Genomic DNA, 57,671 nt, shown 5'->3' with positions numbered 1-57,671 from the left:
GAGTGGGTCCAGATGTTGCGGACCAGGTTCGCGGTGAACGTGGCGGCGAGCGTGTTGAGGAACGACGGGCCCGACAGCAGCGGGTGGATCACGTAGTCCTTGAGCACCTGCTTGCGGATCTTGTGGCCCACGGCCTTGGCCCGCGCGCGGAACTCCGGGTTCTTGCGGCGGCGCTTGTTCAGGTTCTTGCCGAGCTCCAGGTCGTACGCTGCGATGCCGTACTCGAAGAAGCAGGCGTTGATGAAGTTCCACAGCGGCTGGCCGAGGTGGAACGGGTGCCACTTCTGGTCCTCGTCGACGCGCATGATGCCGTAGCCGAGGTCGTTGTCCTTGCCGATCACGTTGGTGTACGTGTGGTGCAGCTCGTTGTGCGAGTGCTTCCACTGATCGGCCGGCGAGACGTGGTCCCAGTCCCAGGTGGTGGAGTGGATCTTCGGGTCCCGCATCCAGTCCCACTGGCCGTGGAGGATGTTGTGGCCGATCTCCATGTTGTCCATGATCTTCGCCACGGACAGCCCGGCGGTGCCGATCAGCCACGCGGGCGGGAAGATCGAGAACAGCAGCACGCCCCTGCTGACCAGCTCGAGCTTGCGCTGCGCCGAGATGACCTTGCGGATGTAGGCGGCGTCTTGCTCGCCCCGGCTGGCGATCACCTCGTCGCGGATCGCGTCCAGCTCGCGGCCGAGCTCCTCGATCTGCTCCGTGGTCAGGTGGGCGGTGGGGTCGATGGCGGTCAAGGTGCTCCTACCGTTCGATGTCGCAGGGGCCCGCGGCGGCGGACACGCAGGTCTGGATGAGGACGCCCGGCTCGGCCTCGGTGATCTCGCCGGTGCGCAGGTCGCGGACGGCGCCCGCCTTGAGCGGCGTGACGCAGCCGAAGCAGATCCCCATGCGGCACCCGGACGGCATGAGCACGCCGGCCTCCTCGCCGACGTCCAGCAACGGCGTGGCGCCGTCCGCGTCGACGGTCTTGCCGGTGGTGCTGAAGGTGACCTCGCCGCCGTCACCGGCGACGACGATGCTGGGACGGAAGCGTTCGGTATGCAGGCGCTCTGGGACGCCGTGCTCGCTCCAGTGCTTTTCGGCGGCGTCGAGCAGGCCCGCCGGCCCGCAGGCCCAGGTCTCGCGCTCGGCCCAGTCGGGCACGAGTTCGTCGAGACGGGCGATGTCGAGCATGCCGTCCGTGTCGGTGTGCAGCTCGGTGAGGCGCAGCCTCTTGTCCGCGACCAGGTCGTGCAGTTCGCTGCGGAAGATCACGTCTTGCGGCTTTGGCGCGCAGTGGACCATGACGACGTCGTCGAACTCGGTGTCGCGCAGCATGCCCATCACGGGCGTGATGCCGCTGCCGGCCGTCAGGTGGAGCACCTTGGCGGGCTTGGCCTCCGGCAGCACGAAATCACCGGTCGCCTGGTCGAGCTGGATCAGCGTGCCCGGTTTCGCCCTGCGGACCAGGTGGTTGCTGACCTTGCCGTCCGGGATCGCCTTCACGGTGATCGTGACGCGGCCGTCCTGGCGGTTCGTCGGCGAGGTGATGGAGTAGGCACGCCACAGGCGCACCCCGTCGACGTCGACCCCGATCCGCACGTACTGACCGGCCGTGTGGCCGCGCCAGCCCCGTCCCGGTCTGATCACGATGGTCGCGGCGTCACCCGTCTCGGGGTGTACGGCCTCGATGCGCCCACGCAGGTCAGCGCCCGCACGCAGCGGGCTTACCAGGTCGAGGTAGTCCGACGGCAGCAGTGGCGTCGTGACCATCTCCAGTAGTTTCCACGCCCTGCTGCGGAGGGCTGTACTCGTCATGACTCCAGCTTGCTGCGCCTCAGGGCGTAAAGTCCTGACCGCAGGACGTAAATCTGGTCGACTGAATTGTTCGCAGGGAACAAAAACGTGAGCCATGCAATCCGGAGGGCCAGCGAACTGGCCCTGGACGACACGACGGTCACCGCACTTCGGGCCGCGCTGAAGACCACCGCCGACGAGGTCGTCCAGGCGATCATCGACGAGGTCCCTCCCTACGCCAACGCCCTTTCGGGCAGCATGGGCGGCACCATACGCCGAGCCGTGCGCACCGCCCTGGGGCACTACCTGGACCTCGCGAGCGGGAACGCCACAGGCGGCGACGGCGGTGACGCGGCCTACGAGCTGGGTCGCGGCGAGGTCCGGGACGGCCGCTCGATGGACGCCTTGCTCAGCGCCTACCGAGTCGGCGCCCGCGTGGCCTGGCGATGCCTGGCAGCGGGTGCCGTACCCGCGGGTCTGCCCGCCGCCGAGGTCGCCAAGTTCGCCGAGCTGACCTTCGCCTACATCGACGAGCTCTCCGCCGCGAGCGCCGCGGGCCACGCCGACGAACTGGCCGCCAGGGGCCGGGCCCACGAGCGCCACCTGGAACACCTGGCCCGCGACCTCCTCGTCGGCGCGAGCCCGGACGTACTGCTGGCCTCTGCTCAACGGGCCGGGTGGCAGCCTCCGGTCTCGCTGACCGCGGTCCTGCTGCCCGCCGACCAGGCCCGGCCCGCCTACCGCACGCTCGACCCGAGCACCCTCGTCCTTGACGACCAGCCGGACGCCACCGGGGTGCTGCTCGTCCCCGATGCCGACCGATCACGTCTCTTGCGGCAGCTGACCGACCGCACCGCCGTGGTCGGCCCGGCCCGGCCATGGACTCGTGCGTCCGCCTCGTACGCACGAGCCGTACGCGCGCGCTCGCTCTCCTCCGATATTCGCGACACCGAGGACCACCTGCCCGAGCTGGTGCTGAGCGCGGACGTGGACGCGTTCGCGGACCTGCGTGCCCGAGCCCTCGCACCGTTGCGGACCTTGCCTGTCGCGACGGCGCGGCGGCTGGAGGAGACGTTGCGGGCGTGGCTGCTGCACCAGGGCAGGCGGGACGAGGTGGCGGCGGCGTTGTTCGTCCATCCCCAGACCGTCCGGTACCGGATGTCGCAGCTGCGGGAGCTGTTTCCGGATCTCGCATCGCCGCAGCGGGTCCTTGAGCTGACGCTGGCGGTCGGTCTCCGGGTCAGCTAATGCGAGCGGGCGCGGGCGGTGCGGCGGCAGGAAGGGCACGCGGCCGCGCCGGTAGGCGTCGGCGTCGGCCGCAGGTCACGAGGCTGAGGACTCGTACATGCGTTTGGTCGTAGGTGGCAGGGCTACTCGCACCTGCGAGCCTGCGACGCACCGAGGGGCAGCGTCGACGGGACCGCGCAGAGACAGATGGCAAGGGGTTGGTCGTAATGACCGTGGCGACACAGCAGGGTGGTGGCGGAGGAGGTTCCAGCGGCCTCTACGACGTCCTGGAACTCATCCTCGACCGAGGACTGGTGATCGACGCCTTCGTGCGGGTCTCTCTTGTCGGTATCGAGATACTCAAGATCGACATACGGATAGTGGTCGCCAGCGTCGACACCTACCTGCGCTTCGCCGAGGCGTGCAACCGTCTCGATCTGGAGGCCGGGCCGCGCAAGCCGGCCGGGCTTACGGAGCTCACGGGGCAAGTCACTGAGTCCGGCGCCCGCGGCAAGACCAAGGGAGCCCTGTCCGGCGCCGCGGAGACGGTCTCCGACGCCTTCCACCAGGGACGTGACGAGGACAGGGAGCGTCAGGGCGCACGGCCCGCCGCGCGCAGGAGGGCGACAGAGCGGTAAGCGCGTCGACGTCCACGGAACCTCGGTCGAGCACCCCGACCGCTCGCGCTCGGCGGCGTCAGGACGATCGGGCAGGCCGAGGCAACGGGCATGACCGGCAGGCCGATCGGGAGAAGCGGAACACGACGGGTCGCAGCCCTCCGGGCTCACGCCGATCTCCGACGGAACTCAGCTTTCCGCGACCGCCGATTCGAGCAGGGACAGCGTCCGGTTCTCCGCGTCCACGAGTGCACGGACGCCGATAGGCAGCGGCAGGTTCGGCGAGGTGTGGCCGAAGTCGACCTGGGCGAGGACCGGGATGTCACGCTGCGCCAGGACATCGAGCACCACGTCGCGTAGACCTGCGCGGTCTCCGCCGCCATCGTGGGGCGTGACCTCGGTCGGGATGCCGACCACCATGCCCGCGATCCGGTCCAGCACACCGGACAGCCGCAAGGTATGCAGGTCGTTCCAGATCCGCGATACCGGCCGCTGCACCTCCTCCCAGAACAACACGGCGCCCTCGAACCGTTCGGCGGGCAGCGCGAACGGTGTCGCCTGCAGTAGCACCAGGCGGTTCAGCAAACCGCCGAACAGTGGTCCCTGCGCGCGGCCCGGCCGCCAGGTTTCCCAAGTCCCCATCGCCGGCAGCACGCCCGGCGCCTCGGCCTTGGTCAGGACGCGGGTGTAGAGGTCGACGAGCTCGGAGCGACGGGCCTCGTCGCCCAGCGTGTACCAATCGCTGCCGAAACCGTGGGTGGCGATGTCGGCGTGGAAGCCGACGAGGCCGGTCTTGGCGTGCAACGCCATGTGCAGCAGCGAGATGTCGCTGTAGCCGAGGATCGGTTTCGGGTCGGCCCGGATCGCGTCCAGATCGATCAAGTCGAGGTAGCCGATGGTCGCCTGGCCACCGGTGTGCGCGACGATGGCCCGCACCTCCGGGTCCCGGAGCAAATTATTGAGTTCGTCGGCCTGCTCCGCCGGAGTGCCCGACGCCCACCAGCGATTCTGCGCCGGGTTGACCATCGGGCTGACCCGCACGCGGAAACCCATCCGTTCGAGTATCGCCACACCGCGGGCGAGCAGTGGTTCCTCACCCGGCTCAAGCTGGCCCGAGGGCGCGGTGACGACCACGAGGTCGCCGGAACGCAGCGCACGGGGCCGAAGGATCGCGGGCATGGGGCCTCCTCCTTGTTGATCGATAATGGCGAGGAACAAGGCCCGTGCCGCCGCTATTCCGTCTCACTGACGTGATCAAGTCAAACCCCCGAAACCCCCGGCCTGGTGGTCTGGTGGTCGGAGCGGAGGATTTGGGACCCCCGGAGGCTATTGCAGGGCGTGGACCGCGGCTGAGAACAGGGGAGGCATCCGGGATGCCGCGGGGACGATGAGGCGGGCGGTGCCGGGACGGCGGCTCGCGGCCAGCAGGGCCCCGGTCAGCAGCCGGTGTCGTCGGGTCAGCCGCGCCCAGGCACGCTCGTACTCGGCCGGCCGACCGTCGGTCAGGCAGCGGACGGCGGCCCCGGCCGTCGCCAGCGCGAGAGCGATGCCCTCGCCGGTGAGGGCGTCCAGGTAGCCGGCGGCGTCGCCGACGAGCAGGACACGGCCGGCGGTTCTGCGCCGCACCCGCTGCCTCAGTGGTCCGGCGCCGCGCACCTCCGTCGCGGCCGGGCCGCGCAGCGACGCGGCGAGGGTCGGGAAGGCGGCCAGGTGTCCGTCGTACCCGCAACGGTTGCGGCTGAGGATCGCGACGCCCACGAGGTCGTCGTCGACCGGTGTCACGTAGGCCTCGCCATGCTTGGACCAGTGGACCTCCACGAAGTCCGTCCACGGCTCGGCGCGGTAGTGCCGTCGCAGTCCGTAGCGGCCGTGGGGGCGGCCCGGCAGTTCCAGCCCCAGGCCGCGACGCACGGGGGAGTGCAGGCCGTCGGCGGCGATCAGCCAACGGGCCGTGATTCCCGCGGCGGTGACCGTGTCCGTGCTCTGGCGCACCCCGCCGACCTTGCCCGGCAGCATGCGCACGCCGAGGCCGAGAGCGCGCCGGTGCAGTGCGGAGTGCAGCGTTGTACGGCGGATTCCCAGCCCCTTGCCGCCGCGGAAGGACGCATCGGCGCGGGCGGTGCCGTCCACGTAGCGGATGCCGCGCAGTTCGCGTCCGGTGACCTCGACGCCCAGTGTGCGCAGCGCGGCGACACCGCTGGGCATGACGCCTTCTCCGCAGGCCTTGTCCACGGGCGAGGTGCGCGGTTCGACGACGACGGCCTCCAGGCCGGCGAGCGCGGCGTGGATGGCGGCGGCCAGGCCGGCCGGTCCACCACCGGCCACCAGGACATCGATCATGCCGGAGCGGTCGTGGTCGGGGCGGGCGCGGCGGCCAGTGCCCGGTTCTCGCAGCGGATGCGCACGGTGAGCAGGGCGGCGTTGAGTACCGTGAACACGGCCGCGGTGACCCAGGCGGTGTGGATGAGCGGCAGGGCCGCGCCCTCGGCGATGACGGCCACGTAGTTCGGGTGCCGCAGCCGGCGCCACCGGTAGGGGCCGTCCGTCACCAGCGGCAGGCCGGGTACGACGATCACCCGGGTGTTCCAACGGGGGCCCAGGGTGTGGATGCACCACCACCGCAGTGCCTGGGCGCCCGCCAGCACGGCCGACATCGACCAGGCCAGGGCGGGTACGACGGGGCGGTCGGCCAGCCAGACCTCGACCGGGCAGGCGATCAGCAGGCCGGTGTGGAGGGCGACCATCGCCGGATAGTGGCCCTCCCCGGTCACGGTCGCGCCGCGGGCGGTGCTCCACCGTTCGTTGCGGCGGGCGACGACGAGTTCGGCGACGCGCTCGCCGGCGACGGCGGCCACCAGCAGTCCGTACCAGATCATGTGTCCCGTGTCCCTTGCCCGTGTCGTCGGTCCGAACTACCAGCGCAGCAGAACGAGTTCGCATGCGAAGCCGGGCCCCATCGCCAGCAGCACACCTGGGGTGCCTTGCGGCGGGCGGCGCTCGGCCAGGGTGTCGCGCAGCACGTGAAGCACCGACGACGAGGACAGATTGCCGACGTCGGCCAGATGACGCCAGGTCATGTCGAGGGCGTCGTCGGGCAGGTCGAGGGTCTCGGTCACGGCCTGAAGCACCTTGGGACCGCCGGGGTGGCACACCCAGGCGGTCACGTCCTTCGGCTTCAGGCCGTGGTCGCCGAGAAACCCCTCGACGTCATCGGCCAGGTAACGGCGCACCACATCGGGGACCTGCGGGTCGAGGACGACCTGGAAGCCCGAGTTCTTGATGTCCCAGCCCATGACGCGTCCGGTGTCCGGGTACAGGTGGCTGCGGGTGTCCACGATCGTCGGGCCGCCGGTGTCGGCCGGGCGGTCCGTGCCGCACGCGACGACCGCGGCAGCTCCGTCGCCGAACAGTCCGGTGGCGACCAGGTTGGCCATGGAGGCGTCGTCGCGCTGGAAGGTGAGCGAGCACAGTTCGACCGACAGCAACACCGCGACGTGGCCGGGGTGGCCCAGCAGATAGTCGTGCATACGGGCCAGGCCGGCGGCGCCGCCGGCACAGCCCAGACCGAACAGGGGCAGCCGTTTGACGTCCGGCCGCATTCCGAGGCGGCCGGCCAGACGTGCGTCGATCGAGGGGGTGGCGATGCCCGTGACGGAGGTGAAGATCAGCAGGTCCACGTCGGCCGCGGACAGATGTGCCGCGTGCAGTGCCTCTCGGACGGCCTTGGCGCCCAGGTCGGTGGCGGCGGCGATGAAGACGTCGTTGGAGGAGCCGAATCCGTCCAGTTCTCCGTACCGTTCGAGCGGCAACGTCATATGGCGCGAGCCGACCTTCGCACTGCGGTGCAGCCGGTCCAGGACTCGACGGTCGGCGCCCTCGGGCAGGCAGGTGCGGGCCACCATGTCGGTGATCTCGGACTGGGTGCGACGGTGCGGTGCGAGGGCACCGTGAACGGCGGCGATCCGCGTCATATGGGTCCCGTCCCGTTACCGACTGGGGGTGAATTGCTCTCCACATGTTCCCCGGCCCGCGACTTCGACACCATGGATCGCCCGTCCGGCCGTTCGTCCGGGGGCGTGGTGCATCGGCGGGGCGCGGCCCGGACGCCTACGATCGGCCGGGTGGGCACTGCCGAGCAGTCGACGACCGGCCGCCCGGCAGCGAGTTGGGCCGGCCGGGTGACCGGCCTGGCCGGGGCGTGCCATCCCGGGCCTGTCGTCGCGGTCACCGCCTTGATCACCGCGCTGGCCGCGACCGCCGGCCAGGGTGCCGCGCGTTGTGTTCTGACCGCTGCCGCCGTTCTGACCGGCCAGATGTCCGTCGGCTGGTGCAACGACGCGTTCGACGCGCGCCGGGACATCGCCGTCGGCCGCCGTGGCAAACCCGTCGTCGACGGCACGGTCGGGGTGACGGAGGTCTGGGTGGCCGCCGTGGCCGCGCTGGCGCTGTGCGTGCCGCTCTCGCTCGCCTGTGGCTTGTGGGCAGGCGCCGTTCACCTGGCCGGGGTGGCTGCGGCGTGGGCGTACGACCTGCGGCTCAAGGCGACGGCGTGGTCGTGGGCGCCGTACGCGGTGGGTTTCGCCGCGCTTCCGGCCTTCGTGGCGCTGGGGCTTCCGGGGCAACCGTGGCCGTCCTGGTGGGTCGTCAGCGCCGGGGCGTTGCTGGGGGTCGGCGCCCATCTGGGCGATGTGCTGCCGGACATCCGCGGGGATCTGGCGACAGGCGTACGGGGATGGCCGCACCGACTGGGCCCGGCGCGCGCCCGGCTGCTGCTGCCGGTGCCGCTGGTGGCCGCGTCCGCTGTTCTGGTGCTGGGGCCCGCCGGACCACCCGGCAGATGGGGGATGACGGCGCTCGCGGTGGCCGGCCTGATCGCGGTGACGGGGACGGTGCTGGGACGCCGCTGGGAGCGGGTGGCGTTCGGGGCGGCGGTCGCCGTGGCGGTGGTGGACGTGGCTTTGCTGCTGCTGCGCGGCACCGGAATCGTCTGACCGTCATGTGACGGTGCGCGAAGGCGAGCTGGTGGTTGGGCAGAGGCCGGACGGTTGGCGTTGGAGCGCCTCCGGGAACGGCTCCGGAGGCGTGACGCCGGAGCGGGCCGGGCCGGGTGGGGCCGCGCAGGTGCGGTCGGTTCACATGGTCGGGCAGGCGGCGTGGCGTCGCCGATGACGGCGAGCAGGGTCCGTTCCACCCACGATGATCAGCCGTATAGTAGCCATGGCGATAATATCCATGTACTCTATTGGCTTGAGGGAGGGTGGGCTGGGCCCCGCGCCCGGCTTTTGGGTGGGGTGGCTCGCCAGCAGGTGGCGGGTCGTGGTCGATCGCACGGTGGCTCCGCCGCGCCGCACCCACGCGCCGTACTCGGTGGTCGCGTCGCTGCACGGCATGCGGCGTGCCGATGAGCGGCAAGGTCAGCGCCGCTGCCGGAGCCGCTCGGCGGCCCCGACGCCCCGCGGACGCATGCGTTCACGGCGAGCTGACGACCCGGCCCGAGACACTCCTCGCTCCATCCGTACCGAACGACGAGAACAACTAGGGGACAACATCATGACCACGACGACATCCACCACCGCACCCGTCGCCAACGCCCGCGACCTCGCCCTGGCCCACTACGCCGCCCGCGGCGTCCTGGAGCACGTCCTGGCCCGGCACGGCCTCACGTTCCAGCAGCAGGTCGCCCTGCGCGCCGCCATAACCGCCGACACCCCGCAGACCCCGGACGATCTCGTCACCCAGGTCCAGAGCTCCCTCAAGGCCGATCCGGCCCACATCCGCGTCACTCTCGACGAACTACTGGCCAAGCGGCTGCTCGTCGTGAACGGCGCGCACCTTCACCCCACGGACGCGGGGCGTGAACTGATGGCCGCTGTCGGAGCGGAGACCGCCCCCATCAGCACTCGTATCTGGGGCGACATCCCCGTAGAGGACCTGGCCGCAGCCGGCCGCGTCCTCGCCCTGGTAACCGAGCGCGCCAACGCGGAGCTCGCGGCGCGTAGCGCCTGACTGCCCGACCAGGCCGACCGGGGCGACCGGGGCGACCGGGGCGACCGCACAAGGCTTCGCCGATCCGTTGTGAACGGTGCTGGGCAGCGGGACACGGGCGGCGCCCGAGGACTTCAGCCGGGCCATGAGTCACGGGCCGCGCAGGTGGTCCGCCGCGGTGCTGACCACGACGACGCGGGTGTCGCTGTCCGAGGCCGCGACCTCTGAGGGTGGGTGTAGCCACAACGCCTCGCGCCATCGGGCGGGTTCTATCCTGTGACCTGCGGCCACCGTCTCATCGTCAGTCCACACAACTCACGATGACCGACGGTGGCCGCACCTGTTTCCGCACCGGCCTGGGGCCAGACGCGCACGGGTCGCGCACGACCGCTTCATCGACGCTGCCGCTGCGTACTTCAGCGCCGACACCTGACAGTGCCTCCGCCCCGCCGCCTGAGGTGACTTGCTCGGGCTCATCCCGAGGGCGGCACGTCGTACGCGGCGCCGCACATTGCCGAGCTGCCAGCCGGCGCAGGACTGACCGAGGAGGCTGTCGCGGTCCTGCGGCCCCACGCTCCCGCAAACACCCACGACCTGGCTGGTCGATCGGCCATGCCTACGTCGCGGAGCGTCGTGACGAGATGCGGATCGCGGCAGGCCGGGGCATCGCGAAGCCATTGGTGCCCCCCAGTCCCAGCGGCCCTGGCACCGAAGGGGACGTCGACTCGACTTGGGGGACGTGACGGTCCGTCTGGTGCCGGGATCGCCGGTCAGCGGGTCACGCTCCGATGAAGCTCACTGTTTCTGTCATGTCCGCCCGCTCGGTGCGCAGTTGTGGCACGCCTTCCTTCTCGAACCCCACCGCGACACCGCAGAACAGCACGAGCCCACCGTCGGCTCCGACTGTCCGGCTGACGGTCTTGCGATACATCGTCCACATCACCTGGGGGCAGCTGTGCAACCCTTCCGCCCTCAGCAGCAGCATGACCGTCTGCAGGTACATCCCGGCGTCCCCCCACTGGCCGGGCCCCATGTTCCGGTCGAGGTAGCAGAACAGGACGAAGCTCGGGACAGTGGGCCGGCACGGACTTCGGCTGACCACCAGCCGGGCAGCCCGCCTTGTCGGCACGAGGCTGATTGACCCGATCAGCCGTCAGTTCTTCTTCAGCTCCTCGGCGAGCATCACAAGGATGCCGCTGGGACCGCGGACGTACGTGAGCTTGTAGACGTCCTCATAGGTCGCCACACCGCGAAGCGGATGGCATCCGTGCTTTGCGGCCGCCTCAAGGGCTTTGTCGATGTCGTCGACTGAGAAGGCGACGCGATGCATGCCGATCTCGTTGGGACGAGTGGGCGTCGACTCGATCGCTTCGGGGTGGATGTACTCGAAGAGCTCAAGGCGACCCTGACCGTCCGGCGTCTGAAGCATCGCAATGTTGGCGTGATTGCCATCAAGGCCGACGGCGGTGTCGGCCCACTCACCACTGACCGTGTCACGGCCGACGACCGTGAGACCGAGGTCGGTGAAAAAGGAGATCGTTGCTTCGAGGTCGCGAACGGCGATGCCGACGTTCTCAAGTCTGATGGCCATGCATCGCATGCTAGCGAGCCGGCCCGATCGGGTCCTTCCGGCAAGGCCGCAGCCGCGTACCAGGGCACGTCGAGGTCGACCGTGACCTGTCCACCGGCACCAGCGGCGTGTTGGCCCGCCGGGGACCAGACCCGGCAGGACTGGACCGCCGGGTCGGAAGCGACCGGGTCGGAGGCGGTCGGGTCGCACCGCGGTATCGCGACATCCGCGAGGCGGTCACCGCCGAGCGCGCGACCGCCCTCCTTGACGCGGACACGCGGGTGGGACCCGATACGGTTCTTCATCCTTCTTCACCACCAGTCGGACAGCCCAGCCCGTGAAAGCGCGAGGCTGGTGATGAGTTTTCGCGCCCGCACCCGTCATACCTACGACAGGACACGACGAGGCGGACGGATGACGTGATGAGTGCGGACACGCGGCTGGAGGAGCTGGGCGTGGGCGGTCTGGGCGTGGGTGGTCGGGGCGAGAGCCGGCTGGACGACGTCGACGAGTCGGCGTTCTCTGCGCTGGCGGAGCGGCACCGGCGGGAGCTGCACGTGCACTGCTACCGGATGCTCGGGTCGTTCGAGGACGCCGAGGACACCGTGCAGGAGACGTTCCTGCGCGCCTGGCGGCGGCGGGAGACCTTCGAGAGGCGGTCGACGTTCCGGGCCTGGCTGTACCGGATCGCCACCAACGCCTGCCTGGACCTGCTCGCCAAGTGCCGTCCGGATCCCGCGACCGGCGGCGAGGTGCTGTGGCTGCAGCCCTACCCGGACCGGCTGCTCGACGAGCTGCCCGCGGGCGACGCGGACGAGCCGGAGACCGTCGCCGTCGCACGGGAGACGATCGAGCTGGCATACCTGGTCGCGGTCCAGCACCTCGCGCCTCGCCCGCGTGCCGTGCTGATCCTGCGGGACGTGCTCGGCTGGCCGGCGAAGGACGTCGCGGAGTGCCTCGGGGACTCCGTCAACTCCGTGAACAGCGCGCTGCAGCGGGCCCGCGCCGGCATGCGGGAGCACCTGCCCGCCGAGCGGCAGGACTGGACCGTCGGCGAACAGGACGCGGGGACGCGTGAGCTGGTGCGCCGCTATACCGACGCCAGCGTGGCCACGGACGTCGACGCGCTCGCCGCACTGCTGCGGGACGACGTCCGCTGCTCGATGCCGCCCACACCGGGCCTGTACGTCGGCCGCGACGCGGTGGTGAACGACTGGGTCGAGAGCGGCTTCGAGGGCATGAGGGGCCTGCGCGCCGTCCTCACCTCCGTGAACCGCCAGCCCGCCCTCGCCTTCTACCTCTGGCGGAAGCGGGAGGACGCGTACCTGCCGCTGACGATCGACGTCCTGCGCGTCACCGGCGGGGCGATCACCGAGATCGTCACGTTCCACGACGACCAGTTCCCGCGGCTCGGGCTGCCGGAGCGCCTGCCGGCGGACGGCAGGGAGTAGTCCCGGTGTGGACGCTCGCGCTGCGGGGTGCCGCGCGTTAGGCGTCGTCACCCGCGGGCGGGTGCAGCTGGAGCTGCACGAGCGCCTCCCGGCCGACGGCCACGCCGAGTACCTGGGCGGCCGACGGGAACGGCAGAGTCCGAGAGGGGCGGCGGCACTACGCCCAGATGGCGGGTGCCTGTCATCGGCTCGCGGAGTCCAGGGCCGACTGGAGTGACTCGCGGTAGCCGTCGCTGGTGTACGTGGCACCGGAGACGGTGTCGATGTCGGCGCTCTGGGCCGTGAGCGCCTCCCTGGTCAGCTGCGGGATGGCGTACGCGTTGATCTGCTGGTCCCTCGGGTTCTCCTGCGGGTAGGTGACGGCGGTGACGTCGGTGAGCTTGCCGTCCTCGAGCGTGACGCGGACCTGGACGGGGCCCCAGCGGGTCTGGACGGAGTCGCCGGTGAGGGTCTGGGTTCCCGTGGCAGCGGATCCGCTCGACCCGTCCGATCCGCTCGACCCGGTCGTCCCGCTCGATGCGCTGGAGCTGCTGGACGGCGCGGGGGAGGAGGCCGAGCTGGCGACGGCCGGCGTCGTGTGCGGTTTCAGCGACAGCAGCAACACCATCCCGGAGACGGTCGCGGCGCTCGCCAGCACGATGCGGCGCAGCGGACGGTTCTTCCTCAACGTGTGCAAGACGGCCTCACAGCTCGAAGGACTCGTGGTGGATGCGGTGGTCGGGGACCCCCGCGGCGCGCAGCGCCTCGTACAGGTCCCGCGCGAACTCGTGCGGGCCGCACAGGTACACGTCGTGGGCGTCCAGGTCGGGCACCGCCGCGCGCAGGGAAGGGGCCGTGAGGTCCGGCCGTCGGCCATGGGGGCCGTTGAGCGCGTACAGCACCTTCGCCCCGCGCCGGCGTGCGACGGTCTCTAGCTCGCCGCCCAGGGCGAGATCCTCGGCCGTGCGGGCGCGGTAGAGGAGGGTGACGTCGCCGGGCAGCGTCTCGAACAGGGCCCGCAACGGGGTGATGCCGACACCGCCCGCGATCAGCAGGGACTTGTGCACGCTCCGCCGGTCCGCGGTCAGCGCCCCGTACGGCCCCTCCACCCATACGCGGGTGCCCGGCCGCAGCAGGCCGACGGCCGCACTGTGGTCGCCCAGCGCCTTGACGGTGATGCGCAGCAGGTCCGGGCGCGGTGGCGCCGACAGGGAGTACGGCGTGGAGGTCCAGCGCATGCCCTCGGTGAGGAAGCGCCAGCGCAGGAACTGCCCCGGACGCGCGCCCATCTCGTCCAGCCGCCGGCCCCGGACGACGACGGAGTACACACCCGGCGCCTCCCGGTGCACGGAGTCGACCCGCAGCCGGTGACGCAGGTTCAGCCGTACCGGGGCGAGGATCCGGAACCACACCACCAGAGCCGCTACGCCCAGGTACAGCGCGTACCAGGCGGCCTGAGCCGGACGGCTGCCGACGAGGTCGGATCCCAGGGCCAGCTGATGGCCGAAGGCGAGGAAGACCGCCGCGTAGGTGAGGAGATGCACGTAGTACCAGAACTCGTGGCTGACCCGACGCCGTACCGCACGCGCCGAGACGAACCCGACCGCGAAGAGGATCCCGGTGCCCGCGGCGGCCTTGAGCATCTCCGGGTAGTCCAGGATCACCGTGAGCGTCTCGTCCACGATCGAGGAACCGTCCTGGGTGGCGTACCCGAGCAGGATCAGCACGATGTGAGCCGTCAGCAGACAGACCGTGTAGCGGCCCGCCATGGAGTGCCAGCGCGTCACCCGGTCCGTGCCTATGCGGCGCTCGAGGAGCGGGACGCGGGCCATCAGGCCGACGAGGACGGCGCAGGCGTACCCGCACAGCAGTCCCGCGATCCGCCCGGCCCCCGTCAGCCAGCCCGCGGCGCCCACGACCGACCCCGTGCCGTGCCACCACAGGGCGACCACGGCGGCGGCACCGCCCCACAGGACGGCGAGCACGGGGCCGACAGGGGAGCGCCGTGGAGCGGGAGGCGAGGGGGCCACCCTTCGTCGCGCATAGGCCGTCGTCATCCGCATGTCCCTTCGGCTGTCCGTACGACCCCGTACTTCGGCCGTCCGGGACGACACTGTGCCCGCGCAACCTCTGAGTCCGCTCTCAGCGACTGATGGCCGGCGCGGCCCCGCCGCAGGTGGGAAGGGTCGCCGAGGCGATCGGTGCCGACCGGCGGCACGGCGTACTCAGAGGGAACTCAGAGGTTGAGAAGACAGCTCAGGCCGCCGCGAGCCCGCATCCTGGTACGTGAGATGAACACTTCCCGCCCCCGCGGCTCCGGCCGCCCCGTGCTGACCCGGACCGACGGCGGCCCGCTCCGGGTCCTCGTCGTCGACGACGACCCCGACCTCGCCGAGGTCCTGTCCGGCGCCCTGCGCTATGACGGCTGGGAGGTACGGACGGCGGGCGACGGGGTCTCGGCGGTCACCGCGGCACGCGAGCTGCTGCCCGACGCCATCGTCCTCGACGTCATGCTCCCGGACACCGACGGCTTCGCCGTGCTGCGCTCGCTGCGGGCCGTGCGCCCCGACGTGTGTGTGCTCTTCCTGACCGCACGGGACGCGGTCGAGGACCGCATCGCGGGCATCACGGCGGGCGGCGACGACTATGTGACGAAACCGTTCAGCCTGGAGGAGGTCGTCGCCCGGCTGCGCGGACTGCTGCGCAGGGCCGGCATGGCCCGGCAGCTGGCGGACGGGCCGCGGCTGACCGTCGGCGACCTGGTCATGGACGAGGAGGCCCGCGAGGTCACCCGCGGTGGCGAGCTCGTCGAGCTGTCCCCGACGGAGTTCGAACTGCTGCGCTTCCTCATGCGCAACCCGCGACGCGTCCTGAGCAAGGCGCAGATCCTCGACCGGGTGTGGTCCTACGACTTCGGCGGCCAGGCCCATGTCGTCGAGCTGTACATCTCCTACCTGCGCAGGAAGGTGGACGCGGGCCGCCCGCCCATGATCCACACCGTGCGGGGCGCGGGGTACGTGTTGAAGCCGGTGGTCCGGTGAGCAGAGCGGCGCGACAGCGCCTCGCACGCGGACGGCTGGGGCGGGCGGCCAGGCGGTTGCCGGCCCGGTTGCCCCGGCCGCACACCTTGCGGGCGCGGCTCACCGCCGGCCTCGTCGTGCTGCTCGCGGTCAGCTGCGCGGCCGTCGGGGTGGCGGCGGTGGTGGCGCTGAACGGCTTTCTCACCGGCCGCCTCGACCAGCAGTTGCACGACGCGGGCGAACGGTTCCCGGCGAGCCTGGAGCACGGCGGAACCCGGCCCTCGGACCACGACGGCGACGAGGCCGGCGACGGCGACACCCGCCGGCAGACCGTCGGGACCTTCGGCGCCCGGCTGGTCGGTGACACGGTCACGAACGCCGCGGTGGTGGGCTCCGGCTCCGGCACGGGCACCGGCGTGCTGGACGTCACGCTCGGGGCCGCCGACAGGAGCACACTCGCCGCCGTGCCGACCGACGGCCGCGGGCACACGATCGATCTCTCGGCGCTGGACGACTACCGTGTGATGGCGGTGCAGGGCAGAGACGGCGATGTTCTGATCACCGGTCTGCCGACAGAGCCCGTCGAGGCCACCGTCCACCGGCTGGAACTGGTCGCCGCGGTCGTCTTCGGCGCCGCGCTGGCCGTGGCCGGCTTCGCGGGAGCCCTCTGGGTGCGCTGGTCGCTGCGACCCCTCAGCAGAGTGGCCGCGACCGCCACGAAGGTCAGTCGACTGCCGCTTTCCAGCGGCGAGGTGGGGCTCTGGCCACGCGCCCCCGAAGCCGACCCGCGCAGCGAGGTCGGGCGCGTCGCCGACGCTTTCAACACGATGCTCGGCCACGTCGAGGACGCACTGACGAAACGGCACGCGAGTGAGGAGCGGCTGCGCAGTTTCGCGGCCGACGCCAGCCACGAGCTGCGCACGCCCGTGGCGTCGATCCGCGGTCACGCGGAGCTGGCACTGCTGCACCCCGGTCCGGTGCCACCCAAGGTGGCGCGGGCCCTGGAGCGCATCGAGGCCGAAGCGGCCCGCATGGGCGAGATGGTCGACGACCTTCTGCTGCTCGCCCGTCTGGACGCGGGGCGCCCCTTGGAGCGCCGTCCCGTCGACCTGACCCGTCTGGTCCTGGACGCCGTGACGGACGCGCAGGCCGCGGGCCCCGGACACCGTTGGACGCTGGAGCTGTCCGAGGAGCCGGTGACGGTGCAGGGGGACGCCCATCGGCTTCATCAGGTGCTGGCCAATCTGCTGGCCAACGCGCGCCTTCACACACCCGTCGGCAGCACGATCACCATCTCCTTGGAGACCGAGGACGGCACGGCGGCGCTGAAGGTGCACGACGACGGCCCCGGCGTCGCCGCGGACGTCCAGCCCAGGGTCTTCGAGCGCTTCACCCACGGGGACCGCCGCCGCACCGAAGGCGTGGAGAGCGGCACGGGCACCGGCCTCGGCCTGTCGATCGTGGCGGCGGTGGCGGAGGCCCACGCCGGCAGCGTCGCGCTGGAAAGCACCCCCGGCTCGACCACCTTCACGGTACGGGTCCCCGCCGACGACGGGTGATCGGCTGCCGAGGCGCTTCCCCGCCCATGACCGGCCGCCGCAACCCGTTCGCCGCAGTCGACGCCCTTCGCGTCGGCCAGACCCTCCCGGGCACGGGCAACCTTCCGCTCCGGACGGCCGTCTCCGTGAAGGTCCGCCCCCTGTCGTGCGGACGCCGGAGTCGCCAAGGCACCGGCCCTCGCCTCCCGTTCCCGACCACGGACGTCCCCGGCGGCCCGGCGAACAGGCAACAGGCAGCAGTCATGATCGACGCATGCGGGTACGGGGAAGGTGAATGACAGTGCGAGGGCGCAGCCGGCGCAGGAGATGGGAGCAGCGAGTGAGCGAGCGGCATGGGCAGGACTGGGCGCGCATGACCCCCGACGACTTCGACCGCGAGGCCCCGCTGCGCACGGAGCCGCCGGGCGGGCGGGTCCCGGTCCCGGCCGTGTCCGACGAGTACGGTACGCCCCCGCTGTTCGGCGACGAGAAGTCCGCCCCGGGTGCGGCACGGCCCAGGCGACGGACCGCGGTGTCGGCCGAGCAGGAGCAGCTGTTCTGACCGAGAGACACCGCCACGGGTCCGTGTAGGGCGGAGATCTCGGGGTATCCGTGCGTCGGATGGAGAGCGCGGTGAGCAGCCTGGGGAGGTCGGCCACCGCGCTCTCCACTGCTTCGTGGCGTCGGGAACGGCTTCCGTCCTGTCGGGTTCCCGCACACTCTTCCTCATGACGTTGATTGCGAACCGCGACGGCCGACAGCTCGACATCGCCGTGACCGGGCCCGAGGACGGGATCCCGCTGGTCTTCCATCACGGCACCCCCGGTGGCCTGCCGCCGATCCGTTCCATGCAACGCGCCGCTCACGAACGGGGGCTGAGGTTCGTGACGTTCTCACGTGCCGGGTACGGCTCGTCCACGCGCGCGCCGGGTCGCGATGTCGTGGACGTGGCGTCGGACGTGCGCGCCGTCCTCGACCATCTCGACGTACCGCGCTGCCTGGTCGGCGGCTGGTCCGGCGGCGGGCCGCACGCCCTGGCCACGGCGGCGCGGCTGCCCGACCGGGTGGCCGGGGTCCTGGTCATCGCCGGTGTCGCGCCGTACGGCCTGCCGGACGTGGACTTCCTGGCCGGGATGGGGGAGGGCAACATCGAGGAGTTCGGACTGGCCGTACGGGGTGAGGCGGCGCTGCGTCCCTTCCTGGAGCAGGCGGCGGCCGGGCTGCGCGACACCGACGCGGCGGGGCTGCTGGCCGGGATGGAGAGTCTGCTCTCCCCGGTCGACCGTGCGGTGCTGACGGCGGAGCTGGGGGAGGACCTGGCGGCCAATTTCGCGGAGGGGCTGCGGCTCGGCGTGGACGGCTGGGTCGATGACGACCTCGCTTTCACCAAGCCCTGGGGTTTCTCGATGGAGGAGATCAGGGTGCCGGCTTTCGTCTGGCAGGGCAGCGAGGACCTGATGGTGCCGTTCGCCCACGGGCGGTGGCTCGCCGCGAACGTCCCGCAGGCCGTGGCCCATCTCGAAGAGGGCGAGGGCCATCTTTCGGTGGCCGTCGGCACCGTCGGCGGCATGCTGGACGAACTGGTCCAGGTGCTCTGAGGCGCCGGTCAGCCCGGGGAGGGCCCGGGGAGGCCCGGGGAGGCCCGGGAAGGTCCCGGGGAAGTAGCGGTCGGCGCGGAGGTCCGCCGGAGACGCGCTCAGCCCGGAAAGCAGCAGCCGGTACGGCCGCGGCGCGCCGGGAGCCGGTTCCTGACCCTGGCATGCGGTCTGTGCCGGTAAGGCGTGATCGCCTGCGGTGTGAACGGCCTTCGCTCCCCAGCTCAGCTCAGCTCGGCTCGGCTCGGCTCAGCCCGGCCGATCCCGCTACCGCGAAGACTCAGGCCTGGGTGACGCGGTGCTGTCTCGTACGACGAGACGTGGGGTCATGCTGGTCTGCACGGCGTGCTCCCGCCTGCCCTCCACCCGTTCGATGAGCAGGCGGGCGGCGGTCGCTCCCATGTTGTGGCCGGCCTGGTCGACGCTGGTGAGCTGGACGGTGGCGAGGTCGGCGACCGCGGTGTTGTTGTAGCCGACGATGGAGACGTCCTCAGGTACCCGCAGGCCGAGTTCGTGAGCCGCCCGCCAGACGCCGAGTGCGGCGACGTCCGCTCCGGCCATGACGGCCGTGGGTCGGTCCTCGCTGTTCAGCAGGCTCATCCCGGCCTTGTAGCCGCCCTCGTCGGAGTAGGTCGCGCGGCAGACCCGAGTTTCGGCGGTGAGGCCGTGACGGCCCATGGCTTCCACGTATCCGTTGGTCAGGACGATCTCCGGGGTGAGGGCCCATCTGCTGGAGCGGGTGCCGGGAGACGACACCAGTGTGATGTTGCGGTGCCCCAGCGAGTGCAGGTGGTCCACGACGAGACCGGCTCCCGTCCCGTCCGCGTCGACGACGGAGTCGTGCAGGTCGGAGGGGTCGTGATGGCCGATGACGACGGTGGGAGTCGCTTCGGCCATGGAGAGGATCTCGGCGCGTGGTGTTCCGGGCGCGATGAGGATCAGGCCGTCCATCTGGCGGTCGACCATCGACTGGATGGTCTTGCTCTGCGCGTCCGCCCCGAAGCCCGCCGCGCCGATCAGTACCGTGTACTCGCTGTTCTGCAGCTGGTCGCGGACGCCGTCGAGGATGTCGGAGAAGAACGTGTTGCGGATGTTGTCCAGCAGGACGCCGATCGTGTAGGTACGGCCGCGCATGCCGCGTGCCGCGGCGTGCGGCCGGTAGTCGAGCTCGGCCATGGCGGCACGGACCTTCTCCTGCATGGCGGCGCTGACCCCGTAGGCATTGCGCATCACCTTGGAGACCGCAGCGGTTGACACTCCGGCATGCTGCGCGACATCGGTGATCGTCACGCGCTTCTTGCGCTGCGAGCCCTGCTGCATACGGTGCGCTCCCTGGTTCTCACTGCTGGATACAACGGTCTACACGATTGATGTCTTGGTCCGCTAGATGTGGACTGCTTTTCCTCGAGGTTACGACTTGATGCCTTGACGATTGCTGAAGGTGAGTGCACTGTGGTGCGCATTCCGACGTAGAGAACGTTATACGAACCTCTCTCCGGATCCGATCCCCTCCGCAGGCCTACGCCGTGCGTCTCCGTTCAACGATGACTGGGAGCCATGCTGTGACCACCGACTCGTCCGCCGCCAGAAGGGCCCGCCTCGCCGGCCTCACCGCGAGCGCCGCCGCCATGGTCGTTCTCGTCTCCGCCTGCGGAGGGACGGGCGGAGGCTCGACCTCCTCACCCAAGAACTTCAGCTACCTGAGCGTCACGGAGAACACCACCGTCAAGACGGCCCTGGGCACCCTCGCCGACGGAGCCTGCAAGACGGCGGACGATGCCCTGCCGCTGAAGGTGGAGACGGTGCCGCAGGCCGGCCTCGACCAGAAGCTGCAGCTGCTGGCCGGCCAGAACGCCCTTCCGGTGCAGTTCGCGGCCGGCAACGCACCGGCGCTCACCCAGCAGCTCTTCAAGTCCGGCAAGGTCGCCGACCTGGAGAAGGAGCTGAAGAAGCTGGGAGTCTACGACCAGCTGGAGCCTGCGGCCGTGTCCACGATCAAGGCTCTGTACGGCGGCAAGCTGGAGGTGCTGCCGTACGAGTACAACATCGAGGGGATCTTCTACAACAAGAAGATGTTCTCCGCCAACGGCCTGAGCGTGCCCGGCACCTGGGACGAACTCGTCGCGGCGTCGGCGAAGCTGGAGGCCAAGGGGATCCAGCCGTTCTCCGCCTCCGGTCAGCAGGGCTGGCCCCTGACCCGGCTGATCAGCGGCTACCTGTACCGCAGCCTCGGCCCCGAAGCGATGCAGGACGTCGCCGACGGCAAGGCCCAGCTGACCGATCCCGAATACGTCAAGGCCGCCGAGGTGATCGCCGCCCTGGGCGAGAAGGGCTACTTCGGCAAGGGCGTCGGATCGATCGACTACGACACCGCCATGAACCAGTTCCTGTCGGGCAAGGCCGCCATGTTCTACATGGGCAGCTGGGCGCTGGCTAACATCGCCGACGAGAAGCAGAACACGGTGGGCGCCGACAACGTCGGCTTCATGCCCTTCCCCGCGGTCGGCGGCGGCAAGGGATCGATCGACCAGTACCCCTCCAACGTGGGCCTCGGTATCACCCTGGGCGCCCAGTCCTTCGACGAGAAGACCGGCGACTGGGTCTCCTGCATCACCAAGAACTACGGCAGCACCGCGCTGAAGGACCAGGGCTCCATCTCCGGATTCAAGGTCAACACCGAGGTCGAGGACGCCAACGAGGTGACCGGCCAGGTCCGCCGGACGATCACGTCCTCGAAGCAGAACGTGCTGTGGTTCGAGGCCCTGTTCTCCACCAAGGCCACCACGGTCAGCCAGACCAACGCGGCCGGCCTGGTCAACGGCAGCCTGAGCCCGGAGAAGTTCATGCAGACCGTCCAGGACGCCCTGACCGCCCAGTAGGGCGGACCGCTGCCCAGGGACCGTGAACCCCTGGGCAGCTCCCGAGTCCCGCCACCCACCCACACGAACTGGACTTCACTCATGCACCGCGTGCTCGGTGACCGCAAGGCGGTCCTGATCCTGCTCGGTCCCGCCCTGCTCGTCTATTCGCTGATCATGCTCGTTCCCATGGTGTGGTCGCTCGGATACTCGTTCACCGAGGGCAACACCATCGAGGGTTTCACCGGCAACGGCCTGGAGAACTTCCAGCGCCTGTTCACCGACCCCGCCGTGCGGGACGCCCTGTGGTTCACCGCCAAGTACGCGGTCGTCGTGACCGTCGGCCAGGTCGTCGCGGGCTACCTGCTGGCGCTGCTCTACGTCTTCTTCCTCAAGAGGGCCTCGGCACTGATCCGCACGCTCGTCTTCTTCCCCGTCGTCCTGCCCACCGTGGCGGTGGGGCTGCTCTTCCAGAAGTTCTTCCAGGTGGCCCCGCAGACCGGGCCGGTCAACTCCCTGCTGAACGCCGTCGGTCTGGACTCGATCGACTTCTTCGGCAGCGCAGGTCACGCCTTCTGGGTCCTGATCATCATGGACATCTGGCGCTCCATGGGCTTCTACGCCGTCCTGCTCTTCGCCGGCCTGGTCGACATCCCCGAAGAGGTCCTGGAGTCCGCCCGACTCGACGGCGCCTTTGGCCTGCGCCTCATCCGCCACATCGTCCTGCCGATGTCGTTCCCGGTGCTGATGTCCTCGCTCATCTTCAGCATCAACGGCACGCTCAAGGTCTTCGACTCCATCGTCGCGCTGACCAACGGCGGCCCCGGCAACGCCACCACCCCGCTGACCCTGTACATGTTCCAGACGTCGTTCACCTACGGCGACTACGGCTACGGAAGCACGATCGCGCTGCTGCTGACCGTGGTGTGCCTGCTGGTGACGCTGGTCGTCTTCCGCGTCTCGCGGCGCGACCTCACGGAGGGCTGAACCCATGGCCATCGACATGCCTTCGAAGACCTCCGGTGCTCACCACGGCGGGGGCGAGGAGCGCCGGGTCGGCAACGCCGGGCCGCGCCGACGCCGTCCGGGCCGCCTGTGGGTGAGGATCGTCGTCGCGCTGCTGCTCGTCGTCGAGGTGTACCCGCTCGTCTGGATGTTCCTGACCTCGCTGAAGTCCAACAGCGACTACCTCAACAACTCGACGTGGAGCCTGCCCACCACGTGGGAGTGGGGCAACTACACCGAGGCCTGGACCACCGGCAACATCGGGCTCTACATCCAGAACAGCCTGCTCGCCGTGCTGCCCGCGCTCGCCCTGATCCTGCTGCTGGGAACCGCCGCGGGCTTCGCCCTGCAGGTCATGGTGTGGAAGGGACGCAACCTGACGCTGCTGGTCTTCCTCGCGGGCATGATGGTGCCGCCGCAGATGATCCTGCTGCCGCTCTTCACCGTGTACTTCCAGACCGGGCTGTCCGGCACTCTGTGGCCGCTGATCCTCACCTACACCGGCACCGGCCTGCCGCTGACGGTGTTCATGATGGCCACCTACTACAAGACCGTGCCCCGTGAGCTGTTCGAGGCGGCCACCATCGACGGCGCCGGGATCCTGCGCGCCTTCTGGACCATCAGCGTGCCCATGGTCCGCAACGCCCTGCTCACCGTCGGCCTGGTGCAGTTCTTCTTCATCTGGAACGACCTGCTCATCGCGCTGACCTTCACCAACAACCAGGATCTGCGCACCATCCAGGTCGGACTGCTCAACTTCACCGGCGACTTCGGCGCCACCCAGTACGGCCCGCTGTTCGCCGCGATCTGCATCAACGTCTTCGGCACCCTCGTGATCTACCTCTTCCTCAACCAGAAGGTGATGAAGGGTCTGACCTCCGGCGCCGTCAAGGGCTGACCCCCCACCGGCCCTTCGGCCGGCAGCAGTCCGCCCCGCTTTCCAAGGAAGGTTCCCCCAGCCGTGTCCCTCCAGCCTGCCCCGGTCACGTTCGAGCACCTGCGTGACGGCCTCGGTATCGGTGTCGCCGAACCCCGCCTGTCCTGGCACACCCCCGGCCTCCCCGTCTCCCAGGATGCCTACGAATTGGAGTTCGCCCGTTCCGGCGTCGTCCACCGCACCGGACGGATACCAGGGGCCGACCAGCGTCTCGTCGCCTGGTCCGGAGAGCCGCTGAACTCGCGTGAGCAGGTGTCGGTCCGTGTACGGGTGTGGACCGACGAGGGCACCGAGCCGACCCGGTGGAGTGACGTCGCCACCGTGGAGGCCGGGCTGCTGAAGGCCGAGGACTGGGCAGCCGTGCCGGTCGGCGCCGCCACCGCCCAGGACCCCGACACCGATCGCCGCCCGGCCCGGGTCCGCAGGGACTTCACCCTCACGTCCCCCGTCTCCCACGCCCGCCTCTACGTCACGGCGCACGGCCTGTACGAAGCCGAGATCAACGGCCGCCGCGTCGGCGACGACAGCCTGTCTCCCGGCTGGACGGTCTACGGCGAACGCCTGCGCTACTACACCTACGACGTCACCGGCCACCTCACCGAGGGCCCCAACGCCATCGGTGCCTGGCTCGCCGACGGCTGGTACCGCGGCCGTATCGGCTTCGACGGCGGCTACCGCAACCTCTACGGCGACGACCAGTCCCTCATCGCCCAACTCGAGGTCCACCACACCGACGGCACCACGACGGTCGTCGCCACCGACACCACCTGGCGCGCCGCCGAAGGCCCGATCCTGTTCACCGGCCTCTACGAGGGGGAGACCTTCGACGCCCGCCTCCACGACCCCTCGTGGTCCACCCCGCACCCCACCGACCCGGCACCGACCTGGACGCCGGTGAGCACCGCCACCAGAGACCCGCGCACCCTGACCGCCCCCAGCGGCGCACCCGTCCGCTGCACCGAGGAGATCCTCCCCGTCTCGGTCACCACCACAGCCGACGGCCGTCACCTCCTCGACTTCGGGCAGAACCTCGTCGGCCGCCTCCGCATCACCGTCGACGGCCCCGCCGGCACGACCATCACCCTGCGCCACGCCGAGCTACTCCAGGACGGCGAACTCGCCACCCTTCCCCTGCGCGAGGCCGTCTCCACCGACACCTACATCCTCGACGGCAGCGGGCAGCAGACCTGGGAACCCCGCTTCACCCTGCACGGCTTCCGCCACGTCGAGATCACCGGCTGGCCCGGACAGCTCACCGACGACGCGATCGTGGCCAGGGTCTATCACACCGACATGCGCCGCACCGGCTGGTTCGAGTGCAGCGACCCGCTGGTCAACCGGCTGCACGAGAACGTCGTATGGAGCATGCGCGGCAACTTCGTCGACCTGCCCACCGACTGCCCCCAACGCGACGAACGCCTGGGCTGGACCGGCGACATCCAGGTCTTCGCCCCCACCGCGAGCTTCCTCTACGACTGCGCGGGCATGCTCGACTCCTGGCTTCGCGACGTCGCCGTGGAACAGCTCCCCGACGGAACCGTCCCCTGGTATGTGCCCGTCATCCCCGGCGGCCCCCAGTGGACGCCGATCAAGCCCGGAGCGGCCTGGGGCGACGTCGCCACCCTCACCCCGTGGGTCCTCTACCAGCGCTTCGGTGACCTCGAACTGCTGCGACGTCACTTCCCCATGGGCCGCGCCTGGGTGGACCTGATGACACGACTGGCCGGGGAGAGCCGCCTGTGGGACACGGGCGACCAGCTGGGGGACTGGCTCGACCCCATCGCCCCGCCGGACGACCCGGCCGCCGGCCGCACCGACCGGTACCTCGTGGCCACCGCCTACTTCGCCTGGTCCGCGCGCCATGTGCAGTGGGCCGCCCGCGAACTGGGCTACACGCAGGTCGCGAAGGACTACGCCCGCCTGGCCGACGAGGTCGCCGAGGCCTTCCGCGCCCGCTTCGTACTCGCCGACGGTCGCATGACCAGCGACGCCCCGACCGCCTACTCGGTCGCCCTGGCCTTCGGTCTCCTCACCGACGACCAGCAGCGCCAGATCGCGGGTGACCGGCTCGCCGCACTCGTCCTCGAGGACGACGCGCGGATCGCCACCGGCTTCGTCGGCACACCCCTCATCTGCGACGCGCTCACCGACACCGGACACGTCGATGTCGCGTACCGGCTGCTCACCCAGACCGCATGCCCCTCCTGGCTCTATCCGATCACCATGGGCGCGACCACCATCTGGGAACGCTGGGACAGCCTGCGCCCCGACGGCACCCTCAACCCCGGCGGCATGACCTCCTTCAACCACTACGCCCTGGGCGCCGTCGCCGACTGGATGCACCGGGTCGTCGCCGGCCTCGCGCCCGCCTCGCCCGGCTACCGCACCATCACCTTCCGCCCACGCCCCGGCGGCGGCATAACCTGGGCCAGGGCCGGCCACGAAACCCCCTACGGCACAGCCGCCGTGTCCTGGGAGCAGACCGCGACAGGCCTGACCGTCGAGGTCACCGTGCCCAGTGGCTGCCAGGGGCTCATCGAGCTGCCCGACCGCGCCCCGCTCACCGTCGGCCCCGGCGAACACCGCCTCGACACCGGCGAGTTGGACCGCACCGCGGTCTGACCCGCCCTGCCCGACCGGCACATGAACCGGGCGGGACCATGCAACGCTCCGCCCCTCCATGGCTCTCCTCCGCCCCGCCTGCCTTCCTGTCGCGGGCGCTTCGAGGAGGAAGGACGGGGCGGCGCGGGGACGTGCCTGACCCCGTCCCCGCGCCGCCCCTGCGCACCACGTTCACCACCAGGCCGCTCATGGACGACGGGCGGCCCCCACGCACCACCTCGTGATCCCGACCTGCTCTCGCACCAAGGAGAATGTGACGTGACGCGTTCCAGAGGAATGACCCGGCGTGAAGCCGTAGCCGTCTCCGTAGCCGCTCTGGGAGGAGCCGCGGTGGCGACCGCCGCACTCCCCACCGCCGCCGTAGCCGCGCCCCGGGCGGCGTCCTCGGCGGACCAGCCCTGGCGGGACAAGCGCACGTCACCCGCGCGTCGGGCCGGGGCACTGCTCGGCGCCATGACGTTCGAGGAGCAGGTCGCTCTCGTCACCGCGGTCGAGATCCCGGACTTCAAGCCGCTGGAACGCCTCGGCATCCCGGCGATGACCCGCGTCGACGCTTCCGACGGGCTGCGCGGCGACACCGGCGTGACCGCCTTCCCCGCGCCCAACGCCCTGGCCGCCACCTTCAACACGGAGCTGGCGGAGGAGTACGGCGCCACGATCAGCACGGAAGCCCGCGCCAAGGGCTGGAACATCCTGCTCGGCCCCACGCTCGACATCCTGCGCGACGCCCGCTACGGCCGGCAGGCCGAGTCCTACAGCGAGGACCCCCTGGTCAGCGGGCTCATCGGCGCCGCGGTCACCCGGGGCTTCCAGAAGAACGACACCATCGCCCAGATCAAGCACTTCACCGCCTACAACCAGGAGGAGGGGCGCCTGTCCCTCGACGTCGCGGTCTCCGAGCGGGCGTTGAGGGAGGTGTACTACCCCGCGTTCGAGCACACGATCCGCGAGGGCGGCGCCCTGTCGATCATGGGCTCCTATCCGAAGATCAACGGCGTCTTCGCGTGCCAGAACAGCCACGTCATCAGCACTCTGAAGACCGACCTGGGCTTCAAGGGCTACCTCGGCACGGACTTCTACCCGCACGCGGACCGCGTCGACTGCGTCAACGCAGGTGTCGACTCCACCGCCCTCATGCCCGACATGCCGAAGGACGCCTTCACCGACGGACGCATCCCCACGGCGCGCACCCGGGATGCCGCGCACCGCATCCTGTACGCCCTGTTCGCCTCCGGCGCCTACGACAATCCCCTGCCCGCCACGCCCGCCGACGTGGTGACCACCGACGCCCACCAGAACCTCGCCCGGACCACCGGCGAACAGGCGACCGTCCTGCTGAAGAACGAGGGCGACCTGCTGCCGTTGTCGAAGCGGCGGACCATCGCGGTCATCGGCCCGGCCGGCAAGGACACGATCACCGGGGTGGAGGGATCCTCCTGGGTCGACCCCGGCGACTTCACCACGGCCCTGGAAGCGATCACGAGCAAGGCCGGCGCGGCCCGAGTGCTGTTCTCCCAGGGCACCCTCGGCGACACCACCCTGGCGACCGTCCCCACCGACGTGCTCACCACCCCCGACGGAAAGCCCGGCCTCCACGCGGAGTTCTTCGCGGGCGAAGACCTCGCCGGTACACCGCTGGCCACGACCACCACGCCCACCGTCGACTTCCGGTACGGCAACCCGGTCGGGAGTCTCCCCGCCCAGTGGTCGGCCCGCTGGACCGGACGGATCACCCCGCCCACCACCGGCCCGGTGCGATTCGCCGCGCTGCTGTCCGGTGCGGCCAGGCTCACCGTCGACGGCAAGACCGTCATCGACGAGTCCCGGTACTCGTGGGACTCCTTCATCGGGCCCAGGGAATGGCCGGTCGGCGGCGTCATCGAACTGACCGGCGGCAAGGCCGTCGACATCACCGTCGAATACAGCACCAAGGACGCCGGATACTACGGTCCCGGCCTCGTGCTCGGCTGGCAGCCCGAATCCCTGATCGCCGCCGCCGTCGCCACGGCCGAGAAGGCCGACGTCGCCGTCGTGTTCGTCAACAACTACAGCGGTGAAGGCCTCGACCGCGAGGACCTCGCCCTGCCCGGCGACCAGAACCAGATCATCGAGGCCGTCGCCGCGGCCAACCCTCACACCGTCGTCGTCCTCAACACCTCCGGCCCCATGCTCATGCCGTGGCTCGGCCGGGTGAAGTCCGTCCTGCAGGCCTGGTACCAGGGCGCCGCCACCGGCACCAGCATCGCCAACGTCCTCTACGGCGACGCCGACCCCGGCGGACGCCTGCCGATGACGTTCCCGGCGACCGAGGAACAGGGCCCCACCCAGTACACAGGCGGCAAGAACGACGCGGCCAACGGCACCATCACGTACGACGAGGGCATCTACGTCGGCTACAAGTGGTACGACAAGCACGCACAGAAGCCGCTCTTCCCCTTCGGCCACGGCCTGTCCTACACCTCGTTCAGCTTCGACCATGCTCGGGTCACCACTCGCGGACGCGGTGACGAGGCCGCCGAGGTCGGCGTCGAGGTCCGCAACACCGGCCGGCGTACCGGTTCGGAGGTGGTGCAGGTCTACATCGGGCACCTGCCCACCGAGGTCGACACCCCGGCCAGGACACTCGCCGGCTTCGCCAAGGTGGAGCTGGCCCCAGGGCACCGCAAGACGGTCAGGGTCGCCGTCAGCCGGCGCATTCTGTCCTACTGGGACGAGTCCGAGAACCAGTGGGTCACTCCCGCCGGCAAGGTCCGTGTCTACGTGGGCCGCTCCGCCGCAGACCTCGAGTACGCCGGCACCGCTACCGTCCACTAGCGTCGCAGGGAGTGGCTGGGCCGAGTGGGTCCTGGACATCCCTGGCCGGCGAAGCTGGTGCGGAGTATCCGGCGCTTCGGCCGGCCGTGGGTGCGGACGTGCCCTACGGCCCGCAGACGCGGCGACTCGTTGACTCATTGACTCGGTGACTCGGAAGCGTTCGGCAGATCACCCGATCGGCCGAGCCTGCCGGAGAACCGGCGGGGCACCAGGACTCTCGCGTGCCCGGACGTGATCCCAGTCGAACCCCGGATACGTGTGTGGGCGGGTCCCATGGTCATCCCCGAGTGACCATGGCACCCGCCCAGCCGCCCAGCCGCCCACCCGCCCATTCTGGTCTGCGGGGCCAGGTCTGAACGGGTCGATCGGCCTCACCCCGAGACCGTCGGGGTTAGTGTGTGGTCGCGCTGAGTGAGCCGTCAGGCCGGATCGGCGACTGCTGGTGACGGTTTCCCGAGCGTCAGCACGTCGGTCGGCATGGGCAGGGACGGGCCGTGTGGCCTCGAACGCCATTTCCGACCGGTCACGGACGCAGCGATGAGTTTTCCCGGCTCGGCGAGTCTCACCACCGTTGTCGACAGCACAGGAGGAACACATGGCTCAGCTACTGAGAGTGCAGAACTTCACCGTCTCGAGCGACGGCATCGGTGCCGGTGAAAACCAGAGCCTGGAGAGCCCGTTCGGCCACGTCGATCCCGGAAGGCTGTTCGCCTGGGCCGGCGCCACGGCGAGCTGGCCCAACCGCACCGACCCCGGGGGGAGCCGGGGCCTCGACGACTACTTCACCCGCGACTTCACCCACAACATCGGCGCCGAGATCATGGGACGCAACAAGTTCGGGCCCCAGCGCGGGCCCTGGGCCGACCATGAGTGGCTGGGCTGGTGGGGGGAGGAACCGCCGTTCCACACCCCGGTGTTCGTCATGACGCACCACGAGCGTCCTTCGTTCTCGCTCTCCGACACCACGTTCCACTTCGTCGGCGGCGACCCGGCCACGGTCCTGGAACAGGCGCGGGAGGCGGCGCAGGGCAAGGACGTCCGACTCGGCGGCGGGGTCACGACCGTCCGGCAGTTCCTCGACGCCGACCTCGTCGACACCATGCATGTGGCGGTCTCGCCGGTGAAACTCGGGTCCGGACTACGACTTTGGGAGTCACCCGATGAGCTGCTCGACCGGTTCCACCTGGAGGTCGTGCCCAGCCCGAGCGGCATGACACACCACCTGTTCTGGCGAAAGTGACCGGTCCTCAGGGCCGGCTGGTGGCGGTCGAGCCCAGGATCACGGCCGCGGTCTTCGGCATGATGTGGCCCGATGCCCTGATCGAGGCGGCGAAGCAGATCACCGTCCCGATCGAGTTCGACCTGCAGTGGGACAACGAGCGCATCCCGCGCGAGGCCGGTCTCGCGCTGTTCGACGCCTTCGCCGCGAAGGAGAAGACACTGCACGCCAATGTCGGCAAGCACTTCGAATGGCCCCTGTTCGAGGTCGACAGCGCAACCCGGTTCCTCGCCGGCCTGAAGGTGAGCGGCAGCGGCGTCCGGTCCGCCCATCGGGCGCCGCTACCGCGGCCAGGGGGAGGGGGCGGGGCCCGTGTTGCCGTAGGAGGCATCGGGGCCGTGCTTGCCGTGCTTGCCGTACGGGACGCCTCGCGGATGCCAGCGGCCTCCTGCTGCCCCTGGGGGAGATCGGCGTGGCTGCCGGAGCTTGTGTGACCGGTCACAGGCATGCGAGAATTGTGAGCGGTCACAACAGGGGCGTCAAGGACCGTGACCGGGGATTCTCCATCCCGGAGGGGGAGATCGCGTTGACCACCGCCGTCGGAACAGCCGACAGCTCCCGTCTCTGGTCGCACCCGGAACTCGGGCTGCACGCCGTCATGGACGCCACCGGCTCGGTCCGGTTGGGGACGCCCGGCCAGGACTGGGCAGGCCTGGTGCCCCTCGTCGAGGTCACCGCCACCGGCCACGGACGCCTGTGGTCGGGGGAGCGCTTCATCGAGACCGTCATCGGCGACCGCCTGGCCTACCGCGACCACGAGACGGTCCAGGACGGAACCCGGGAACGTACGACGGTCCGCCTGGCGGACCCCGCGACCGGCCTGGCCGCCGAGGTGACCCTCGAGACGCGATCGGGCGCCGGTTTCCTGCGGGCGCGGGTGCGCTTGGTCAACGAGGGCGGCACACCGCTCCGGCTGGAGAGTGTGACCACCCTGACGCTCGGCGGAATCGCCGGCGCCGACGGCGGCCTCGACGGCCTGACCCTGCACTGGGCGGACAACGACTGGCTCGCCGAATGCCGCTGGCGGCAGGCCGCCTTCCGTGACCAGGTCGTCCCCCTGAGCAGGGCCGCCCACGGGCACGAGGGGCGCGGCTGCTTCGAGCGCCACTCGCAGGGCAGCTGGTCCACCGGCCGCCACCTCCCGATCGGCGCGCTCACCGACCGGGAGGGACGCGCCTGGCTCTGGCAGATCGAGTCCAGCGCGGGGTGGCGCTTCGAGACGGGCGAACGCGAGGGCGCGGCCTACGTCGCCCTGCTCGGCCCCGACGACGCCCACCACCAGTGGCACCACACCCTCGCACCCGGCCAGGAGTTTCACACCGTTCCCGCCGTCCTCGTCCGGACCGAGGCGGGCGGTCTGGACGCCGCCTTCGGCGAGCTCACCGACTACCGCCGCGGTCTGCGCCGCGACCACCCCGACCACCGCACCCTCCCGGTGATCTACAACGACTACATGAACACCCTCATGGGCGACCCGACCACCGAGCGGCTCCTGCCGCTCGTCAAGGCGGCGGGCGAGGCCGGCGCCGAGGTCTTCGTCATCGACGCGGGCTGGTACGACGACGACGCCCAGGGCTGGTGGGACGCGGTCGGCGCGTGGGAGGCCGCCCCCCGCCGCTTCCCGGGCGGCATCCAGGAGGTCCTCGACGCCATCCGGACGCACGGCATGGTGCCGGGGCTGTGGCTGGAGCCCGAAGTCGTCGGTGTCCGCAGCCCGTTGGCCCGAACCCTGCCGCCGGAGGCGTTCTTCCAACGGGGCGCCGTACGGGTCACCGAACACGGACGGCACCACCTGGACCTGCGCCACCCCGCGGCGCGCGCCCACCTCGACTCGGTCGTGGACCGGCTGGTCGGCGAGTGGGGCGTCGGGTACCTCAAGCTGGACTACAACATCAACATCGGCCCCGGCACGGAGAGCGGCCTGGAGAGCCCGGGCGCCGGACTGCTCGGGCACCACCGCGCCCACCTCGACTGGATGGCCTCCCTCCTCGACCGGCACCCCGGCCTCGTCCTGGAGAACTGCGGGTCCGGCGGACTGCGTATGGACTACGCGCAGCTGTCCGTGGCCCAGATCCAGTCCACCAGCGACCAGCAGGACCCCCTGCGCTACCCGCCCATCGCCGCCGCGGCCGCCACCGCCGCCACGCCTGAGCAGGCCGCCGTGTGGGCCTACCCCCAGCCCGACCACTCCCTCGACGAGATCGCCTTCACCCTCACCGGGGCCCTGCTGGGCCGTGTCCACCTCTCCGGCTTCCTCTACCGCATGAACGACGACCAGTTCGACCTCGTCCGCTCGGCGCTCGGCGTGTACAGGGACATCCGCCCGGACGTCCGGCAAGCGCGCCCCTTCTGGCCGCTCGGGCTGCCGACCTGGGAGGACGCCTGGCTCGCCCACGGTCTGCGGGGTCAGGACTCCACGTACCTCACGGTGTGGCGGCGGGAGCCCGGCGCCGGGCCGGCGAGCCGGGCCCTCACCCTTCCCCACCTGCGCGGCGTCCACCTCCACCCGGAGGTCCTCTATCCCGCGACCGCCGACGCCACCACGGAGTGGGACGCGGCCGCGGGCAGGCTCACCGTGGTCCTGCCTCGCCCCGACACGGCCGTTCTCCTCAGGCTGAGCGCGGTGCGGGCCCTGTGACCCCGGTCGAGTTCCCGAAAAGCGGTGGTGGCCTGCCCGCTCAGCGCGGATGGATGCGGTCGGGGTCGACCGTGTCGCGCACGGGCTGGGAGCCGGGCGGTGACCGACGATCCGCGCCTCGCCGGGTCACCCCGCTGACCGCTGCGACTTTCAAGGCACGCTTCTGGAAGATGACACGGCGGCTTCCTTCGAGCATTCCATGCACCCGACCCGGCTGTAACTGATCTACGTGGGTCGCCACGAGAGAAGGAAGGCTTGCGCCGGCGGTTGTTCGTCGAGCATGGTGCGGGCGGAATCGAACGATGAGTCTCTTGTCAGGTGTGGTGTCGTGTGTGACGGGTGTTCACCAGCTGAGAGCCGCCGCCACCGGCAGGTGGTCGCTGCCGGTGGACGGCAGCACCCAGGAGCTCTTCGGCTGCACGCCGCGGACCAGGATCTGGTCGATCCGCGCCACGGGGAACTTCGCCGGCCAGCTGAAGCCGAAGCCGTCCCCGGCCGCGTCCTGGGCCGATCGCAGCTGCGAGGTGATGGCGTCGAACGCGCGGTCGTCCGTGGTGCCGTTGAGGTCGCCGAGCAGCACCACACGTTCGTTCCGCTCGGCGGCGACGGCCTCGCCGAGCGCGCGCGCGTTCCTGTCCCGCGAGTCCGTCCAGAAGCCCGCCCTGGGATTCACCCGTACGGATCCCAGGTGGGCGACGTACACCGCCAGCGGCCCCTGGCCCGTGGCCACCGTGGTGCGCAGCGCCCGGTTGTAGGCCAACTTGACGTCGGCCGACTTGGTGTCCGCCAGTGGCCCGACATCCTGCTTGATGTCGACCGGCCGGGTGTCCGACAGCGGCAGCCTGCTCCATAGCCCGACCGTGCCCTGCACCGTGTGGAACGGGTATGTCTTCGCCAGCTCCTTCTCGTACGTGCCCCTGGCCTGCTGGGTCAGCTCCTCCAGGGCCAGCACGTCCGCGCCGGAAGCGGCCAGGTCGCGGGCGGTGCCCGCCGGATCGGGGTTGTCGGCTCCGACGTTGTGGCTGACCACGGTGAGGTCCGCGCCCGAGTGGGACTTGTCGCCGAGCAGCCCGCCGAAGAGGTTCAGCCACACCGTGACCGGCAGCAGCAGCGCGGCCACCGCGGAGGCGGAGCGCCGCCACAGCGCCCCGGCCAGCAGCACCGGGACGAACAGGCCGAACCATGGCAGGAGGCTCTCGACCAGGCTGCCGAGGTTCCCGATCCGGTTCGGGATTTTCGCGTGGAGCAGCATGAACAGACCCAGCAGCAGCGCCAGCCCCGCGAGGACCGGGCCGCGCTTCCAGGGCTCCGGCCGGGCGCCGACGTGGACCAGCCGGCGGATGCCCGCGCGCCGGGTGCCGGAGTCAATATCCGGGCGGGCGGCGTCGCCCCGCCCGGTCTCCGCCGTGCCCACCTGCGCCATCGTCTGTCCTCGCTCACCGCCGGTCACTGCTGCATCCTCGGTTCCTGGGTGGAGTTGGCGTACGTACGCGGGATCGCGTCCCCCGACACAGGAGGAGACGTCGCCGCCTGGCGGAGGGCCTCATGGCGACTTACAGGCCGACGACAAGGAGTGGGTTCGAGTCATGCTGCCAGTCAAGGCAGCCCCGTGTTGCCGGCACGTATGCCGTTTTCGATATGCCGACGATATGCGCCGGCTCGTAGTCTCGGAGCATGCGTGTGTTGGTCGTCGAGGACGAACCGTTTCTGGCAGAAGCCATCCGCGATGGTCTGCGCCTGGAGGCGATCGCGGCCGACATCGCAGGTGACGGCGACACCGCTCTGGAACGGCTGAGCATCAACGCCTACGACATCGCCGTCCTCGACCGCGACATCCCCGGACCTTCCGGTGACGAGATCGCCGAACGCATCGTCGCCTCCGGCAGCGGCATGCCCATCCTCATGCTCACCGCGGCCGCCCGCCTCGACGACAAGGTGTCCGGGTTCGAACTCGGCGCCGACGACTACCTCACGAAGCCGTTCGAACTCAGGGAACTCGTGCTCCGTCTCAGAGCGCTCGACCGCAGGCGCGCCCACAGCAGGCCACCCGTGCGAGAGATCGCGGATCTGCGGCTGGACGCGTTCCGCAGAGAGGTCTACCGCGACGGCCGCTACGTCGCGCTGACCAGGAAGCAGTTCGCCGTGCTCGAAGTGCTCGTCGCTGCCGAAGGCGGTGTCGTCAGCGCCGAAGAACTCCTGGAACGCGCGTGGGATGAGAACGCCGACCCGTTCACCAACGCTGTGCGCATCACCGTCTCGGCCCTGCGCAAGCGGCTCGGCGAACCCTGGCTCATCGCCACCGTGCCGGGCGTCGGCTACCGCATCGACACACGACCGGAGACCGGACACGAGGGAGGCGCGCGTGGATAGGTCACCCGGGCTGAGCGTTCGCGTCAGACTCACCCTCAGCTACGCCGGATTCCTCATGCTCGCCGGCGTCCTGCTGCTCGCGGCGGTGTGGGTGTTCCTCCTGCGTTACGTCCCCGACCGTGCGATGCTCATCAACCCCGATGACAAGCCCACGAACGGTGTGTTTCCCGTCCGGTCCGCCCTCCTGGAGGTTTTCGCTCCGAGGGCGGCCGCAGTACTGGTGTTCCTGCTGCTCTTCGGTCTCCTGGGTGGATGGATCCTCGCCGGCCGCATGCTCGCCCCCCTGACCCGCATCACCCACGCCACACGCATGGCCACGAGCGGATCACTCTCCCACCGGATCCGGCTACCGGGTCACAAAGACGAGTTCCGCGAACTCGCCGACGCCTTCGACACGATGCTCGAAGGCCTCGAAGCACACGTCGCCGAACAACAGAGGTTCGCAGCCAACGCCTCTCATGAGCTGCGCACCCCGCTGGCGATCTCGAAGGCGCTTCTCGACGTGGCCCGCGCCGATCCGCACCGCGACACCGGCGAACTCATCGACCGTCTGCACGCCGTCAACACCCGGGCGATCGACCTTACCGAGGCACTGCTCCTGGTCAGCCGTGCTGAACGGCGCTCCTTCACCGGAGAACGCGTCGACCTGTCCCTTCTGGCGGAAGAAGCCACCGAAACCCTCCTCCCCCTCGCGGAAAAGCATGGCGTCACCATCGAGACCTACGGCGACATCGCCCCCACGATCGGATCGCAAGCGCTCCTGCTGCAGCTGACCACGAACCTCGTGCACAACGCGATCGTCCACAACCTGCCTGAACAGGGCACCGTGTGGGTGAATACCGGCGTCCGCTCCGAGACAGTGGTGCTCACTGTCGAGAACACCGGCGAGAAGCTCACCCCGCAGCTGGCCTCGACACTCACCGAACCATTCCAGCGCGGCACCGAACGCGTACACACCGACCACGCCGGCGTCGGCCTCGGCCTGGCGATCGTCAAGACCATCACCCAAGCACACGACGGAGCACTCACCCTCACCCCGCGCTCTGCCGGCGGGATCCGCATCACCGTGGAACTACCCGCGATCAAAGATCGCTAGAACTCCGGAGCCATGTACCGGGGGTTCGGTTTCCGATCCGGAGCCTCAGCTGTCGGCCAGGGTGCGGGCGAGGAGGGGCAGCAGGCGGTCCCAGTGGCGTTGCAGCGCGGCGGGGTCGAAGGCGTCGGTGTCGGCCATGGTGAAGCCGTGGATGGTGCCGGGGTAGATCTCGGAGGTGTAGCCGACACCTGCGGCGTCCAGGGCCTGGTTGAGCTCACCGAGGGCCTCGGGCGTCAAGTCGCCTTCGGCGTGGCCGAGGTGGACCTGGGCGGTGAGCTTGGAGAGGAGGCCGGGCCCGTCAGCGCCCACGGGGCCGTGGAATCCGGCAACGGCGGCCACCTGGCCCGGGTGGGCCGCGGCGGTGCGCACCGCCAGGAGGCCGCCTATGCAATAGCCGGTCACCGCCACCGGTCCGGCGCCGACCTCGGGCTGGGTGGTGAGAAACCTGAGATAGGCCTCGGCGTCGCTCAGGACCCGTTCGACGGTGTGGGCCTCGATCAAGGGCATCAGCTGGGCGAAGATCGCGGCCCGGACCTCGTTTCCGATGTGCTCGGGAAGTGCGATCACCGGCGCCGGGCCGTGCCGGTAGAAGAGGTTGGGGACGAGCACGTAGTACCCGTGCCCGGCCAGTTCGCGGGCCATCTCCCGCAGCACGGGCCGGATGCCGAAGCCGTCCGCGTACATCAGCACCCCTGGGTGCCGCTCACCGCCGTCGGGGAAAACAGCGAAAGCGTCGGCCTGGCCGTCCGCGGTGGGGATGTGCAGGGTCTTGGTGGGCATGCGATCTCCTGTCGTGGTTGACGTGTCGAGCTGTGATCAGCACGACAGGAGGCGGAGCCCGCGCAGCAGCGCCGGACCCTCGATGCAACAGCGGGCCGACACCGGCCCGTTCGGCGCTCAGAGGAGCGCCGGGTCACCAATCCGTGTGTGGCGCGATGCCGTCCCGGTAGTCATCGCCGCACAACGTAGCCCACCGGACGGGACCGATTCCAGCCCCTCAAGTCCACAGAGCTGTTCGCGAGGATGATCTCGGTCAACGGTCAGCGACCGCGTGGGACACCACCAGCTTCCCCGTCGGTGCCCGGCACGGCGTGATGGGGGAGGCGTGATGGAGGCGAGGCGAGGCGAAGCCCAGGGGCAGCTCGGCTTGTGCCAGGCGCGCGGCCCGGATCTCGGTGCGGTCGTGGTTCGGGCCGCGAGGCGAACGCCGGACGGATCTCAGGAGAGTGGCCAGTTGCGCAGGGCTGCGTCGGCCAGCTCCTGGAGCTCGTCGCGGCCGACACCGCTCGCGGCCTGTACGGCGATCCCGTAGGCGATGGTGGTGACGTAGCGGGCCAGTAGCCCGGGATCGGTGTCCGTAGGCAGGTCGCCGTCGTCGACGGCTCGCTGGAAGCGCTCTTTGACGCGGGAGTAGCCGTTGTTGCGCCAGGTGACGAGGAGGTCGCGGATCTCCTGCCCGGAGTCGCTGGCGGTGAGGGCGCCGTGGACGCCCAGGCACCCGTGGGGATTGGCGGGGCGGGTGGTGGTTCGCACGGTGCCGGCCAGGATCGCGGTGGCGACGCCCAGGGCGGTCGGCTCCTCCATGGCTTGGGCCAGGTACGCGCTCGGGCCTTCGGCGTAGCGCTCCAGGGCCTTGCGGAACAGCTTCTCCTTGTTGCCGAACGCTGCGTACATGCTGGTGGTGGAGATGCCCATCGCGGTCGTCAGGTTGGCGGTGCTGGCCCCCTCGTAGCCATGCTTCCAGAAGACCAGCATGGCGCGCTCAAGAGCCTCGTCGGCGTCGAATCCTCGCGGCCGGCCGATGGGGCCGCTCTGTTTTGTCTCCACTTCCCCAGCCTACTCCTTCTGCAGCGATCGCTGCGGAAGTGCTACGTTCGACTTCTGCAGCGATCGATGCGGAAGTCGGAGGGGATACTCACGTGGACTGATCGAGGGGAAGACCGCGCTCGTTACCGGGGGGCAGCGCCGGCATCGGCCTGGCACGAGCTGCTCGTCGATGTGACGAGAGCGCGGCGCATGCGTCAGGCGTGATTCCGATCGGCGGGATATCCGCTCCAGCGAAGGCCGGCACGGCGAGGCCGTGGAGGGCGTCGCGTCCCTCTCATCCACATTCGGTTGCGGCTCCGATCCGGAGCTGCCCCACATAGGGGTCACCTCATGTCCGACAGTGATCTGCGCGCGTTCTACCTGCGCTACATCGAGGCGCTCAACGCCCACAAGTTCGACGGGATGGACGAGTTCATCGACGACCGGACCACCCTGAACGGTGAGCCGGCCACCCGGGACGACCTCATCACGGTTCAGAAGCACGACGTGGACGCGGTTCCGGACCTCCACTGGGAGTTGAAGGAACTGCTCTTCGACGCTGACCGTCTGGCTGCGCGCCTGGTCAACACCGGCACCCCGGTGAAGGAATGGCTCGGTGTGGCTCCCACCGGCGCCTCGTTCGAGATCGTCGAGTACGCCATCTACCAGGTCCGCGACGGGCGGTTCGTGCAGATGACCGCCCTGCACGACGCCGGCGAACTTCTCCGCCAGCTGACCGGCTGACCTCCCAGATCGGACCGGTAGCTCAAAGAACACTCCGGACACCGCCAACGGCCCACCCGGGCCGCATAATTCGCGAGGATACGCAATGACCATCACGCTGATCACCGGAGCCAACAAGGGCATCGGTTTCGAGACCGCCAAACAGCTTGTGGCGTTGGGCCACGTCGTCTACATCGGCGCCCGGGATGTCGAGCGAGGCGAGAAGGCGGCGGCAGCGCTCGGCGCACGATTCGTGCAGCTCGACGTGACCGACGACGCGTCGGTGAGCAACGCACTGGCGACGATCGACTCGGCCGAGGGCCGGCTCGACGTCCTGGTGAACAACGCGGGCATCTTGGGAGACGGAGTCACCGACGGTCCCACGGCTCTCAGGGCCTTCGACACCAATGCGGTGGGAATCGTGCGCGTCACGGAGGCGGCGCTGCCCCTCCTGCGTAAATCATCGAACCCCGTCGCGGTCACCGTTTCGAGCAGCGCCGGATCGTTCTGGGCAGTCACCAATCCGGACCGGCCGGAATTCAACTTGCCGTTGGCGCTCTACTCCGCCTCCAAGTCCGCAGCCACCATGCTTACGGTCCAGTACGCCAAGTCCCAGCCGGGCATCAAGTTCAACGCGGTCGAGCCCGGCACCACCGCGACGGACCTGACCGCGGCGTTCGGCATCGGAAGGGAGCCGGAGACGAGTGCCAGGGTCGTCGTACGTTTGGCGACTCTCGACGCGGACGGCCCGACGGGAACCTTCCAGGACGAGAACGGGGAAGTGCCCTGGTAGCCGTGCAGCTCGACGTGACCGACGACGCTCGTCGTCCGTTCACACGGCCGCCACGCCGGTCCGGGATCTGCCGAAAGCGGCCCGTAGCCCTGGCCGGCCGCAATCGTGAGCTACGACGACGCCTGCCCGGCATCGTAGGAGGCGAAGACGCTTCCTCTGTGATCGGCGTGCACACCACGTGCGCGGCGGGGAAGAAGGGCGGGGATGCGCGCTGCTCGACGAAAGGTCGCCCCCGATGGGGCGGAGGTGCCGGGAGGCCGCATACTCGGTGATCGTCGCGGGGCCGTGGGGCCCCGCACGCCGGGCGGGTTGAAGGGTGCTGGGGGATATGACCGACGTGAACGATCTGGCCGCTGTGGATGTGGTGGAGGATCCTGCCGTACCGCAGCGCCAAGGCGGCGCTCTGGCGCGGTGGTTGCTCCGGCACCGGGTGCAGGCGGTCAATCCTGCGGCGGAGGCCGGCGCCGGCGAGTCTCATGCCTGGTGGAAGGTGATGTGCCTGACCGGCGTCGACTACTTCTCCAGCCTGGCCTACGTGCCGGCCATCGCCGCCCTCGCGGCCGGCGCGGTCTCACCGCTGGCCACGCTTCTGCTCGTGGTCCTCACCCTGCTGGGAATGCTGCCGATGTACCGGCGGGTGGCCGGGGAGAGCCCGCACGGGGCCGGATCGGTGGCGATGCTGGAGGATCTGCTGCCGTTCTGGCGGGGCAAACTGTTCGTCCTGGTCCTGCTCGGGTTCGTGGTGACCTCGTGGATCATCACGATCACCCTGTCCGCGGCCGACGCCTCCGTGCACATGGTGGAGAGCTCCTACGCCCCGCACGCCCTGCAAGGCCACGAGGTCGTCATCACCGTGGCGCTTCTGCTGCTCCTCGGCGGGGTGTTCCTGCTCGGGTTCAGCGAAGCCGTGAGCGTGGCCATCCCCCTGGTCGCCGTCTTCCTCCTGCTCAACGCGGTGACCATCGGCGTCGGCCTGATGGACGTGTTCACCAGCCCGGACGCCTTCTCGGCATGGACCGGCGCACTCACCGAAGGCCGGGGCTTCGGCGACCTGGCCGAGCCCGCGCTGCTGGCCTTCCCCCTGCTGGTGCTGGGGCTGTCCGGATTCGAGACCGGGGTGAGCATGATGCCGCTCATCTCCGCCGAGGGCGAGACCGCCGAGCAGAGGCTGAAGTCCCGCATCCGCAACGCCCGCAGACTGCTCACGACGGCCGCACTCGTCATGAGCGTCTACCTGCTGGCCGCGAGCCTCGTGACCACCGTCCTCATCCCGCACAAGGAGTTCGAGGCGGGCGGCGCGGCCAACGGCCGGGCCCTGGCCTGGCTGGCCCACGAACACGTCGGGGAAGCCTTCGGCACCGCCTACGACATCAGCACCATCCTCATCCTCTGGTTCGCCGGGGCCTCCGCGATGGCCGGACTGGTGAACATCGTCCCGCGCTACCTCCCCGCCTACGGCATGGCCCCCGAATGGGGCCGCGCGGTGCGCCCCGTCGTGCTGGTCTACACGGCCCTGTGCGTCATCATCACCATCGCCTTCGACGCCGACATCGACGCCCAGGCCGGCGCCTACGCCACGGGCATCCTCGCCATGATGGTCTCCGGCGCCTTCGCCGTCACCGTCTCCGCGCTGCGCCGCCGTCAGCGCGCCCTGGCCGTCGGATTCGCCGTGCTCACGGCGGTACTGCTCTACGCGCTGGTGGCCAACATCATCGACAAGCCGGACGGCATCACCATCTCGGCGATGTTCATCGTCGGCATCATCACCATCTCGCTGATCTCGCGCATCTCACGTACCACCGAACTACGCGCGGACAAGATCGTGTTCGACGAGACAGCCCGCCGGTTCATCTCCGACACCCTCACCCACGACAACGCCATCAACGTCATCGCCAACCGCCGCGAGGCCGGAGACGCCGCCGAGTACGCGGACAAGGAACGCGAGCAGCGTGCCACCAACCCGGTGCCCGGCCTCGCCGACGTCCTGTTCCTGGAGATCGACGTCGTCGACCCCTCCGACTTCAGCGAGACCCTCACCGTCCACGGCGTCGAGATCGACGGACACCGAATCCTGCGAGCCGCGGCCCCCGCCGCACCGAACGCCATCGCCGCGATCCTTCTCACCCTGCACGAGACCACCGGCGTCCAGCCGCACTGCTACTTCGCCTGGGCCGAAGGCAGCCCCCTGACACACATGTTCCGCTACTTCCTCCTCGGCCGCGGCGACACCGCCCCCGTCACCCGCGAGATCATCCGACGGCACCAACCCGACCCCGCCCGCCGCCCGGGCATCCACGTCGCAGGCTGACAGCCTCGGGGGACGCCATCTCAATTGCGACGTTGTGTCCTTCAACCCCCGGCCCGCGTAAGGCGGGAGGCGCCCGGGAACGCTGCGTGCGCTCAGCCCTTCGGCCCGGGGTCGAAGGTCGAAGGCCGAAGGTCGGAGAGTCGGCGGGACGCAGGTCCGGTCGCGTGCGCGAGCGCCAGGGCCGAAGCGACGAGGCGATCGCCTGGTACGCAGGCACCCTCCCGGCCTTCGGCCGCCTGGACGGAAGTCGGCGTACGCGTCACTCGGCCAGCATCACGCCCAGGATCAGCAGGAGCGTCACCGGCAGAAGTGTGATCGCCAGTGCCGCTCCACCCGCCAGGATGCGGAACGTTCTGAACGTGCGGCGGTGAGGAACGGCCCAGGCCGCGGCGAACAGTGCGAGGGCCCAGTAGAGCGCTGCTCCGTACTGGCCCATGCCCGCCTGCGCCCGGATCGCGCTGTACTCCAGGGCGAGCACCGGCAGGCCGAGCGCGGAGGCAACCAGCGGGATCCTCCACCAGGTCGGGTGGTCGGGTCGGCGCTGAGGCGCGGCGTTGTGCGTCGTCATGAGAGCCACTTCATCAGCGTCGGCCGCCGCCGGCATCGGGGCGGGTACTCATGTGCGAGGCGTGTGCCGTCTGAGTAGGGAGCCCCTGTAGCTTCCCGCCCCTGGCCACCGCCCCGGCCCGCAACTGCCGAACACCGGCCGGAGACCATGGATCCGCACGACTTGTACAGGATCGACGATTACGGCACCGTCGGGCGCCATCGGCCCGACGGCAAGGACGTCGGCCAACCCGGTCGGCGTGCCGCCGACGGGAACTTCACTGCGCGTGCTGGTAGGCCGAGTAGGTGAGGTAGCCGTTGTCGCCGCCCTGGAAGTACGTGGCCTCGTCGGCCGGAGCGATCGGCAGACCGGTGCGCAGTCGCTCCACCAGGTCGGGGTTGGCGATGAAGGCACGTCCGAAGCTGATGAGATCGGCTCCGAGGCCCAGCCAGTGGTCCGCTTCGGCACGGCCGGTCTGCTTGGGGCCCAGTGGCAGCACCGGGTTCATGACCAGAGTTCCCGGCCAGGCCCGACGCAGCCCGAGCAGCGTCTCCTCGTCGACCGTGGCCTCGAGATGCACATAGGCCAGGTCGAGCCGGGACAACTCGCCGAGGAGCGCGGTGTAGTGCTCGGCGACATCGGTTTCCTCGATGCCCCAGAAGGGGCCGCCAGGAGAGAGCCGGATCCCGGTCCGGTCCGCGCCGACGGCCTCGGCGGTCGCGGCGACCGCCTCCACGGCGAACCGGATCCGGTTGGTCACCGAACCGCCGTAACGGTCCGTGCGCAGGTTGGCGTTGGCCGAGAGGAACTGTGAGATCAGATAGCCGTTGGCACCGTGCAGTTCAACACCGTCGAAACCGGCGTCGACGGCACGGCGCGCGGCCTCCGCGTACGACCGGACGTGCTCGGGCACCTCGGCCGTGTCCAGGGCGCGGGGAACCGGCGCCGGCTGGGGGCCGGTGGGCGTGAACACCTCGCCGACGGCCGCGACGGCCGAGGGGCCGACGGGCCGCATGCCGGTGGTGTCGGGGTGCGACACCCGTCCGCCGTGCATGATCTGGGCGAAGATCCGTCCGCCGTTGGCGTGCACCGCGTCGGTCACCGGGCGCCAGGACGCCACCTGGTCGTCGGTGTGCAGCCCCGGAGTGCCCGGGTTGGACTGGCCGATCAGGCTCGGCTGCACGCCCTCGCTGACGATCAGACCGGCGGTGGCCCGCTGGGCGTAGTAACGCGCCATGGACGGCGTCGCCAGACCGCCCGCGGCGGCCCGGACCCGAGTCATCGGGGCCATCACCACCCGGTTGGGCAGCGCCAGATCGCCGAGCCGGTAGCCGGTGAAGAGGGTCGTCACGTCATGTCTCCTTCGTGATCCGTCGCCCGGATGCCGGGCACGCCCGCTACGCTAAAACCTGACATTGATGTGAGAGGCAAGGGTTGTGCTCCGGATCACAACGGGGAAGGCGGGGCGGCATGCGTATCGGGGAGCTCGCGGCGCGAGCCGGAGTCAGCGTCCGGTCCCTGCGCTACTACGAGGAACAGGGCCTGCTCGCCAGCGCGCGCAGTGCCAGCGGGCAACGGCACTACACCGAGGCCCACGTCGAGCGGGTCGCGTTCCTCCAGCGGATGTACACCGCCGGGCTGTCCAGCCGGACCATCGCCGAACTCCTGCCGTGCGTCGACTCGCCCAGCGAGGAGAACGCCGACGCCGCGCTGATCCGGATGGCCGAGGAGCGCGAACGGCTCTCCGATCACATCGCCGACCTCGCCCACACCCGCGACGCCCTCGACGTGTTGATGGCCACGAACCGGGCCCACCGCGCGCGCCTGAACTCACCCGCGACGGGCTGAGCCCGAGGGGCGAGCCGGCGGCTCTCCCCGGCCGCGCACCACGAGATCCGGCACACCGCAGGTGTTGACGACACCTCCGTCGCATAACCTCGTGGGTGCAGACGTCGGATGCCATGGACATCCACTTCGAGGAGGCGATGGTGCTCGGTAGGGGCAAGCGTGTGCTCACGGGTGCCCTGATCGTGGCCTGCCTGGTGATCGTGGGGTCCAGAACACCGAGCGGTGGTCCCTCCGCCGGGTCGCGGTCCGGCGAAGCCGTCAGGCATGCCGTGCCGAACCGGGTCATGACGTGGAACATCTGTAATCCCTGCGAGGAGAACAACGCTGACCGGGCGGCGGAGATCGCGAGGTACGCGCCCCAGGTCATCGGTCTGCAAGAAGCATGTACGCGTGACGTCGAGAGCATCCGGGACCATCTGGAGAGGCTCCACGGGCTGGTCTACCACGTCGAGTACGGGATGGTTCTTCGGAGTTGGGGGCGCTGCGGGGGAGCGCCGTGGAGTCCGGGCGCCTACGGAGAGGCGATCCTCTCGGCGGCCCCGATGACGGACGTGGTCAGCGAGGAATACCCCGACGGCGGATCCGAAGACCGTGGATACATGGCAGTCACCACCGCCGTGGGCGGTCGGTCCATCCGGGTCTTCAACACGCACCTCGCCGAACGACGTCAAGAGGCGGTCCGGGCGGAGCAGGTCGGCGTACTGTCCGCAGTCGTCGCCCGGCACCAACGCGCCATCGTTCTCGGCGACTTCAACGCCGTGCCGGACGCCCCCGAACTCACCAAGATGTGGGCACTGGCCGCGGACGCGGACCCGCAGTGCCGTTCCGGGGCCGCCGGCGACTGCCGGCCTACCACCGACTGGCAGAGCAAGTTCGACTACGTCTTCCTGCGGGGTGTCGCCCCGCTCGGGCACGGCGTGTATCCGACCCCGTACTCGGACCACCACCTGTTCCGCGCCGACCTGGACACGACGTGAGCGGGGATGCCGGCCTGCTCGACCGATGATCGCGAGAGCCGGCGACCGGGCCGGTGCCACTCGGCCACATGCTCGACGGGCGGCCGGGCGGAACGCTTGTCGCGGTTGATCACGTCGAAGGCGGGACCACTGTCGAGCCGGGGCCGGACGAGGGTACGGACCGGGACGGATCCTCGCCGGTCCAGCCACGGGTGACCTCCCGGCTGCGCGGCCCGGTGCTCGCCGGTCGATCTTCCCTCGATCGTTCCTCGCCATCTCGCCATCTCGCCATCTCGCCGTGGCGTCGTCCGGTCCGGCATCTTGGCAGGTCAGGGCTGGGGACGTCCCGTCATGACGTCATTTCCGCGATACCGATGGTGTCCGCGCGCCGCACGGCCCACTCTCGTCCCATCACCTGCCCCACACAGCCAGTGCGGGCACGCCGTACGACCACATGCACGGCCCAGCCCGTCCGAGCTTCCCCCGCAGGCCACTTGAACGCCGGTCAGGGGGCGGACAGATCCGGCAGAGCCGGACAGACTCTGACAGAGCCGGACGACGTCGATCGACCTACGAAAGGAACAGCTCGCAGCTATGGGAAGACTCGCGTTCCTCGCGCATTCCGAGAACGAGAACACACGGCACCGGGGCGCCCTCCGCGCCACGACAGGGTGGCGGATCCGGATCGGGACCGTCGCGGCCACCGCGGCGATGGTCTCGGCCGGCATCGTGCTCGGCGCCGGACCGGCAGCGGCGGCGCCGGCCGCGATCAAGCTGACCTCCGTGTCCTGCCCCAACGAGATCGTGCAGGGCCAACTGAGCGGCTGTGTCACGGAGTTGCAGAACCTGCTCAACGCGCATGGCGCGGGTCTGGTGGTGGACGGCCAGTTCGGGCCGAGCACGCTCTACGCGGTCCGTGAGTACCAGGCCGCCACCGCGATCGCCGTGGACGGGCGGGTGGGCCCGGCGACCAAGAGCAAGTTGTACGCCACCGGCGGCTCGGCGCCCGCACCCGTCAACCTCCAGTCCTCCTCGTGCCCCGCGAACGTCGTGCAGGGCGACAAGGGCGGATGCGTCAGCGAACTCCAGCGGCTGCTGCGCCACCACGGTTACGCGGTCGACGTGGACGGCGACTTCGGCGCCGGGACGGCGAGCGCCGTCCGCGGCTTCCAGTCCTCCCACGGTCTCACGGCCGACGGACAGGTCGGCACGAACACCAAGCGAGCCCTCTACGACACCGACGAGTCACCGTCGACGAGCGTGGACCTGAGGTCGGCGTCCTGCCCGGCGAACATCGTGGAGGGGGAGAGCGGCGGCTGCGTCGCCACGCTCCAGGCTCTGCTGAACGGCAAGGGCCAACAGCTCGCCGTCGACGGAGAGTTCGGCCCCGCGACCCTGTCGGCCGTCAAGGCGTTCCAGTCCGCGAGCGGTCTCATCGCCGACGGTCAGGTCGGTCCGAACACCAAGGCGGCCCTGTACGCGAACATCGGCGGTGGCGGTGGCAACGGCGCACCCGCGCCGATCAACCTGAACTCCGCCTCGTGCCCGAACGAGATCGTGCAGGGGCAACGCAGCGGCTGTGTCACCGAGTTGCAGAGCCTGCTCAACCACCATGGTGCCGATCTCGCCGTCGACGGCGACTTCGGTGCGCTCACCGACAGCGCCGTCAGGGACTTCCAGTCCGAGAAGGGCCTCTCGGTCGACGGTCATGTGGGACCGAATACCAAGGCGGCACTGTACGGCGCGGTCACCCCGCCCTCGTCGCCCCCGCCCGGCGGCGGGTACGGCAAGATCCTCGACGTGGCCGCGGCCGAGGCCGGCACGGTCGAGGGCAGCGCCCGCGCGAACAGCTACGGGTCGTCCGTGGGCCTTTCGCTGTCCACCAGCGACTACGCCTGGTGCGCGACCTTCGTGAGCTGGGTGGCCAAGCAGACCGGGGCCACCTCCTACCGCAACTCCTACGTCTCGGGCTGGGTCAACCAGGCACGGGCCGGCAACTACCACCTGTCGGTGACGACCGACCCGCAGCCGGGCGACATCGTGGCCTTCGACTGGGACGGCGGCAGCGACTTCACCGGCGGCAACGAGCACATAGGCATCGTGCGGACGGTCTCCGGGTCGTCCCTCACCACCGTCGAGGGCAATACGAGCAACCCCAACGGTGGCAGCGACGGCGTCTACGTCAAGTCCCGTGGCACCAACAACGGTTACGACGTGGTCTTCATCAGGGTCCGCTGATCGGCTCCCGCCCCTACCCGCCGTCCCACCGGTCGCGACGCCGAACTGGTGGGACGGGGGAGTGGCTCGTGCGGAGGGTGGCCGGTCCATCGGAGTGCCTGGAGGGGCACGGTCGCGATCCGTGAACGAGCCGGTGCGTCGAGGTAGACCTGTTCGCCGGTACGGCGCCTGTCTGGAACCCTGGCTTTCGCGGCGATCGACGAGGTGGGGGCGGGGCGGGGCCAGCGCCCTCGGACCGCGCCTGTGTCTCCGTGGGCGGCTTTGCGGTCCGCGACGGGCCGAGCGACGCCGATGCCCCGTCGCGGTGCCGGGCGCCGAGAGCTCGGAGAGCCCGCATCCTTGATCGAGTTGAAAGGGTTCAACTCCATTTCCCTACAGTCGAATTGAGTCGTACTCCCAGATTCCCGCTGGTCGCCTGATCAACGCGGAGAAAACCTGTGCACACTCATTGACGCGCGTCTCTCGTGCCCCCTACGTTCACGGCCGTGAATCGATTCACCTTCTACCTTAGGGGCCGTAGTGATCAGTAGAAGGAACATCCTCGCGGGCACCGCAGCCACAGTGGCCGCGGGGACCGCGGGACTTGCGGGGACCGCGCCGGCCGCGGCCGCTGCCACCGCGCCACGTGCGAGCAAGGGTGCCTTGCGTCCGACCGCTACGACCGTCGAGTACGTCCGACAGGCACTGGGCCTCGACGCGGCCAGGCCGCGCCTGAGCTGGCCGTTGACCGCGACCGGTTCGGGCCGGCGGCAGAGCGCCTACCAGGTGCGCGTCGCGTCGAGCGCGGCCGGCCTGTCCCACCCGGACGTGTGGGACAGCGGCAAGGTCGTCTCGGCCGACTCCGCGCTGGTCCCGTACGCCGGACCTCGACTCAAGCCGCGTACCCGCTACTTCTGGTCGGTGCGGGTCTGGGACGTCGACGCAGGTGTCTCGGGGTGGAGTCCGCCGTCGTGGTGGGAGACCGGCCTGATGGACGCGTCCCAGTGGACCGCGCGGTGGATATCCGCTCCCGTGTCTCTCACCGACGCCCCTTCCCTGGAAGGCAGTTCGTGGATCTGGTACCCCCAGGGCGACCCGGCGACCGGTGTGCCGGCGGGTACCCGCTGGTTCCGCCGCACCATCGCCCTCCCGGACGACATCACCGCGGCCACGCTGGTGATCAGCGCCGACAACGTCTACGCCGTCTCCGTCAACGGCGTCGAGGTCGCACGCACCGACCTGGCCACGGACTTCGAGGGCTGGCGCCACCCCGCCGTCATCGACGTCCTCGCCGAGGTGCGCTCCGGAGCGAACACCCTGGCCGTCTCGGCCACCAACGGCACGGACGGCCCGGCCGGACTGGTCGGTGTCCTCGCCCTCACCACGGCCTCCGGAGAGCAGAGGGTCGTCACCGACGGCTCGTGGAAGGCCGTCGACCAGGAGCCGGCCGACGGCTGGCGCGCGCAGGACTTCGACGACAGTGAGTGGCAGGCCGCCAAGGTGGCCGCCGCCTGGGGAGCCGGCCCGTGGGGCCGGGTCGTGCCGGTGCTGTCCGCCGCCAACCAGCTCCGCCACGAGTTCCGGCTGCCGCGCAAGAAGGTGCGCCGTGCCCGCCTGTACGCCACGGCGCTCGGCCTGTACGAGGCCCACCTCAACGGCACGCGCGTGGGACGGGACCAACTCGCCCCGGGCTGGACCGACTACCGCAAGCGGGTGCAGTACCAGACCTTCGACGTCACCAGCTCCGTCCGCCCCGGGGCCAACGCGATCGGGGCCTACCTGGCCCCCGGTTGGTACGCGGGCAACGTCGGCATGTTCGGGCCGCACCAGTACGGCGAACACCCCGCGCTGCTCGCGCAGTTGGAGGTCGAGTACGCCGACGGGAGCGGCGAGCGCATCACGTCCGGGCCCGACTGGCGTGCCGCCTCGGGGCCGATCGTCTCCGCGGACCTGCTGTCGGGCGAGACGTACGACGCGCGCAGGGAGACGGCCGGGTGGACCTCACCGGGCTTCGACGACGGCGCATGGCTCGCGGTACGGGAGTCGGACAACGATGTCCCCGGGCGGATCGTCGCGCAGGTGGACGGTCCCGTACGCATCGCCGGGGAACTCCGCGCCCGGACGGTCACCCAGCCCGAGCCGGGCGTCTTCGTCTTCGACCTGGGCCAGAACATGGTCGGATCGGTCCGGCTGCGCGTGTCGGGCGAGGCGGGAACCACGGTGCGGCTGCGGCACGCGGAGGTCCTGAACCCCGACGGCACGATCTACACCGCCAACCTGCGGACGGCCGCGGCGACGGACACGTACACCCTGAAGGGGAGCGGTACGGAGGTCTACGAGCCGCGTTTCACCTTCCACGGTTTCCGCTACGTCGAGGTGACCGGATTCCCCGGCACGCCGCCGGCGACGGCCCTGACCGGGCGGGTCATGCACACCTCCGCGCCGTTCACCTTCACGTTCGAGACCGATGTGCCGATGCTCAACCAGCTGCACAGCAACATCACTTGGGGGCAGCGTGGCAACTTCCTCTCCGTGCCGACGGACACTCCGGCCCGTGACGAACGGCTCGGCTGGACCGGTGACATCAACGTTTTCGCGCCCACGGCCGCCTACACGATGGAGTCGGCCCGCTTCCTCGGCAAATGGCTGGTCGACCTCCGCGACGGGCAGACGTCCGACGGCGCGTTCACGGACGTGGCACCCATGGTCGGCACCGTCGGCAACGGCGTCGCGGGCTGGGGGGACGCGGGAGTCACGGTCCCCTGGGCCCTGTTCCGGGCGTACGGGGACCGGCAGGTCCTCGCCGACGCCTGGCCTTCCATCCAGTCCTGGCTGCGCTACCTGGAGAAGAACAGCGACGGCCTGCTGCGGCCGGCCACGGGATACGGCGACTGGCTGAACGTGTCGGACGAGACGCCCAAGGACGTCGTCGCGACCGCCTACTTCGCGCACAGCGCCGACCTCGGGGCGAGGATCGCGGGGGAGCTGGGCGAGGACCCCGCGCCCTGGACCGACCTCTTCGCCCGCGTGCGCAGGGCGTTCGAGACCGCGTACGTGGCGGCCGACGGCAAGGTGAAGGGGGACACACAGACCGCGTACGTCCTCGCGCTGTCCATGAACCTGGTGCCGGACGCCCTGCGCGCAGCGGCGGCCGACCGTCTCGTCTCCCTCCTCGAAGCGAAGGACTGGCACCTGTCGACCGGCTTTCTCGGCACCCCGCGACTGCTGCCCGTCCTCACCGACACCGGACACACCGACGTCGCCTACCGGCTGCTCCAGCAGCGCACCTTCCCGAGCTGGGGCTACCAGATCGACAAGGGCTCGACCACCATGTGGGAACGCTGGGACTCCATCAGGCCGGACGGCAGCTTCCAGGACGCGGGGATGAACTCCTTCAACCACTACGCCTACGGCTCGGTCGGGGAGTGGATGTACGCCAACATCGCCGGCATCGCCCCCGGCCGGGCGGGCTACCGGCAGATCGTCATCCGCCCGCGTCCCGGCGGCGGCGTCACCTCCGCCAAGGCCACGTTCACCTCCCTCTACGGCCCGGTGTCCACCCAGTGGAAGCAGCGGTCCGGCGGCTTCTCGCTGTCGTGCGGCGTACCGCCGAACACGACCGCGGAGGTGTGGATCCCGACGGACGACCCCGACAGCGTTACGCACACGCACGGAACCTTCGTACGCGCGCAGGACGGCTTCGCCGTGTTCGAGGTCGGGTCGGGGAACCACCGGTTCACCGTGTGACCTACGCGCGGTCCGCCCTTCGCGCCGGCACCGCCGGACGGCGAGGGCGGACCGGGCGGGCTGCCGTTGCCGGTCCCGGTGCCTCTGAGCAGTTGGCCGCACGGCATTGCGCCCCGTCGCCGACCTGGTGGTCGTGCGCTGCGGTAGTCGCGTTCTGCGTACGGCCTCTCGCCGCGCGGGCCGCGGTGATTCATCAGCCGGGCAGTGCCCGGGGTTTCCTCCGGGGCCTGCCGGCGGAAACTCCGGTGGCCTCGGCGCACGATCTGGGTAGAGTCGGGCAATGCCCGAGCTGAAGCGGCTGCGTGCCGGCCACGCCCCGGCGGTCCTGGCCTTCGAGCTGGCGAACCGCGCCTACTTCGCTGCCTCGATCTCCGACCGCGGCGACGGCTTCTTCGACCAGTTCACCGACCGGTACAACGCCTCGCTGGCCGAGCAGGAGGCCGGCATCTGCGCCTTCTACGTGCTCGTCACCGAGGACGGCTCGGTACTCGGCAGGTTCAACCTGTACGACTTGGAGGACGGCACCGCCCGACTCGGCTACCGGGTCGCGGAGCGGGTCGCCGGGCGCGGCGTGGCGACCGCGACCGTCCGGGAGCTGTGCCGGATGGCGACAGCGGTGCACGGCCTGCGCACACTGCGGGCGGCCACCTCCCACGACAACGCCGCGTCCCGGAGAGTCTTGGGCAAGGCCGAGTTCGTCGCGGTCGGCCCTGCCGCCCCGGCCGATCTCGGTGGCAGGTCAGGCACTTGGTACCAGCGCGACCTCCAGCCATAGACCTTGATCTGGCTCGCGGGTCGGCTGCGGGAAGCTGCGGCCACCAGTGAACATCGGTGTGTGCAGACTGACGATCTTGCGGTGGCCGCAGGTCATGGCGTAGACCCTGCTCGGCCTCCGCGTGGTCGAAGGTGTACCGACTCTTCGACGGCGCCCCGGGCGAGCCCTCAGCGCACGGCGCTTCCGACGCCCGGGGCGTGTACGTCGGCCAGCGTGGTGGCCAGGGACTGCCAGACATGGGAAGCCAGATCGAGGTTGCGGGCGTCCGTCGCCTGTTGTCCGAGGCGGTGCAGGGCCGCGACGCCCTGGTCGACCCGGCCCTCCAGAATCATCAGCCGGCCCTCCAGGACCGCCAGCCGTACCCGGTCCCCGTGCGGGAGCCGGAGTTCCCCGTCCGAGGACAACGCGCAGCACAGGGACCGGGCCTCGTCCAACCGGCCCTGGTGGAAGGCGAGATGGGCCCGCAAGGCGCGCACCTCCTGCAACTGGGCCGGGGTGCCGATGAGTTCGAGGACCACGCCGGCCTCGCCGAGCCACCGCTCGGCCGCCGCCACGCGCGGCGGTGACATCTGGAGTGCGGCGGCCGTCGCCGCCGTACGCAGCCGGGTCCACAGGGCCAGGTCGCCGCCGCCCTGGAGCTGTGCGAGCGCCCCCTCCAGCCGGGACTGGGCGGTCCGGTGGTCGCCCTGCCGGTCGGCGACCACCGAGGCGGTCCACAGCGCCTCGGCGGCCAACTGGGGCGCGGCCGTGGGCAGTAACTCGTTCTCCAGCTCACGTACATGGCGTTCGGCCGCGTCCAGCCGGCCCAGCCCGGTCTCGACGCCGATCAGGACCGTCTGGGCGGCCAGGACGTCGGCGGCCGGCAGCCGCTCGGCGCGTGCGAGGGTGAGCGCGGTGACGGCGGCCGGCTCCGCCGCCCGTGCCCTGCCCAGGGCGCACAGGCAGCGCGCGTACTGCGCATGGGACCGCACCTGGAGGTCGGGCGCCGCTATCAGGTCGCTCAGCTCGATCAGCTCGCGCAGATGAACGCGTTCCTGTTCGTAGTCCCCGCGGCTGTCGCTGATCTGGCCGAGCAGCCACAGCGCCTGCCAGCGGCCGACGGGGTCGTCGTGCTCGTCGTCGCGCACCGCCTGGAGGAGGGCGGCGGCGTTGTCCGTGCCCGGCGGCGCCGAGGTCGCGGAGGCGAGTGCGCGGCCCAGGCAACCGCCCGCGCGCAGCTCGGTCAACGCGGCCACCTCCACGCCGAGTCGCTGCGCCAGATAGCTGACGGCGCGTCCGGTGGGCCGGCGTTTGCCCGATTCCAGGCGGGAGAGGTATCCGGTGGACATGCCCTCACCGACGACCGCAGCCTGGCTCAGGCCTCGCTCCAGCCTGAGCTTCCTCAGCTGTCGGCCGAAGTGCGGCTGCTCAAGCATTTCGCCCTCTGATCCCCTGCGGTCCTTTTGAGTCTTCTGAGCGCCCCGTGTTTCCGAGGCGGCGTCCGGAAGTTGCCCATACTTTAGGGAGGCTCGGCTATGTGGGCAACACGGTTGTGCACCCGAGATTGCCCCTGCCATTTGCCATGGCCTCCTGCTGCGTCGACTTTCGGAACGGCCGGACGGTGGATCCTGAATGGCTGAAATCGCCCCATGGCCAAAAGAGTTGGCAAGGTGCGCGCTGGGATAGGCAAACACTTGCCAGGGCAGGTTGTCCGGCCATAGCCTCCGAGCTGCCGACCTGATGCGATATCGCCCCAGCCCGGTGGTGGCCGCGGGAAAGTGAATAATTGACAACGTTGTTTCGTGGGGTCGCCGGAAAGGGCTGGATGCATCGAAACCCCCACATGTATAGAGGGAAAGACGGTATGTCCGTGGTGACCACCAGCATCACCGCCTCATCCACCGCCGTCGTCAAGGCGGGCGCCGGCGTGAACCGCCGCCGCACCTACACGGCCCATGTGTGCCCGAAGGACATGACCATCACGGCCGCGGAAGCGGATTTCGCGGCACAGTTCGGGGCGAGCCCCGGCGAGATATGCGACCGCGCGCTGAGCGATCTGCTTCGGGCAGGCGCGCCCGAGCGACTGCGTCATCGTTTCACCGACCTTTCCGAGGGCCGCGCGAGCTGCTTCACGGAGCGGGTGGCCGGCCGGCACGGCAGCGGCCGTGTCTTCGCCGCGGACCTGACGGCCGTAGCGGTCACCGGCGCGGCCGGGCCGGCCGGACTGGTTCTCCTGCTGCGGCCCCTGGGGGAGGCGGACGAGCCGCACCCCCGCGAACTGACCCTCAGCGAACTCGACGCGCGCGTCCTGGAGGGGGTGGCGGGTGGTGCGTCGACCGTGCAGATGGCCGGTCGCCTGTACCTGAGCCGTCAGGGCGTCGAGTACCGCGTGCGCCTCCTGTTGCGCCGCTTCGACGCCCCCAACCGGCCCGCCCTGGTGGCCCGCGCTCATACGCTCGGCCTGTTCGCGCCGGGCCCGTGGCCCCCGCGGGTGCTGCCGGATCTCATCGAGTAGCGCGGGCGACGGGGGACATGAGGCGGGTGGTGCCCACCGCCGGGTCCGCCCCACTGCCCCGGCGGGCACGCGCCGGTCAGGGGGCGGCGTCCGGTGCGTGCTCTCCGGGGCCCCTGCTCGAAGCGCGCGGGTGAGTGCCGGCCGGAAGCCCTCGTACGGCGTGCGATCGGGCTTTCGGCCGGTGACGCGTGCGGGCCTTTCGGGCATCGCGACGGGGCGCGCGGTGCCGGCCGGGGCACCAGCGTCCCTCTTTCGGATCCTGCCGCGGGGCGTGGGTCCGGCAGGGACCTCTGCCGCGTTGTCGTCACTCGCCGATACTCCGCATCGACTCCCTCCCCGTCCCCCGTCCTGCGTCAGCACGCACCGGATCCCGCTCGGACCGGCCGAAAGGCAGTGCCTCCGAGCGCGACAGGATCCAGAGGAAAGGACCTAGGCCGCCGAGAGCTGCCAGGCCTCCCGGAAGCGCAGCCGGGCCCGGTGCAGCCGAGACCGTACGGTGCCCACCGGCAGTGACAGGACACGAGCCATCTCCTCCTCGTTGAGGCCGTAGGCGCGCAGGGTGAGGACCTGGCGGTGGGAGATGGACAGCCGGTCCAGCACATCGCTGATGTGCACGGCGTCCAGCGGGTTCGCCTCCTGCCCCGGATCGACCCGCTGGTACGGACCCTCCTCACCGGCCTGTTTCACCGTGCGCACGGCCTCGCGGACCGTCACCGAACGCACCCAGCCGTAGAACGCGGTCGGCTCCCGCAGGGTGCGTAAACCGCGGTAGACGGCGAGCAGCGCCTCCTGCGTGGCGTCCGCGCCATCGTCGTGTGTGATGGACCGGCACAGTCGTGCGACGTACGGGACGATCCCGGTCAGTAGCTGGTTCATGGCCTGTTCGTCGCCCGCCTGGGCGCGCGGCAGCAGAGCCAGAGGCGTGGGGATGTTGCTGACGTTGCTCATGTCGGCGAAGCGCTCCTTACAGGGGCCGGTGCGGTGAGACGCCTCGGTCCGCCGCCGTGGGGACGAGCTCGACGGCGTCCGCGCAGGCGTCGAGCACCGCGCGGACCCCGTCGCGAAAGGCCCGGACGAACGCCGGGCTGAAACAGGCGGTGAAGTACGGGAACTCGATGGCCAGCCGTCCCTCGAACGCGACGACACAGGCCATCACGGGGCTGCGCCCGGCCGCCGGGAAGTACTGCTCCCGGGCCGGCACCAGCCGGACGTCGGTGGCCTCCAGGCCCTTTGGCAGCCGGGGTCCCGGGACGACGCCCATGTTCGTGGCGATCACCGTCGCCAGTTGCAGCGTGGGGTTGCGCGGAATCTCGGGCGTGATCCGCATCTCGTGATATGGGCCGTCGCCCGCGACGAAGTCGCCGAGCCGGGCGTGGACGGTGCGGGCCAGCTCGACCGGATCCGACTCCGGGGCGACGTCCAGGGTCTGGAGGTGGGTGGTGACGGCGGGCACCATCACCAGGGCGGGCACCGGCGGTGACAGCCGCGAGCGCAGATCGACGGGGGAGAGGCAGCCGAGGGTGCGCGGCCCGTCGCCGGGCAGACACCGGCGCGCCGTCGTCAGCAGGGCCGCGGCGACCAGGGCGTGCACGGACACACCCGCCGCGCGGGCGCTGCGGCGAAGCCGGCCGGTGTGCTCCTCGTCCAGCGTCAGTCGGCACACCTCGATCCGGCCGTCGACGGCGGAGGCCTCCGTGACGTCGTACGCCACCAGCTCCGCCGGATGCCGGCGCGCCTCGGCGGCGCGCAGCTCCAGGTACGCGGCCGTCGCCGCCTCGTCCACCGCGGGCAGCAACTCGCTCACGGGTACCGCCCATCCGGGGGTGCTGTCCGCGGCGCCGGGCCGCTCCTCGCCCTCGGCCAGGGCCCGGTACCGGTCCCAGATCTCGTTGTGCAGGGCGATGCCGCTGTGCCCGTCGACGACGGTGTGATCCACCGAGAGCACGAAGAGGTGGCCGTCCCCCTCGGGCGCGCTCACCAGGACCGCCCGGCTCAGGGGTCCGCCGACGGGCAGCGGCGTGTTCAGCTCCGTCGCGTAGGCATCCTCGGCGGCGCCGGTCCGGGTGCTCAGCCGGGGGCGCCCGGCCTCGTCCAGAAGGTCCAGCGCGAAGCCCTCGCCGTCCGGCACGATGCGGGTCCGCAGCGCCGGATGCGCCTCGGTGACCGCGTCGAACGCGGCCGAGAGGGTCTCGATGTCGAGACGGCCGCGCAGGGTGCAGGAGAGCACCGCTCGGCTTCGCTGCCCGACGTACAGCGTCTCCACCGGACACAACGCACGGCGCATGACCCAGGCCCTCTTTTCGTCCGTTCATTCCCGGAAGCCGTGTGCGCCGACCATCGGTCAGCACCGCGGATCCGGCTCAATGTCCTTTCGAGAGTGCACGGTCGGGCCCGTGTGAATCCACCTGATGCGGAGCTCCCGGGCAAAGTCTCGTGTTTTCCCTAGAATTCGTCGTGGGCGCCGCTATCCCGGAACCCGCGTTCTTTAGGGAAAAACCTGAATTCCGTTCGCGGGGCCGGACCGGGCTTGACCGGGTTCGCCCGGCTGCCCCAGCGTGAGGCCTCGTGAACCGGCGGCGGGCCGCGATACGGCCGCCCTCGGCGTGCGGTCGTAGATGCCGGCCCGGTGGGCCGGGGCCGCTTCCCCTGTCAGACCGACCGGGCTCTTTCCCGCCGGGTCGTTACGGCTTGCCACGTGAGGGTTGTGCTATGTCACTCCACGAGGAGTCTCTCCCCGAGGACGAACGTCGACCGCTGTCCGGCGCCCAGACGGGCCTCTGGTACGCGCAGCGGCTTGCCCCCGACAGCGCCGCGTACAACACCGCGGAGGCGGTGGAGATCCACGGCGGCCTGGACACCGCTCTGTTCGAGACGGCGCTGCGCCGCACGGTCGGCGAGGTCGACACCTTCGCCCTGCGTTTCCTCGACACCGACGACGGCCCGCGCTGCCGCCTTGCGCCGGACGCCGACGACTGGCCGCTGCACCGGGTCGACGTGAGCGACGCCGCAGACCCGGAGGCCGCCGCCTGGAAGCTGATCCGCGCGGACCTCGCGACCCCCGTGGACACCGACAAGGG

The 57,671-nt window shown here is 70.4% G+C and carries 46 protein-coding genes and 2 pseudogenes (2 of these 48 running past the window's edge); 29 read left to right on the top strand and 19 right to left on the bottom strand.

Translation table 11 applies throughout. The features are described 5' to 3' along the window. Positions 1-737, bottom strand: the 5' portion of a protein-coding gene (locus tag ACIRPU_RS34110) for a fatty acid desaturase family protein (RefSeq protein WP_403874324.1). The gene continues 382 nt to the left of window position 1, outside the view; 737 of the gene's 1,119 nt are visible here — the first part of the coding sequence; it begins with the start codon at positions 735-737; the stop codon falls past the left edge of the window. A 7-nt stretch (positions 738-744) separates the two neighbouring features. Then, positions 745-1,800, bottom strand: coding sequence for a ferredoxin reductase (locus ACIRPU_RS34105; protein WP_403874322.1), 1,056 nt, complete (start codon positions 1,798-1,800; stop codon positions 745-747). An 87-nt stretch (positions 1,801-1,887) separates the two neighbouring features. Here ACIRPU_RS34105 and ACIRPU_RS34100 point away from each other — a divergent pair, with 87 nt between their 5' ends. Next, a complete protein-coding gene (locus tag ACIRPU_RS34100; protein ID WP_403874320.1) occupies positions 1,888-3,027 on the top strand; it encodes a PucR family transcriptional regulator in 1,140 nt (379 codons plus the stop codon). 206 nt (positions 3,028-3,233) lie between these two features. Then, a complete protein-coding gene (locus tag ACIRPU_RS34095; RefSeq protein ID WP_384109811.1) occupies positions 3,234-3,644 on the top strand; it encodes a gas vesicle structural protein GvpA in 411 nt (136 codons plus the stop codon). A 168-nt stretch (positions 3,645-3,812) separates the two neighbouring features. On the opposite strand, the gene ACIRPU_RS34090 is transcribed toward ACIRPU_RS34095, so the two are convergent. The 4 genes from ACIRPU_RS34090 to ACIRPU_RS34075 all read right to left on the bottom strand — a co-directional run bounded on the left by ACIRPU_RS34090 (position 3,813) and on the right by ACIRPU_RS34075 (position 7,594). Beyond that, positions 3,813-4,802, bottom strand: a complete 990-nt coding sequence (locus ACIRPU_RS34090; protein WP_403874318.1) for an LD-carboxypeptidase — start codon at positions 4,800-4,802, stop codon at positions 3,813-3,815. Positions 4,803-4,949: 147 nt separating this feature from the next. After that, positions 4,950-5,963, bottom strand: coding sequence for an NAD(P)/FAD-dependent oxidoreductase (locus ACIRPU_RS34085; protein WP_403874316.1), 1,014 nt, complete (start codon positions 5,961-5,963; stop codon positions 4,950-4,952). After that, complete coding sequence (locus tag ACIRPU_RS34080; RefSeq protein ID WP_403874314.1) at positions 5,960-6,499, bottom strand: isoprenylcysteine carboxyl methyltransferase family protein; 540 nt, start codon at positions 6,497-6,499, stop codon at positions 5,960-5,962. The genes ACIRPU_RS34085 and ACIRPU_RS34080 overlap by 4 nt, the downstream gene beginning before the upstream one ends. A 36-nt stretch (positions 6,500-6,535) precedes the next feature. Continuing rightward, complete coding sequence (locus ACIRPU_RS34075; RefSeq protein WP_403874312.1) at positions 6,536-7,594, bottom strand: type III polyketide synthase; 1,059 nt, start codon at positions 7,592-7,594, stop codon at positions 6,536-6,538. 150 nt (positions 7,595-7,744) lie between these two features. On the opposite strand from ACIRPU_RS34075, the gene ACIRPU_RS34070 reads away from it, so the two are divergent. Beyond that, the gene (locus tag ACIRPU_RS34070) at positions 7,745-8,614 is read left to right on the top strand and encodes a UbiA family prenyltransferase (RefSeq protein WP_403874310.1); all 870 of its coding nucleotides are present in this window, start codon (positions 7,745-7,747) and stop codon (positions 8,612-8,614) included. A gap of 559 nt (positions 8,615-9,173) precedes the next feature. Beyond that, on the top strand, positions 9,174-9,629 hold the full coding sequence (locus ACIRPU_RS34065) for a MarR family transcriptional regulator (RefSeq protein ID WP_403874308.1): 456 nt from the start codon (positions 9,174-9,176) through the stop codon (positions 9,627-9,629). 757 nt (positions 9,630-10,386) lie between these two features. On the opposite strand, the pseudogene ACIRPU_RS34060 reads toward ACIRPU_RS34065, so the two are convergent. Together ACIRPU_RS34060 and ACIRPU_RS34055 are read right to left on the bottom strand one after the other, a co-directional pair. Then, positions 10,387-10,668, bottom strand: a pseudogene (locus ACIRPU_RS34060) (nitroreductase family protein); the annotation flags it as partial. Positions 10,669-10,761: 93 nt separating this feature from the next. Next, positions 10,762-11,199, bottom strand: a complete 438-nt coding sequence (locus tag ACIRPU_RS34055; RefSeq protein WP_403874306.1) for a VOC family protein — start codon at positions 11,197-11,199, stop codon at positions 10,762-10,764. A 401-nt stretch (positions 11,200-11,600) separates the two neighbouring features. Between ACIRPU_RS34055 and ACIRPU_RS34050 the strand changes: the two genes are divergently transcribed. After that, entirely contained in the window at positions 11,601-12,629 is a 1,029-nt protein-coding gene (locus tag ACIRPU_RS34050; RefSeq protein ID WP_403874304.1) for an RNA polymerase subunit sigma-70, read from the top strand. Positions 12,630-12,810: 181 nt separating this feature from the next. Here the strand turns inward: ACIRPU_RS34050 and ACIRPU_RS34045 are convergent, their stop codons facing one another. Then, a complete protein-coding gene (locus ACIRPU_RS34045; protein WP_403874302.1) occupies positions 12,811-13,305 on the bottom strand; it encodes an FMN-binding protein in 495 nt (164 codons plus the stop codon). Positions 13,306-13,312: 7 nt separating this feature from the next. After that, entirely contained in the window at positions 13,313-14,665 is a 1,353-nt protein-coding gene (locus ACIRPU_RS34040) for a ferric reductase-like transmembrane domain-containing protein (RefSeq protein ID WP_403874300.1), read from the bottom strand. Positions 14,666-14,899: 234 nt separating this feature from the next. Between ACIRPU_RS34040 and ACIRPU_RS34035 the strand changes: the two genes are divergently transcribed. From ACIRPU_RS34035 to ACIRPU_RS34020, 4 genes are all read left to right on the top strand, one after another. After that, complete coding sequence (locus tag ACIRPU_RS34035) at positions 14,900-15,649, top strand: response regulator transcription factor (RefSeq protein ID WP_355708644.1); 750 nt, start codon at positions 14,900-14,902, stop codon at positions 15,647-15,649. Positions 15,650-15,705: 56 nt separating this feature from the next. Then, the gene (locus ACIRPU_RS34030; RefSeq protein ID WP_403874383.1) at positions 15,706-17,187 is read left to right on the top strand and encodes a sensor histidine kinase; all 1,482 of its coding nucleotides are present in this window, start codon (positions 15,706-15,708) and stop codon (positions 17,185-17,187) included. Between the two features lie 319 nt (positions 17,188-17,506). Further along, positions 17,507-17,728 carry a hypothetical protein gene (locus ACIRPU_RS34025; protein ID WP_403874297.1) on the top strand — a complete coding sequence of 74 codons (222 nt, stop codon included), beginning with the start codon at positions 17,507-17,509 and terminating at the stop codon, positions 17,726-17,728. Positions 17,729-17,894: 166 nt separating this feature from the next. Then, a complete protein-coding gene (locus ACIRPU_RS34020; RefSeq protein ID WP_403874295.1) occupies positions 17,895-18,764 on the top strand; it encodes an alpha/beta fold hydrolase in 870 nt (289 codons plus the stop codon). 264 nt (positions 18,765-19,028) lie between these two features. Here ACIRPU_RS34020 and ACIRPU_RS34015 read toward each other — a convergent pair whose 3' ends face one another. Beyond that, a complete protein-coding gene (locus ACIRPU_RS34015) occupies positions 19,029-20,081 on the bottom strand; it encodes a LacI family DNA-binding transcriptional regulator (RefSeq protein WP_403874293.1) in 1,053 nt (350 codons plus the stop codon). Between the two features lie 242 nt (positions 20,082-20,323). On the opposite strand from ACIRPU_RS34015, the gene ACIRPU_RS34010 reads away from it, so the two are divergent. From ACIRPU_RS34010 to ACIRPU_RS33975, 8 genes and pseudogenes are all read left to right on the top strand, one after another. Further along, positions 20,324-21,640 carry an ABC transporter substrate-binding protein gene (locus ACIRPU_RS34010; protein WP_403874291.1) on the top strand — a complete coding sequence of 439 codons (1,317 nt, stop codon included), beginning with the start codon at positions 20,324-20,326 and terminating at the stop codon, positions 21,638-21,640. An 81-nt stretch (positions 21,641-21,721) separates the two neighbouring features. Then, positions 21,722-22,606 carry a carbohydrate ABC transporter permease gene (locus ACIRPU_RS34005; protein ID WP_403874289.1) on the top strand — a complete coding sequence of 295 codons (885 nt, stop codon included), beginning with the start codon at positions 21,722-21,724 and terminating at the stop codon, positions 22,604-22,606. Between the two features lie 4 nt (positions 22,607-22,610). Then, positions 22,611-23,522, top strand: a complete 912-nt coding sequence (locus ACIRPU_RS34000) for a carbohydrate ABC transporter permease (protein WP_403874287.1) — start codon at positions 22,611-22,613, stop codon at positions 23,520-23,522. A 63-nt stretch (positions 23,523-23,585) separates the two neighbouring features. Then, positions 23,586-26,183: a family 78 glycoside hydrolase catalytic domain gene (locus tag ACIRPU_RS33995; protein WP_403874285.1), complete on the top strand. Its 2,598-nt coding sequence runs from the start codon at positions 23,586-23,588 to the stop codon at positions 26,181-26,183. A gap of 330 nt (positions 26,184-26,513) precedes the next feature. Beyond that, on the top strand, positions 26,514-28,997 hold the full coding sequence (locus ACIRPU_RS33990) for a beta-glucosidase (protein WP_403874283.1): 2,484 nt from the start codon (positions 26,514-26,516) through the stop codon (positions 28,995-28,997). Positions 28,998-29,592: 595 nt separating this feature from the next. After that, positions 29,593-30,237 carry a dihydrofolate reductase family protein gene (locus ACIRPU_RS33985; protein WP_403874281.1) on the top strand — a complete coding sequence of 215 codons (645 nt, stop codon included), beginning with the start codon at positions 29,593-29,595 and terminating at the stop codon, positions 30,235-30,237. Positions 30,238-30,257: 20 nt separating this feature from the next. Then, a pseudogene (locus ACIRPU_RS33980) lies at positions 30,258-30,509 on the top strand (alpha/beta hydrolase); the annotation flags it as partial. A 365-nt stretch (positions 30,510-30,874) separates the two neighbouring features. Next, complete coding sequence (locus ACIRPU_RS33975) at positions 30,875-32,914, top strand: alpha-galactosidase (RefSeq protein ID WP_403874381.1); 2,040 nt, start codon at positions 30,875-30,877, stop codon at positions 32,912-32,914. Between the two features lie 343 nt (positions 32,915-33,257). On the opposite strand, the gene ACIRPU_RS33970 is transcribed toward ACIRPU_RS33975, so the two are convergent. Next, the gene (locus tag ACIRPU_RS33970) at positions 33,258-34,337 is read right to left on the bottom strand and encodes an endonuclease/exonuclease/phosphatase family protein (RefSeq protein ID WP_403874279.1); all 1,080 of its coding nucleotides are present in this window, start codon (positions 34,335-34,337) and stop codon (positions 33,258-33,260) included. Between the two features lie 251 nt (positions 34,338-34,588). Here ACIRPU_RS33970 and ACIRPU_RS33965 point away from each other — a divergent pair, with 251 nt between their 5' ends. Together ACIRPU_RS33965 and ACIRPU_RS33960 are read left to right on the top strand one after the other, a co-directional pair. After that, positions 34,589-35,284 (top strand): response regulator transcription factor, encoded by a 696-nt coding sequence (locus ACIRPU_RS33965; RefSeq protein ID WP_403874277.1) that lies wholly within the window; start codon positions 34,589-34,591, stop codon positions 35,282-35,284. A gap of 10 nt (positions 35,285-35,294) precedes the next feature. Further along, a complete protein-coding gene (locus ACIRPU_RS33960; protein WP_403874379.1) occupies positions 35,295-36,380 on the top strand; it encodes a sensor histidine kinase in 1,086 nt (361 codons plus the stop codon). Positions 36,381-36,425: 45 nt separating this feature from the next. On the opposite strand, the gene ACIRPU_RS33955 is transcribed toward ACIRPU_RS33960, so the two are convergent. Both ACIRPU_RS33955 and ACIRPU_RS33950 read right to left on the bottom strand, forming a co-directional pair. Next, positions 36,426-37,160 carry a dienelactone hydrolase family protein gene (locus ACIRPU_RS33955; RefSeq protein ID WP_403874275.1) on the bottom strand — a complete coding sequence of 245 codons (735 nt, stop codon included), beginning with the start codon at positions 37,158-37,160 and terminating at the stop codon, positions 36,426-36,428. Positions 37,161-37,598: 438 nt separating this feature from the next. Continuing rightward, complete coding sequence (locus ACIRPU_RS33950) at positions 37,599-38,207, bottom strand: TetR/AcrR family transcriptional regulator (protein ID WP_355710474.1); 609 nt, start codon at positions 38,205-38,207, stop codon at positions 37,599-37,601. 330 nt (positions 38,208-38,537) lie between these two features. Between ACIRPU_RS33950 and ACIRPU_RS33945 the strand changes: the two genes are divergently transcribed. From ACIRPU_RS33945 to ACIRPU_RS33935, 3 genes are all read left to right on the top strand, one after another. Further along, positions 38,538-38,930 carry an ester cyclase gene (locus tag ACIRPU_RS33945; RefSeq protein WP_403874273.1) on the top strand — a complete coding sequence of 131 codons (393 nt, stop codon included), beginning with the start codon at positions 38,538-38,540 and terminating at the stop codon, positions 38,928-38,930. A gap of 85 nt (positions 38,931-39,015) precedes the next feature. Next, positions 39,016-39,702 carry an SDR family NAD(P)-dependent oxidoreductase gene (locus tag ACIRPU_RS33940; protein WP_403874271.1) on the top strand — a complete coding sequence of 229 codons (687 nt, stop codon included), beginning with the start codon at positions 39,016-39,018 and terminating at the stop codon, positions 39,700-39,702. Positions 39,703-40,030: 328 nt separating this feature from the next. After that, positions 40,031-42,010, top strand: coding sequence for an amino acid transporter (locus ACIRPU_RS33935; protein ID WP_403874269.1), 1,980 nt, complete (start codon positions 40,031-40,033; stop codon positions 42,008-42,010). A gap of 259 nt (positions 42,011-42,269) precedes the next feature. On the opposite strand, the gene ACIRPU_RS33930 is transcribed toward ACIRPU_RS33935, so the two are convergent. After that, positions 42,270-42,578 (bottom strand): hypothetical protein, encoded by a 309-nt coding sequence (locus tag ACIRPU_RS33930; protein WP_403874267.1) that lies wholly within the window; start codon positions 42,576-42,578, stop codon positions 42,270-42,272. Between the two features lie 256 nt (positions 42,579-42,834). Next, complete coding sequence (locus ACIRPU_RS33925) at positions 42,835-43,908, bottom strand: alkene reductase (protein WP_403874265.1); 1,074 nt, start codon at positions 43,906-43,908, stop codon at positions 42,835-42,837. A gap of 119 nt (positions 43,909-44,027) precedes the next feature. Here ACIRPU_RS33925 and ACIRPU_RS33920 point away from each other — a divergent pair, with 119 nt between their 5' ends. The 5 genes from ACIRPU_RS33920 (at position 44,028) to ACIRPU_RS33900 (ending at position 52,100) form a co-directional block, all read left to right on the top strand. Next, positions 44,028-44,405 (top strand): MerR family transcriptional regulator, encoded by a 378-nt coding sequence (locus tag ACIRPU_RS33920; RefSeq protein WP_403874263.1) that lies wholly within the window; start codon positions 44,028-44,030, stop codon positions 44,403-44,405. A gap of 137 nt (positions 44,406-44,542) precedes the next feature. Beyond that, the gene (locus tag ACIRPU_RS33915; protein WP_403874377.1) at positions 44,543-45,382 is read left to right on the top strand and encodes an endonuclease/exonuclease/phosphatase family protein; all 840 of its coding nucleotides are present in this window, start codon (positions 44,543-44,545) and stop codon (positions 45,380-45,382) included. 573 nt (positions 45,383-45,955) lie between these two features. Beyond that, positions 45,956-47,599, top strand: coding sequence for a peptidoglycan-binding protein (locus ACIRPU_RS33910; protein WP_403874261.1), 1,644 nt, complete (start codon positions 45,956-45,958; stop codon positions 47,597-47,599). A 519-nt stretch (positions 47,600-48,118) separates the two neighbouring features. Then, positions 48,119-51,325, top strand: a complete 3,207-nt coding sequence (locus ACIRPU_RS33905; RefSeq protein ID WP_403874259.1) for an alpha-L-rhamnosidase — start codon at positions 48,119-48,121, stop codon at positions 51,323-51,325. Positions 51,326-51,605: 280 nt separating this feature from the next. After that, positions 51,606-52,100: a GNAT family N-acetyltransferase gene (locus ACIRPU_RS33900; protein ID WP_403874257.1), complete on the top strand. Its 495-nt coding sequence runs from the start codon at positions 51,606-51,608 to the stop codon at positions 52,098-52,100. Between the two features lie 167 nt (positions 52,101-52,267). On the opposite strand, the gene ACIRPU_RS33895 is transcribed toward ACIRPU_RS33900, so the two are convergent. After that, entirely contained in the window at positions 52,268-53,515 is a 1,248-nt protein-coding gene (locus ACIRPU_RS33895) for a helix-turn-helix domain-containing protein (RefSeq protein WP_403874255.1), read from the bottom strand. 428 nt (positions 53,516-53,943) lie between these two features. Between ACIRPU_RS33895 and ACIRPU_RS33890 the strand changes: the two genes are divergently transcribed. Next, positions 53,944-54,594: a PAS domain-containing protein gene (locus ACIRPU_RS33890; protein ID WP_403874253.1), complete on the top strand. Its 651-nt coding sequence runs from the start codon at positions 53,944-53,946 to the stop codon at positions 54,592-54,594. 429 nt (positions 54,595-55,023) lie between these two features. Here the strand turns inward: ACIRPU_RS33890 and ACIRPU_RS33885 are convergent, their stop codons facing one another. Together ACIRPU_RS33885 and ACIRPU_RS33880 are read right to left on the bottom strand one after the other, a co-directional pair. Then, positions 55,024-55,542: an RNA polymerase sigma factor gene (locus ACIRPU_RS33885; protein ID WP_384109921.1), complete on the bottom strand. Its 519-nt coding sequence runs from the start codon at positions 55,540-55,542 to the stop codon at positions 55,024-55,026. A gap of 16 nt (positions 55,543-55,558) precedes the next feature. Beyond that, positions 55,559-56,878, bottom strand: a complete 1,320-nt coding sequence (locus tag ACIRPU_RS33880; RefSeq protein WP_403874250.1) for a condensation domain-containing protein — start codon at positions 56,876-56,878, stop codon at positions 55,559-55,561. Between the two features lie 425 nt (positions 56,879-57,303). Here ACIRPU_RS33880 and ACIRPU_RS33875 point away from each other — a divergent pair, with 425 nt between their 5' ends. After that, on the top strand, positions 57,304-57,671 hold the start of the coding sequence (locus ACIRPU_RS33875) for an amino acid adenylation domain-containing protein (RefSeq protein ID WP_403874248.1). Its footprint extends 8,242 nt past the window's final position; the window shows 368 of its 8,610 coding nt (coding positions 1-368); it begins with the start codon at positions 57,304-57,306; its stop codon lies beyond the right edge, outside the window.

Source organism: Streptomyces sp. NPDC102259, assembly GCF_044766465.1.
In the GTDB taxonomy this organism is placed as follows: Bacteria; Actinomycetota; Actinomycetes; order Streptomycetales; family Streptomycetaceae; genus Streptomyces.
The sequence above is the reverse complement of the archived record's forward strand: the minus strand, read 5'-3'. Positions and strand labels throughout refer to the sequence as shown.

Excerpts from the sequence above, each read along its gene's own strand:
- ACIRPU_RS34005 (WP_403874289.1), top strand. The coding sequence starts at position 21,722 with ATGCACCGCGTGCTCGGTGACCGCAAGGCGGTCCTGATCCTGCTCGGT.
- ACIRPU_RS34105 (WP_403874322.1), bottom strand. The coding sequence starts at position 1,800 with ATGACGAGTACAGCCCTCCGCAGCAGGGCGTGGAAACTACTGGAGATG.
- ACIRPU_RS33965 (WP_403874277.1), top strand. The coding sequence starts at position 34,589 with ATGCGTGTGTTGGTCGTCGAGGACGAACCGTTTCTGGCAGAAGCCATC.
- ACIRPU_RS34080 (WP_403874314.1), bottom strand. The coding sequence starts at position 6,499 with ATGATCTGGTACGGACTGCTGGTGGCCGCCGTCGCCGGCGAGCGCGTC.
- ACIRPU_RS33895 (WP_403874255.1), bottom strand. The coding sequence starts at position 53,515 with ATGCTTGAGCAGCCGCACTTCGGCCGACAGCTGAGGAAGCTCAGGCTG.
- ACIRPU_RS34095 (WP_384109811.1), top strand. The coding sequence starts at position 3,234 with ATGACCGTGGCGACACAGCAGGGTGGTGGCGGAGGAGGTTCCAGCGGC.
- ACIRPU_RS33920 (WP_403874263.1), top strand. The coding sequence starts at position 44,028 with ATGCGTATCGGGGAGCTCGCGGCGCGAGCCGGAGTCAGCGTCCGGTCC.
- ACIRPU_RS34065 (WP_403874308.1), top strand. The coding sequence starts at position 9,174 with ATGACCACGACGACATCCACCACCGCACCCGTCGCCAACGCCCGCGAC.
- ACIRPU_RS34090 (WP_403874318.1), bottom strand. The coding sequence starts at position 4,802 with ATGCCCGCGATCCTTCGGCCCCGTGCGCTGCGTTCCGGCGACCTCGTG.
- ACIRPU_RS34040 (WP_403874300.1), bottom strand. The coding sequence starts at position 14,665 with ATGACGACGGCCTATGCGCGACGAAGGGTGGCCCCCTCGCCTCCCGCT.
- ACIRPU_RS33885 (WP_384109921.1), bottom strand. The coding sequence starts at position 55,542 with ATGAGCAACGTCAGCAACATCCCCACGCCTCTGGCTCTGCTGCCGCGC.
- ACIRPU_RS34015 (WP_403874293.1), bottom strand. The coding sequence starts at position 20,081 with ATGCAGCAGGGCTCGCAGCGCAAGAAGCGCGTGACGATCACCGATGTC.
- ACIRPU_RS34000 (WP_403874287.1), top strand. The coding sequence starts at position 22,611 with ATGGCCATCGACATGCCTTCGAAGACCTCCGGTGCTCACCACGGCGGG.
- ACIRPU_RS33930 (WP_403874267.1), bottom strand. The coding sequence starts at position 42,578 with ATGACGACGCACAACGCCGCGCCTCAGCGCCGACCCGACCACCCGACC.
- ACIRPU_RS33945 (WP_403874273.1), top strand. The coding sequence starts at position 38,538 with ATGTCCGACAGTGATCTGCGCGCGTTCTACCTGCGCTACATCGAGGCG.
- ACIRPU_RS33880 (WP_403874250.1), bottom strand. The coding sequence starts at position 56,878 with ATGCGCCGTGCGTTGTGTCCGGTGGAGACGCTGTACGTCGGGCAGCGA.
- ACIRPU_RS34055 (WP_403874306.1), bottom strand. The coding sequence starts at position 11,199 with ATGGCCATCAGACTTGAGAACGTCGGCATCGCCGTTCGCGACCTCGAA.
- ACIRPU_RS33975 (WP_403874381.1), top strand. The coding sequence starts at position 30,875 with ATGGACGCCACCGGCTCGGTCCGGTTGGGGACGCCCGGCCAGGACTGG.
- ACIRPU_RS33915 (WP_403874377.1), top strand. The coding sequence starts at position 44,543 with ATGGTGCTCGGTAGGGGCAAGCGTGTGCTCACGGGTGCCCTGATCGTG.
- ACIRPU_RS33955 (WP_403874275.1), bottom strand. The coding sequence starts at position 37,160 with ATGCCCACCAAGACCCTGCACATCCCCACCGCGGACGGCCAGGCCGAC.
- ACIRPU_RS34020 (WP_403874295.1), top strand. The coding sequence starts at position 17,895 with ATGACGTTGATTGCGAACCGCGACGGCCGACAGCTCGACATCGCCGTG.
- ACIRPU_RS33985 (WP_403874281.1), top strand. The coding sequence starts at position 29,593 with ATGGCTCAGCTACTGAGAGTGCAGAACTTCACCGTCTCGAGCGACGGC.
- ACIRPU_RS33940 (WP_403874271.1), top strand. The coding sequence starts at position 39,016 with ATGACCATCACGCTGATCACCGGAGCCAACAAGGGCATCGGTTTCGAG.
- ACIRPU_RS34050 (WP_403874304.1), top strand. The coding sequence starts at position 11,601 with ATGAGTGCGGACACGCGGCTGGAGGAGCTGGGCGTGGGCGGTCTGGGC.
- ACIRPU_RS34035 (WP_355708644.1), top strand. The coding sequence starts at position 14,900 with ATGAACACTTCCCGCCCCCGCGGCTCCGGCCGCCCCGTGCTGACCCGG.
- ACIRPU_RS33890 (WP_403874253.1), top strand. The coding sequence starts at position 53,944 with ATGTCCGTGGTGACCACCAGCATCACCGCCTCATCCACCGCCGTCGTC.
- ACIRPU_RS33910 (WP_403874261.1), top strand. The coding sequence starts at position 45,956 with ATGGGAAGACTCGCGTTCCTCGCGCATTCCGAGAACGAGAACACACGG.
- ACIRPU_RS34085 (WP_403874316.1), bottom strand. The coding sequence starts at position 5,963 with ATGATCGATGTCCTGGTGGCCGGTGGTGGACCGGCCGGCCTGGCCGCC.
- ACIRPU_RS33935 (WP_403874269.1), top strand. The coding sequence starts at position 40,031 with ATGACCGACGTGAACGATCTGGCCGCTGTGGATGTGGTGGAGGATCCT.
- ACIRPU_RS33900 (WP_403874257.1), top strand. The coding sequence starts at position 51,606 with ATGCCCGAGCTGAAGCGGCTGCGTGCCGGCCACGCCCCGGCGGTCCTG.
- ACIRPU_RS34075 (WP_403874312.1), bottom strand. The coding sequence starts at position 7,594 with ATGACGCGGATCGCCGCCGTTCACGGTGCCCTCGCACCGCACCGTCGC.
- ACIRPU_RS33970 (WP_403874279.1), bottom strand. The coding sequence starts at position 34,337 with ATGGCGCAGGTGGGCACGGCGGAGACCGGGCGGGGCGACGCCGCCCGC.